Here is a 57,671-nt window from a genome sequence, read left to right as displayed (position 1 = left end):
GATTACATGGAACTGCATCTTTCGGATGCGTTTGAATATGCAAAGCAAACCCCAGTGGAAACGAATGTGGTATCTAATTCCAATGTGCAAAATACCCCTGGCTCTTTCAGCACCCGCCCCTGCTTAGAATGTACTGCGCGGATTTACAACATTAATTATGGACACAATCAGGAATTGATGGCGCGATGCCGGACTTTAGAGGAATATTCCATTCTGATCGGCAGAATTTCTTCGAATGTCAGAAACGGCATTCCATTAGAACAGGCAGCGGATACCGCTGTACAGGAATGTATCAGGGACGGTATTTTGCAGGATTTTCTTATCAAACACAGATCGGAGGTCGTTGGTATGTTATTGGAAGAATTCGATATGGATGAATATATTAAGATGGAACGCAGAGACAGTTATGAGGATGGACATGAGGATGGATTAGCCGAGGGCAAACGTCTTGAGCAGTTACACGTCGTCCACAACATGTTTCAAAAAAACATCCCTGCCGAAAAATGTGCCGATCTACTTAATCAAAACACTGATTTTGTCAATAAAGTATATTCTCTATGTCAGGCTCACCCAGACTGGTCAGATGAAGATATTTACAATGCATTAAAAGAAAAATAAAGCTTTATTAAAATTCCTGTAAGTATATCATTTTATCAATATCTCATACTTGCAGGGATCTTTTCTTTCTATTCTACTTGTGTATAATAATATCTTTATGTTCATCCACCGCAATTCGATTTTATTTCCATAGAATCATTTTCTGAATATCACTCTTTTTCATTCCGGCATTTCGCCAGCTATTTCAGAAAACTATTGTGAAAAACACTTAAATTTTTTATAATCAAAGGAGAAAACTACATGGGGAAAAACAAAAGAAAACGCAGTCACACAAATCGGAGGTCGTTGGTATGTTATTGGAAGAATTCGATATGGATGAATATATTAAGATGGAACGCAGGGACAGCTATGAAGATGGATTAGCGGAGGGGAACCGTCTTTATCAATTACATACCATTCACACCGTTCGCAACATGTTCCAAAAAAACATCCCTGCCGAAACCTGCGCCGACTTGCTTGACGAAGATATCGCTTTTATTAATAACGTATATTCTCTATGCCAGATGCACGCAGACTGGTCGGATAAAGATTTTTACAACGCGTTAAAAGAAAAATAAGTCCATTACATAAAAAACACCTGTAATTACATGCCCGGCAACATATAATTACAGGTATTTTATTACTGAAATATTTCTTTTTTACAGATCACATAGGAAATAACTGCCACGATCACTTCCGTCACCCAGAATGCATGCCAGACACCGGCAGCTCCAAATATTTTGCTTAAAATAAATGCCAGCGGCAGGATCACTATGATATACCTGAGCACTGAAATTACTAACGACTCTTTTCCTTTTCCAAGACCTTCTAATGCTCCTGACACAGTGACAGATACCGACGATGCAATAAATCCAATACTGATCAGACGCAGTGCCTCTTTTCCATACAGAATCGTCTCCGGATTACTCGTAAACAATCCTATGAGAGTCTGCGGAACTGCCAAACAAAGTATTGTCCCGATCACCATGACTCCGGCGATCAATATCAGTGCCGATCTGAAAATATCTTTCACACGTTTTTTCTCCCCTGCACCATAATTATACCCAACCAATGGGCGCATTCCCTGCACCACACCATTTCCTGTCAGATATAAAAATGTCTGCAGCTTAAAATAAGCCCCAAGAACAAGTACATAACTTGCAGAATAAACAGCAAGAATCGCATTTAATGCAGAAACCTGGATTGACGGAAGCGCAAGACTCAATGTTGCAGGCACACCGATTGAATACATTTTTCTGCTAAGTGCTGCATCCGGCGTCATATCTTTCAATCTTACTTTTACCGGAATTGGATTTAAAATGTAAAACATTAAATAACATACCAGAGATATGATCTGACCGATCCCAGTTGCAAGTGCTGCTCCACGGATTCCCATTTCAGGGAAAATTCCGATACCAAATATCATAAGCGGGTCTAAAATAATATTAGACACGCATCCAACCAGCATACAGAGCATAGATGTTTTCATTCGCCCCACCGACTGAAAAATCTTTTCAAAACAAAGACCCGCTGCATTCGGTACTGCAAAAATAAAAACAATCTTTGCGTACTCTGTTCCCATCTCTATGATAGATCTTTTATCTGTAAACATGGCAAGAAAAGGTGCTGTGATTGCAATGCAGACTACCGCCAGAACAAATCCATGGATCATATTAAAAAGTGTTCCCAATGACGCCGTTTTATCTGCGGTATTATGTTTTTCTGCTCCAAGAAAATATGCGATCGTCGCATTGATTCCGATTGCAAATCCAATGACAACCGCATTGACCAGATTCTGCAGGGGAAATACTAAAGAAAGCGCCGTCATTGCATCCTCGCTGATGCGGGCAACAAAATAGCTGTCAATGATGTTGTATAGAGCGTTAACTAACATTGAAAATGTCATCGGCAATGCCATAGAGATAACAAGCGGCATGACCGGTTTTTCTTTCATAAATTTCTGGTTCATTGTGTAATCCTTTCGTTACTGTTTACCCGAAAGCCTGGCACCTGCCATCAAACTTTGGGGTTTTTATTCCTGTGCGCAAAAAAATGCCACACAGCTATAACGCCTTATAGCTGTGTGGCGAAAAATAGAGTTCATCACTCAAGAAAAGTCCACTCCATAAAAATGGTTTTGGAACTGTATTATAACCAGTAAATTTTATTTCTGTCAAGTAAATCTTATTTTGCAATATCAATACGCACCAGTGCTTTGCGAAGTGCAAATTCCGCACGTTTGACATCGATTGCCTCTGTCCGGTGGGCAAGTCGTTCCTCAGCGCGCGCACGCGCAGCTTCGGCACGGTTCTTGTCGATCTCATTCGGCCACTCTGCAATCTCTGCGAGAAGTGTTACCTTATCCGGCAGGATTTCCGCAAAGCCGGAATGTACCGCTGCGATCACGTCATCTTCACCTGTTTTATGAATCTTTACAATACCAGGTGCTAACACAGTCGTGAGCGGAATGTGCTTTTTATATACACCGATCTCACCGGAGGCAGTGGTAAACTCGATCATATCGCCCTCACCCGTATAAAAAACACGATCCGGCGTAATGATCTCTACCTGAAAAATTCTGTTTTCGTCTGCCATATACTATCCCCTTAAATCTACTGCATCTTTGCACGGACATCATCGATCGTACCTGCATTTAAGAAATAACTCTCCGGTACATCATCATGTTTTCCTTCAAGAATCTCTTTAAATCCACGGATCGTCTCTGCGATCGGAACATATTTTCCATCCAGTCCGGTAAACTGTGTTGCAACGAAGAACGGCTGGGATAAGAATCTCTGTACCTTTCTTGCACGGCTTACGACCAGTTTATCATCCTCGGAAAGCTCGTCCATACCAAGGATTGCAATGATATCCTGTAATTCTTTGTATTTCTGTAAAATCTCCTGCACACCGCGGGCTACCTCAAAATGTTCCTGACCAACGATACGCGGGTCTAAGATACGGGAAGTAGAACCAAGCGGATCTACTGCCGGATAAATACCAAGCTCTGCAATAGAACGCTCAAGTACGGTTGTTGCATCCAGATGTGCAAATGTAGTTGCCGGAGCCGGGTCAGTTAAGTCATCGGCAGGCACATAAACTGCCTGAACGGAAGTGATAGAACCGTTCTTCGTAGATGTGATACGCTCCTGAAGAGCACCCATCTCTGTCTGTAATGTCGGCTGGTAACCTACAGCGGAAGGCATACGTCCTAACAGCGCGGATACCTCAGATCCTGCCTGTGTAAAACGGAAAATATTGTCAATGAAAAGCAATACATCCTTACCGCCTTTATCACGGAAGTACTCTGCCATCGTAAGACCTGTTAATGCAACACGCATACGTGCTCCCGGCGGCTCGTTCATCTGTCCGAACACCATGGTGGTCTTATCGATAACTCCTGATTCTTTCATTTCATAGTAAAGGTCATTTCCCTCACGGGTACGCTCACCAACGCCGGTAAATACGGAATATCCACCGTGCTCGGTTGCGATATTGTGGATCAGCTCCTGGATTAAAACGGTTTTACCTACACCGGCACCACCGAACAATCCGATCTTACCACCTTTCTGGTAAGGGCAGAGAAGATCTACGACCTTGATACCTGTCTCTAACATCTCCTGGGATGTTGCCTGTTCCTCAAATGCCGGAGCAGGTCTGTGGATCGGCCATTTTTCCACACCGGTCGGAGGATCGATCTCATCGATTGGATCTCCTAATACATTAAACATTCTGCCTAACGTATTCTCACCTACCGGCACGCTGATCGGTCCGCCGGCTGCAACTGCATCCATTCCACGGACTAATCCATCGGTCGATCCCATTGCGATACATCTGACTGTATCATCGCCCAGATGCTGGGAAACCTCAACGGTCAATTCTTTTCCCGACTGTTCACCTTTTAACGGGATACGGATCGCATCGTTGATCTCCGGCAGATTGCCCTCTGTGAATTTAATATCCAGAACGGCACCGATAATCTGGGTAATCTTACCGATATTATTTGCCATCGCTTCTTTCTCCTTGTAATCATATTTTTATGCAGATTCCTGCGAAATATTTTTCCACTGTATCTGCCTGAACACAGCCGGCAATATTTCCTGATATAAAAATCTGCTATCCAGAGATTGCCGACGCACCGGCAATGATCTCTGTTAATTCCTGTGTAATCGAGCCCTGACGTGCCCGGTTGTATTTGAGCGTCAGATCACTGATCATATCCTCTGCATTGCTCGTTGCAGAATCCATCGCCTGCATTCTCGCACCGTTTTCACTGGCAACTGCCTCCACAAGTGCCCCGTAAAACAGGCTTGTAACGTATTTTGGAATGATCATATCAAGTGCTTCTGTCTCATTCGGCTCATAATTCATCAGAACGTTTGCCTCTGCTGCTGCACCAAGTTCTTCTTCATCAAACTCGATCGGTAACAGCTTCATCAGCTTCGGTTCGTGTACGACTGTATTTTTAAAATGTGTATACACCAGATAAATCTCGCCGATCGTGCCATTGGTATAATCCTCAAGCACCTTCTTGCAGAGTTCTGCCGCATCATCATAGGATGGTGACTCGATGATATAAGAATCATCTTCCTTAATATGATAACCACGGCGTTCTAATACCTCGCGTCCCTTTCCACCGATGGCATAGATCTCTACATCATCTTTGGAAAAGTCACTTCCCGTAACCAGCTTGATCAGGTTGGAGTTGTATCCACCGGCAAGTCCACGGTTGGATGTGATCACAACGATCGCTTTCTTTGTGGAAGTACCTTTTTTCAGATATGGATGATCGATTCCGCCTGATCTTGCAAGCATGGAAGTAACGGTCTGGTACATATAGTTCGAATATGGATTCGTCTGTTCTGCCCTGCTTTTTGCTTTCTGCAGTTTTACGGTTGAAACAAGCTTCATGGCTTTTGTGATCTGCTGCGTACTCTGTATGCTGCTTTTTCTTCGTTTAATGTCCCTCATTGAGGCCATAACAACTTCCTCCTTTTTTTGGCGAAGTCCTGCTTGTTACGCTTATTTCAAGAAATCTGCCTTACATTCTTCAATCGCTTTGACGAGTTTTGCCTCTGTCTCATCACTGATGACTTTCTCTGTGCGGATTGCTTCCGGTACATCCGGATATTTGGTATCCACATACTCAAACAGTGCTTTTTCAAACGGTAAAACCTGTTCTACCGGAATATCCAGAAGGTATTTTCTGGTTGCAGCATAGATGATGATGACCTGTTTTTCAACCGGCATCGGCTGATACTGCGGCTGTTTTAACATCTCACGGATTCTGGCACCCTGTGCTAACTTCTCTGTCGTGTCGGCATCAAGTTCGGAACCGAACTGTGCAAATGCTGCAAGCTCTCTGTACTGTGCTAACTCAACACGGATCGGTGCTGCAATCTTCTTCATAGCCTTGATCTGTGCGGAACCACCTACACGGGATACGGAAAGACCAGCGTTGATCGCCGGACGGAAACCGGAGTTAAACATCTCTGTCTCAAGATAGATCTGACCATCGGTGATAGAGATAACGTTTGTCGGGATATATGCCGAAACGTCACCAGCCTGTGTCTCGATGATCGGCAGTGCAGTCAGGGAACCTCCGCCAAGTTTGTCGGAAAGTCTTGCCGCACGCTCTAAGAGTCTTGAGTGCAGGTAGAATACATCTCCCGGATAAGCCTCACGTCCTGGTGGACGTTTTAAGAGCAAGGAGAGTGTACGGTATGCGGCTGCGTGCTTACTTAAATCATCGTAAACAACGAGAACATCTTCTCCGTTCTCCATCCATTCCTCACCGATCGCACATCCTGCATACGGTGCAATATACTGTAATGGTGCAAGCTCACTTGCAGTGGAAGCAACCACTGTCGTGTAGGACATTGCCCCAAATTCTTCCAATGTTTTTACCAGAGCGGCAACTGTGGAAGCCTTCTGTCCGATGGCAACGTAAATACATTTTACGCCCTGTCCCTTCTGGTTGATGATCGTATCGATCGCAATCGCTGTCTTACCGGTCTGTCTGTCACCGATGATCAGCTCACGCTGTCCACGTCCGATCGGCACCATGGAATCGATTGCCTTGATACCGGTCTGTAACGGTGTATCTACGGATTTTCTGGAAATAACACCCGATGCGACACGCTCGATCTGACGATATTTGTTCGTCTCGATCGGTCCTTTGCCGTCGATCGGCTGTCCTAACGCATTGACAACTCGTCCTAACATGGCGTCACCGACCGGAACCTCTACTACTCGTCCGGTGGTCTTTACGGTATCACCCTCGTTGACATTGCGCTGCGCACCTAAAAGTACGGCACCGACATTGTCTTCCTCAAGGTTTAATACCATTCCATATACTTCTCCCGGAAATTCCAGAAGCTCGCCCTGCATTGCGTTGTCAAGACCGTGAATACGTGCGATACCATCTGCTACCTGAATAACGGTACCAACGTCAGCTACCTCTAACTGCGCTGCATACCTTTTGATCTGTTCTTTAATTACGGAACTTATTTCTTCTGGTCTTAAATTCATGAAGCGCATTCACCTGCTTTCAACTGTATTTTTGACAATTCGCGTGTCAGATCATTTAATTTGGTCCGGACACTGGAATCAACGACTCTGTCGCCGATGCGAATCACCATTCCGCCTATCAGTGCGGAATCCACTGCATAATGCATCTCAAATTTCACATACTTTGTAGTCTCTAACAATCTTTTCTCCACTGCTGCTTTCTGCGCTTCGGATAATTCCATTGCCGATGTCACATAAGCGGTTCCGATGTTCTTATACTCCTTGACACAGTCAATGAAATAATCCAGCACCGTATCCACTTTTGCGAAATGACCTTTTTCTACAATCAGGCGGAGCAGTCCAACAAACTCCGCGGAAATCTTTTCTGCAAATATGTCTTCTACGATTTTTACTTTTTCTTCTTTAACGATTTTTGGATGACTCATTAATTTGAAGAGCTCAGGATTCTCATTCAAAGCGGCTTTTACTGCCACTGCCTCATCCCGGAATTCATCCATCCTTCCGCTCTCTAGCGCAACTTCAAACAATGCATCACCGTATGTTTTTGATACTAGCTTTGCCATGTCGAATCACCCATTTCTTTCAATGTTTCTTCTACCAGCGTATCCTGCACGGTCGCATCGATATTTGCTGCAACAACTTTTGCCGCCATCATGGATGCAACTGTGACCATTTCCTGTTTTACTTCATCCATTGCACGCTTCTTAGAAAGCTCTGCTTCTTCGTTGGCTCTCTTTATGATGCGCGCCGCTTCTTCTTTTGCGTCACTCTCAATGCGGGCTGCATTTTTCTGCGCCGTCTTGCGGGCCTCGCTTAAGATCTGCTCTGCCTCTTTATCGACTTCTTTTAACTTCGCATCATATTCTGCTTTGAGTGCTGCTGCGTCCTGTTTGTCCGTTTCTGCAGTCTTAATATCGGCTGCGATACGGTTCTTTCTGTCATTCAGCAGCTTACGTGCCGGTTCAAACAGCATCTTGGACATGAATAAAAATAAGAAAAATACTGCTAACGCCATCAAAACCACATCATGCAGTAACTGAAAATCCAGTCCAAAAAGTCTTGTCATTTCCTCCAAGGTTCGGCCTCCTTTCCAATTTTTTTATTCCAAGAATGGAGCGCCATTCATTAGCCTAAAGGCTGTACGAACAGTAAGAGCATTGCGATCAAAAGTCCGTAAAGACCTGTTGTCTCTGCAACTGCCTGTCCTAAAAGCATGGTTGACATAATGTCTCCCTTTGCACCCGGATTACGTCCAACTGCTGCTGCACCATGTCCTGCTGCGATACCCTGTCCAATACCAGGTCCGATACCGGCAATAACTGCCAGACCTGCACCGATAGCTGAACATGCCATAATTAAATCGTGTCCTGTGATATTCATATTAATCCTCCTTGTTTTGCGAAGCAAAATCCGAACTCATTAGTGAGGAGAGGATTTTACTCCTAAATAAAATAAATTATTCTTGTTCGTAGTTCTGACCAATGTATGTCATTGTCAACATACAGAATACATACGTCTGAATTGCCCCTGAGAACAAGTCAAAGTATACATGGAGTGCTGCCGGCCAGATGATTGCTATTTTGCTCAGCAGTCCATAAACTAATGCCATCATAACGGTTCCTGACAATACGTTCGCGAAAAGACGAAGCGACAATGAAATCGGCACTGCGATCTCACTGATCACATTGATTGGAAACCAGATTGGCAGCCATGGTGGCAATGGGGAACACATATCTGTCCAGATCTGCTTGATCGGCAGATTCTTAAACTGCGTGATATGGATCAGGAAGAATGTAATAAGACCAAGTGCCAGTGTCGTACCATAGTCAGCCGTTGGTGGTCTTAATCCAAACAGACCTGATATATTACTCATCAGAATAAAAATAAAAATGGTACTGATATAATTGACAAACTTCGGTGCTGCCACCTTTCCCATGGTGCCGCTTACCATATTATCAAGCATCTCAACCATCAGCTCGATAACATTCTGAAATCCCTCCGGGATCTCCTTTGCATGTTTGATCGCACGGTTTCCTGCAATGGCAAGTGCCATCATAAGCAGCATAACGATCAATATGCAGACATGCGATGTTGTGATCCAGACTTTATGTCCGAATATCTCGTACTGAACGATACCATGTATCATAAAGTCGATATTTTCGGCTCCGGATGACATCAGAATTGCATGATTCACTCTCTCACCTCCCTCATATGAAATTGTTATCTTCACTGTCTGAAGATACATCACCTCTTCCTTGCAGTTTTTGTATTACTCTATGTGTAAAGGGCTGTAAGTACGCAGATACCTTAAGTCCCAATACCCCGATAAACGCAGTGATCAGATTTCCGAGATTCCATTCCATCATAATAAAGAAAACGATCACAACAACAGCATAGCGGAGCAGCGATTTTACAATGATCTTCTTCTTTGCATTGTCCTCTCCATACAACTCCACCGCATCTCTTAATACAGTTGCGATGTTGACTGCCATACCGCACGCTAAACCGATACCGATCAGAAGTCCCGTGGTGTACCTGGCTTTGTCGGTGACAAACCAAACACCTGCTAATTCCACGATCACTCCATACACAATAATTCCCAAAACAAGTCCCGGCAATGCATCATTGATTCTTCGTAACATTATTTCTGCCACCGTCCTGTCCGTAAATCTTTTTTGCCATTTTAAAAATATTGGTAAATCCGGCCAGAGCACCCATGATAAACAATGGGATCACGATCCAGAGCATATCATATTTTCTGCCGATCCATGTACCAAAGAGAGTGCACATCACGATCGGAACGATCATATTCAATCCAAACTGCAGGATCAGTGTCAGTGCCTGAAACACCTTTCTGTTTTTTTTCACTTGCATCGTTCCTCCATAAAGTACAATCTTTATTCATTATAACATTTTTCGCCATTTTGTCTATCAAATATCCGTCATTTTGTATAGATAATATTTCCTTTTTATTAAGAAATATTTCAAATTTGTCTATTATCTGCACTATATTATAAGTAACCCGATAAATGATGGTTTGTTGGGCTATGAGTTCCCCGGCTAAGGGTGGCGTCGCAGTTTTGTGAGTGGCAAATTGCATCAAGCCGGGACTGTTTTGTTTCAGTTGTCCGAAAATAAGAAACTCTAAGCATGCCTGATTCAGGTTGGGGTGGAGTGACGTGTGCGTCCTAAATGTGCCGTCCGGGCACATTAGGACTTGTGCTGCCGTCCATGGCAGCACAACACTATGTTACGAACAGGCATCCTAAGAGTTTCTAATTTTCTCCCAAAGTCACAAAACGAGTCCCGGCTTGATGCGATTCGCCAGCCGCAAAGTTGTGAACCACCCTTAGCTGGGGAACTCATTTTACAACCTTGGGGGTGCGTAAATTTTTAGTGTTTTGTGTCTGAATCTGATTAAAAAGATATTTCCAAATAACTATATTCAATGGTTTATTATTAGTTTGATAACGTTGGCAAAAACTTCAATGTATCCCACTATGCTCATGTTTATTGCCATACACATTTGAAAAAATATTTTGTGTTATTGGTCGGACAATTTACGAAACGATTCGTATAATATAATGTAACATATAAAAATTCTGGGAAGTCATCAGGCTGAATATTAGTGATACAGCACATTAGGATTTTAAGCATATTTCCATTCGTGCGAATATCGAAAATTCGCACCTACGCCCCCCATTTTGAGATGAACCGCCCACCCAAATGGTGTTCATAACCTGGAGGCTGGTATCTTACGCAAAGCCGGAGCTAATTTTGTGACTTTGGGAGAAAATTAGAAAATCTTGGTATGCCTGTCTACACATAGTGATGTTCTGCCACGGATGGCAGAACAAGGCAGCATCGAGTCATGGATGACTCGTTGTTGCCGGTCACGTCGCTCTGAGAAAACCTAAATCAGGCATACCTAGTCTTTTCTTATTTTCGTACAACGGAAGCAAAATTACTCCGGCTTTGCGCAAGATGCCACTCACAAACCTACGAAACACCATTTAGGTGGGCGACGCATGCCTCAACAAACCATCATTTATCGGGCTATGCATTTTATGATCTGAGCCATCGGAGGTCGTTGGAATGTTGTTAGAAGAATTTGATATGGATGAATATATTAAGATGGAACGCCGGGACAGCTATGAAGATGGATTATCTGAAAGCTTATCCCAAGGTCACATTAACGGCGAGTACTCACACCGTATACACACTGTCTATAACATGTTTCACAAAAACATTCCTGCAGAAACCTGTGCCAATTTACTCAACGAAGATATTTCCTTTGTTAATAAAATCTATCTCTTATGTCAGACGCACGCAGAATGGTCAGAAGATACTCTTAAAAAATCTTTAAACGAAAAATAATGCTGTTGAAAAAATAAGTCCCAAAAAAAGCATGCCGGAAAATCTATCCAAATAATATTTTCCAGCATGCTTTTCGCCATTGAAGTTACAATTATGGACAATGTAATAATTGCAGTTATACTCACAGTTCCAATTCAATCCTGCGATTCGTGTGTTCATAACGCTGCAGCACAACCCCCGCTGCTTTCAGCATCTTCTTTGATGCCACAACCGACGGTGTTGTCTCATATTTGTCGCTGTCATACACGATCCTGCGGATTCCTGACTGGATGATTGCTTTCGCACATTCATTGCATGGAAACAGTGTAACGTAGATCGTCGCGCCCTCTAAACTTCCGCCCCGGTAATTTAAAATTGCATTCAGCTCACTGTGTGTAGTGTAGAAATATTTATTCTCTAAAGGCTCGCCCTCTCGCTCCCACGGGAAATCATCATCCGAGCAGCCGGTCGGAAACCCATTATACCCCATTGAGAGTATCTTGTGATCTTCGCTGACAATGCAGGCTCCCACCTGTGTATTCGGATCTTTTGAACGCATTCCCGAAAGCAGTGCAACTCCCATAAAATATTCATCCCAGCTGATATAATCTTTCCTTTTGCCGCTCATGTTGATCTCCATTCTGCAGACGTTTTCCTGCATCAGAGAAACCGCAGATTAATTTGATTCTGCGATAAAACTGCTTTGTGACGTCTGCGGCACAAACAGCCATATAAAAATATGCTGTCAATTATTTTCATACTATTTGGTTCCAAAAATACGGTCTCCGGCATCTCCAAGTCCTGGAACAATATAACCATGCTCATTTAAATGGTCATCTAAAGCTCCAATGTATACATCTACATCCGGATGATCTTCCTGCATTTTCTTCACGCCTTCCGGTGCTGCGATAATACACATCAGGCGAATATTTTTAACACCTTTATCCTTTAGCATCTGGATTGCTGCCGATGATGAACCACCGGTTGCCAGCATCGGATCTACCACAAATACCTCTCTGTTTGCGCAGTCTGCCGGAAGTTTGCAGTAATATTCTACCGGCTCTAATGTTTCCGGATCACGGTAAAGTCCGATATGTCCTACTTTTGCTGCCGGGATCATTGCCAGCATACCGTCCACCATGCCAAGACCGGCACGTAAAATCGGTACAACAGCAAGCTTTTTGCCCTTTAACTCTTTCACAGTCGTTTTGCAGATCGGTGTATCGATCTCCACATCTGCAAGTTTCAAGTCTCTGGTTGCCTCATAGCACATCAGCATTGCAATCTCGCTGACTAAGGTACGGAAATCTTTTGATCCGGTTTCCTCTCTGCGGATGATACCGATTTTGTGCTGGATCAACGGATGATCCATTACTACGATTTTTCCCATTTTAATTTTCCTCGCTTCCTTCGTTACTTTCTTCATTTAAAAGAGTGACCAGCTTTTTGATGGTCTTTCTCATTGTTTCATAGCATAGCCCATATGCCTGCAGACTGCCGCCATACGGATCTAAAATCTCCAGTTCATCTCCGACAAGTTCCGTGAGAACATATACATTCTCCGGGTTGGCTCTCTCGTATTTTTCCAGAACCTTTTCTAACTGGGCGTGTTCCATAACAAGAACTAATGTGTCCTCTGTAAAATCTTCTTCCGTCAGCTGTGCCGACATATAGCCATCCAGATTGATCCCATTGCTGATCATGACTGCTTCCGCTTTCTGATTGAGCGGCTCCGGAAATAAAACGACCATTCCTCTCGCACCGATTTCAACCGGATGTTTTAATACATACTCCCCAAGTATGCCCGCTGCCATCGGAGCACGGCAAGTTCCATTCTCCGCGACAAACAGGATTCGATTATATTGTTTCATGCGTTATCCTTCCTTCTCCCATCAAACCTGAATCACCTGATGTCCTGCTGCTTTCATTAACCGGTTCATGATTGCCTGACCGATTCTCGGTGTTGAAAAACTTTCTGAATAAATCGCATCTACATTCCAATCATCAAATTCACGCAATATTTTATATAAATGTCTGGCAATGGCATCCTCATCGCTCCTCGCTCCGATCGTCACCACATAATCTGCCTGATACAAAGATTCTGTCTCATCCGTTGCAACAACACCGACCTTTAGTCCTGCTGCCTGTTTTTCCCTGACTAATGCATTGATCTTTGCAACAACAGCCTCCTGTTCTCCCTCAACCAGCACCAGATCTGCCTTTGGCGCATAGTGTTTATACTTCATTCCAGGCGCTTTCGGCTTCTTTGTGGAATCCGCAGCAATGATTCCCGGATCAATGCGCACTTCTTCCCCGAGTACTTCCTCTAACATCTCTTTTGTAATATAACCCGGGCGCAGAATCATAGGTATCTTTTCCGTCAGATCAATGATTGTAGACTCAATACCGATTCCAACCGGCCCCCCATCCAGTATCATCGGTATCTTACCATCAAGATCTAATGCCACATGTGCCGCTTCTGTCGGGCTCGGCTTTCCGGAAGTATTGGCACTCGGTGCCGCGATCATACAACCGCTCTCATCGATCAGTGCAAGCGCAACAGGATGATTTGGCATGCGGATTGCCACCGTATCCATTCCACCGGTGGTCTCATACGGAACCTTTTCATTCTTCCACACAATCATGGTAAGCGGTCCCGGCCAGAACACGTCTGCCAGTTTCTTTGCCTGCGGCGGAACCTCTTTTGCAATGGATAAAAGTTCTTCAAATCTGCATATATGAACAATCAACGGATTGTCCGAAGGACGTCCCTTTGCCGCATAGATCCGTTTTGACGCCTCCGGATCAAGTGCATTTGCGCCAAGTCCATAAACCGTTTCCGTCGGAAATGCTACCAGCCCGCCGGATCTTATGATCTCTGCCGCCTCCTGCATATCCTCCTTATTCGGATCGTCTGCGTCTATTTTTATTAATTTTGTCTGCATATATCACTACTTCTTTTCTAATATAATTCTTATTTTTATTTTTCCCAAACATTTGTATTATCGCACATTTTATCCAAATAGGCAACAGAGTGTGCATAATTCGCGGATTTGTACCTTGATTTTCCAGCAAAATTACCATAGAACCCGAACTGTAACTTGCTATGTTTCCGTAAATGTGGCATAATTATTACTGTTCATCTGCAAACAGTTATGTTTGGAAAGGGGGTTTTCATGAAAATTACAAAATCTGATTTTGGTACAACAAACGCAGGAGAAAATATTAATATATACCATCTTGAAAATGAGGCAGGTGCCTATGTAGAGGTTCTGAATTTCGGTTGCCGTCTTGTAAAGATCGTCGTTCCGGACCGTAACGGAAAACCAACAGATGTCTGCCTAGGTATGGACACAATGTCTGCCTATGAAAATGATGACGCAAGTCTTGGTGCCGTAGTCGGACGTGTTGCAAACCGCATCAAAGACGGTCATTTTACTTTAAATGGGAAAGAATACCAGCTTGCCGTAAACTGTGGAACCAATCATCTTCATGGAGGTCTGATTGGTTATGCCTCCAAACCATGGGATGCAAAAGTAAAGGATGACAAACTGATCCTGACTATGAATTCTGCCGACGGTGAGGAAGGTTATCCGGGCAATCTGACCCTGACAGTTACCTATGGCTGGTCTGAAGACAATGAACTTTCGATCGTATACGAAGCATCTGCTGATAAGGATACTTTGTTTAATGTCACAAACCACGGTTATTTCAATTTAAACGGTGAGGGAAGCGGTGATATCCTTTCTCACGAACTTTATATTGATGCAGATTCCATCACAGAGCTTGATGATTCACAGGCACCTACCGGAAAACTGATCCCGGTAGACAATACGCCATTTGATTTCAGAGTGATGCACACGATTGGGAAAGCCTATTACTCCGAATATGAACAGCTTCATAAGTTTGGCACTTACGATCATAACTTTGTGATCAACGGAACCGGTCTTCGTGAAGCAGCCGTATTACAGTCCAAAGACAGCGGCATCCGTATGACCTGTTTTACAGATCAGCCTGGCATGCAGCTTTATGTCGCTAATCAGCCGCTCAAGCAGCCTGGTAAAAATGGAAAAGTTTACGACAGCCGCACCAGCGTATGCTTAGAGACGCAGCATTTCCCAGATGCGATCAATCATGAGAATTTCCCGAGTATCGTACTTCATCCGGACGAGCCGTTCCATTCTAAGACACTGTATCATTTTTCTACGTTTTAGTGTGGCAGATCCGCAGAGTCCAATTATTTTGTGCTGATTTTTGTACATGGTTTTTTCGGGTTTTGACTTGTAATACCATCTTTTTTGTATTAGAATAATCTAAAGCTACTGAAGCGGTAGCGAGTCTATGATTTTATTTTTAAGGAGGGAATACAAATGGCATTCGTAATTTCTGATTCTTGCGTAAGCTGTGGTACATGCGAACCAGAGTGCCCAGTAGGAGCTATCTCTCAGGGAGACAGCCAGTTCGTAATCGACGCAGGCGCTTGTGTAAGCTGTGGTACATGTGCAGGGGTTTGCCCAACAGGAGCTATCAGCGAGGAATAATACTTAAAGAGTTTTTTGCGAGTAAAACTCTTGCGGCTTAGATGCGATGCATCCGGCCGCCAAAAAAGGAGCTGTGAATTTTCACAGCTCCTTTTTTGGCAGCGAATGCAGAATTTTCCTAAATAAGTCCGCTTAAATCAATTTCATAAATCATTTTTTCCGGTTCCCTTTCCTGTTGATAAAACAGGATCATATACCATGGTAAATACAGGATTTCCCCTTCTTCCACCACATTTGATTTTGAAAATACAATATTTTTTTCAAACTTCCATTGTTCTACTTTCATTGCATGATCCATTGCCAGATGCTTTTTGAAGTCATTTCCTGACTTGATCTCTACAAGTTCTGTGTGAAGTCCTTTTTGTAATACAAAATCTAATTCTCCAATTTTCTTAGAATCATAATAGTGAAGTTCAAAACCGTTCGATTTCAGGTTTTGCGCAAATGCATTTTCCAGAATACTTCCCATATTGACGTCAACATTCCCCATCAGAAGATCAAACTGGATATTTTCCATACAGGAAGCACAAAGCAGTCCAACATCATTCATATAAAGTTTGAACAGGTTTCGTTTTTCACTTAACTGCAGCGGTGCCTGTGGTTCTGTCACGTTATAACATGGCAATGCAACGCCCGCATCCGCTAACCAGTTAAAGCTGTCCTCATACCTGATATGCCTTGCGGAAGCATTAATACTGTTTAATTTAAATCTCCGGTTCTTCTCATTTAACTGCGCAGGAATGCTGTCAAATATTGCCTTGATCTTTATTTTTTCATTTTCCGTAGCATATTTTGCAATATCCAGGCGGTAAAGATCTAAAATACTTCTCTGATTCAGCACCACTTTTGCAATATCATGCGTATCAACATAAATCTGTACGGTTTCGGGCATTCCCCCAACTACAAGATAACTGTAAAAAAGTTTGCAAAGTGTCTCATGTACTGTCTCAGATACTTTTTCCTTTTTGTCATAACACGATTTCAAATACTGCAGTGTATGATTCTGTATGCCATTCGCCCACAAATATTCCTCAAAATCCAGCGGATACATTGGTAAAATCTGTTCAAAGCCAACCGGATAAGATGTGACATCCTTGTACCGCACACCAAGCAGCGAGCCAGATTCTATATAATCAAATCTTCCGTCCTCCAATATTAGGATTTCCAACTCTCTGCTCTTATATTAACATTTTTTCTTTGTTTTTCAATGTATATTGTAACATTTTTCAGTACATTTTTCTTTAATTTTTATATGATATCTGTAACATTTTTTAGTACATTTTTCTTTTATTTTCAGATAGTATCTGTAACATTTTCCAGAAAATGATCCACATCTTTGCTGCTGTCAAGAAAATCAAACGGTTACATAAACTATGCTGCACAAATTATATGATGCGCAAACGGTGCAAATCAGTTATAATAGTCATGAATAATAAAAATTTAAAAATGGAGTGTTATTGATTCGATGTGTCAATTAGACCCGGCAATAAAAAAAGATATTATAGCCTGCTGTAAAAAATATAATGCAAATAAAGTCATTCTATTTGGCTCCCGTGCCAGAGGAGATAACGGACCTTACAGTGATATCGACCTTGCAATTAAAGGAGCTGATAACTTTGACCGTTTATTTGCCGAATTAAAATACAATGAATTTACGCTGCTTGACATGGATATTATTGATCTGGACGGCAGGGTAAGTGAACCTTTGATGAAAGATATTTTAAATGACGGACATATTTTATATGAGAGGACAGGAAAATGAACCGAAAAATTGATTCTTATGGCTGCCCTTACGCGTGGATTGATCGAAGATGAAAATGCATGGCTTCGCATGTTACGGCTCCGGAATGACGAATCACATCATTATAATCAGGACTGTGCCATTGAACTGTGCCGCATGATTCCAGAGCTTCTTCCTTACTTCGATGATCTGAAAGAGAAAATAATTATTTTCGGATATGGCGAATGATAAAAAACGCTATTGCACCAGTTATCATACTATAATGCAATAGCGTTTTTTTATGCTTTTTCTTTTTTATTTCTGCCCCATCTTTTTTTGGGTTCTTTCTTTTTCAGATTCCCGCGGATCGCCGCATCCAGTTTCCGGAAACGTTCCTCATCCGCCTCGTCCTGTTCTCTCATAAGATAATTCATTTCCTTGATGACCTGTTCCCCCACATCTTCGCTGATGCAACGGCTCAATTCCTGATTATTTGCAGCAATCGCTGTTCCGACGATCTGCGTCATCAATTCTGTAAACTGTGCCATTTTATCGGTGTTATCAAGTACACTCTGATTCTCATGCTGCGCAGATACTGGCATATTTCTGCCTGAATCTGTGTATGGATTCAAATCTGCATGCTGATCCTGTTTTGCAGCATATCCATCCTGAATGCGCGTAACCTGACCAGACTGATGCTCCGCCTTGACAGCTTTTTCATCCTGCGTATATGCAACCTGGTGCAGATCCTGTTTTATTCCCGGATGTGCAGTGCCAACCTCTGCCTGCGCATCGGGGGACATATTATGTACGATCATACGGATCGCTTTCAACTGATATCCCTGTTCTTTTAATTCCTTGATCCTCTGGAACTCCTGAATGTTTTCCTTTGTGTAATACCGGTGCCCAAGTTCATTTCGCGGAACATTAAGCTCCAGTTCATCCTCCCAGTAACGTAATACATGTGACTCTACATTTACAATATTTGCAGCGTCGGAAATCATGTAACGTACCTTTTCCATTCCGGTTCCTCTCCTTCCTTTTATCTGCTAACCTATATTATAAGCATTCGAAAGGATGTCTACAACGAAAATCGCTCGTCTTATTCCGACAGGATGTGCGAAACATTTGCTGTTGGCAGTAAAAGGTGTGTCAAAATGTAGCGACTGGTAAATTGCACAAAGCGTAAAATTCTTTTGTGACTTTGGTAGAAAATTAGAAAAACTTAGTATGCCTGTTCTAAGCTCAGTGTTTTGCTGCCACGGATGGCAGCAAAAGTCTTAACGCGCCACGGATGGTGCGTTTAAGACGTACACGTCACTCTGTGAACACACCTCGCAGGCATACTTAGCTTTTCTTATTTTCGGACATTGGAACAAAACGGATATACGCCTTGTGCAATTTTCCACTCAAAAAATTTAGCTACACCTTTTACTGACAACCGCAAAATGCTCAGGTTAACCTGAGCATTTCATTATTTCTCCATATTGGCAAACTTCGTATACTGCGGCAGCCATACCAGATTGACGGTACCGATCGGACCGTTTCTCTGTTTGGCAATAATGATCTCTGAGATTCCTTTCATCTCAGAGTCATGGTTATAGTAATCGTCACGATAGATAAACATAACGACGTCGGCATCCTGCTCGATCGCACCGGACTCACGCAGGTCGGAAAGCATCGGACGGTGATCCGGACGCTGTTCTACGGCTCGTGATAGCTGGGACAATGCAATCACCGGCACAGAAAGCTCCCTTGCAAGTGCCTTTAAGGAACGGGAGATATCTGAGATCTCCTGCTGACGGGAATCAGATCCCCTGCCGGAACCGGACATCAACTGTAAATAGTCAATGATGATCAATTTTAAGTCGTGCTCTAATTTGTATTTCCGGCATTTGCTTCGCATTTCTGCAATGGAAATACCCGGCGTATCATCAATGATAAGCTCTGAGTTGCCAATTGTTCCGGCTCCCTCAATGAGCTTCTCCCAGTCAGAGTCTGAAAGATTACCAGTTCTGAGTGCCTGTGCATCTACCCTTGACTCCAACGAAAACAAACGGTTTACAAGCTGTTCCTTTGACATCTCAAGCGAGAAGATCGCCGTACACATATGTTCGTGAAACGCTACATACTGCGCAATGTTAAGAACAAACGCCGTTTTACCCATGGACGGACGCGCTGCGATCAGGATCAGATCGGACGGCTGTAAACCTGCGGTCCGGTAGTCAAGGTCAATAAAACCTGTCGGGATTCCCGTAACGGTGCCGGATGTTTTTGCTGCGTTCTCAATCTTTTCGAGTGCGTTCATAACAACCTGGCGGATCGGTACATAGTCCCCGCCACCACCGCGGGTGGAAAGCAGATCAAATACCTTTTTCTCGGTAATATCCATGACCGTCTCTACACTCTCTTTTCCCATGTAGCACTCATTTTCGATCTCTTCATTTAATTTGATGAGTTTACGCCGCATGGAGTTATCTTTTACGATCTGGGCATAATATTTTACATTTGCCGATGTTGGAACTGCATTTAAAAGATCCCTCACAAACTCTAAACTTGCAATCTCTGCCGGTACATCTTTTTCTTTTAATTTATTCTGCAAAGTGACCAGATCGACCGGAAGTCCTTTGCTGTATAATTCGACCATGGTATCAAACAGGATTCCATACTGTTTGTAATAAAAATCCTCACTGATGAGCATTTCCATTGCAGTGAGGATCGCATCTTTATCCATGATCATAGAGCCGATGACCGACTGTTCCGCCTCGCGGCTGTTCGGCATCGTGCGGTTGATCAGTGTTTCTTCCATTCCTATCCCTCTACTACATGTACATTAAATTTACCTACTACCTTCGGGTGAAGCTTGATTGCAACTTCTGTCACGCCAAAGGTACGGATCGGCTCCGGTAACTGCATTTTCTTTTTGTCAAGTTCCATGCCAAGCTGTGCTTTGGCTGCAACAGCGATCTCTTTGGTGGAAACGGAACCGAATGTACGTCCGCCTTCGCCTGCTTTCATTTTTACAGTAACTTTTTTATCTTTTAATTCCTCCGCAAGTGCCAGTGCAGCTTCATACTGCTCCTGTGCCACTTTGTCTGCGTGCTGGTTCTGCAGTTTTAAATCATTAAGGTTTTTTGGTGTTGCCTCCACACCTAACTTTTTCGGGAAAATCGCATTGCGTGCATAACCATCGCTTACATTTACGATCTCACCTTTTTTCCCTAATGCTTTTACATCTTCTAATAAGATAACTTTCATTTAAAACCCTTCTTTCTTGATTATTCTGATATATCGCCCTCTTTTAACATCTCATCGATCGTATCCTGAATGATATGTTTTGCCTGCTGCAGTGAGCAGTTGGTGAGCTGGGCTCCGGCAACGTTTAGGTGTCCGCCGCCTCCAAGGCGCTCCATGATAAGCTGTACATTGATCTCATCAATCGAACGGGAACTTACGTATATTTTTCCCTGATATTCTGTGAGCACAAAAGAAGCCTTGATTCCTACGATATTTAAAAGCTCATTTGCAGCCTGTGCACAGACGATTGTCGGGCTTTCCACCTGATCCGCCGGACAGATGGAAATCGCAAACGAACCACGATAAACCTCCGCATGGCGGACTGCCTCCGCCCGCGCCTTGTAAGCTGCCATATCGTTACGCAGCATCTTACGCACTCTCGTTACTTCCGCACCCGCACGTCTTAAATAAGCTGCCGCTTCAAAAGTACGTACACCTGTCTTTGTCATAAAGTTGTTGGTATCGATCAGGATACCGGCATAAATACAGTCTGCTTCACATGGGGCAAGACGGATATTTTCGGAAAAATACTGCAGTACCTCGGCGATCATCTCGCAGGCACTCGAAGCATACGGCTCCACATAGGAAAGTACCGGATTCTCGATCACCTCGTTCGTCTGTCTGTGATGGTCAAATACACAGACAGTCTGTGTGCGCTTTAACAGCTCCGGACATTCGGTGTAACTTGGACGGTTTACATCCACAACAACCACCAGTGTATTTTCATTGGTAAGCATAAGTGCTTCTTCATTTTTGATAAAAAGATCTGCCGGGTATCCTTTTTCCACGGTAAAACACTCTACCAGCGGCCGCAGGGATGATGTAATCTCGTTTAACACGATCTGTGCCTTCTTGCCAAGTACTTTTGCGGCACAGTAAATACCGATCGCTGCACCAAGGGAATCGACATCACTGATGCTGTGTCCCATAATGATCACATGCTCCCTGCTCTCGATGATCTCACGGAGTGCATGTGCTTTTACCCTTGCCTTGACCCTGGTGTTGCGCTCTACCTGCTGTGTTTTGCCACCATAATATGTGACTTCCTCGCCGTCACGCACAACGACCTGGTCACCGCCACGTCCTAATGCAAGATCAATGGACATACGGGCATACTCATAATTCTGTGTATAGCTGGCACCGTTGGCACCAATACCGATGCTTAGTGTCACAGCCATTTCATTACCGACTTTGACTGTCTTTACATCCTCGATCAGACTAAAACGGTCTTCGCGGAGTTTTGCAAGATACTGATACTTAAATACGACAAAATATTTATCTTTTTCAATTTTGCGGACTAATGCATCAAGCTCTGTAAAATATTTATTGACTTTCCGGTCGATCAGGGCAACGAGAAGAGATCTTTTGACATCTTCAATACTGTCAAGTGCCTCGTCATAGTTATCGATATATACAAGACCAGCAACCATTTTCTGTTCCTGGTTCTCTCTCATGTACTGATTCTTTTCTGTCTCATCAAAGAGATATACCGCCGTCAGATATTCGTTACTCTCATCAAGTGTAACAAGACTGTCCACGCTGTTTAACTCTTCAAAGTAGATTCTTTTTAAGGCAACACGAAAATCCTGTTCTTTCAGCGTGAGGTTTATGGATTTCTCTCCATCACTCTTCTGCAGAAGTTCCTTTGTCAGTGCCGGAAAAATCGTCGTGATCGATTTGTGATATTTTTTATCCTTACCGGTCAGTTCTGTAAACTGCTCATTGACCCATAATATCTTTGCATTATAATCGACGAGTGCATACGGTATTTCAAACTCATTTAAGAGCTGCTTTTGTACTGTTCCGTACTGCGTTGCGAAGTTGATCAGTTCATTAACCAACACCGGCTTATTCCTGACATACACGATCATGGAAACAACAAAATAGATTGCCGTAAATATCGAAAACATAATACCTGACAATATATCTTCCGTATAGATGACAACATTCATACATACCAGAAGAATCGTCATGAACATCGGCCAGTAGAGAGATTTACGAAGTCTCCCTCTGAGCTTTACTTTATTACTTTTCATAGTCTTCTCCTAAATAAAAAGAAACCTACGGCAGGAAATGTGCTCATCACTGCTTACTTTTCCATCCGTCTTGGAATAGTCTTTGCTAACAATTATAGCATTTTGCCCCCTTAAGATAAAGTACTTTTTAAAAAAGGAACCGACGCAGTCACCTCATCTGCCCGATTCCCTTTTCTTTCCATTTGCAGTCTGATCCTGCTGTATTCAGTTCTGGCTCTCCGTATCACGTGGTGCGATCGTCAGATAATTGTCAGTATCCATATCATTGATCAGATTATCCGATAAAATCCTGTCACCGGAAACTTTTGGTTCTTCCCGCACAAAACTTTCCTCGTCGAGCTGATACCCTGTTCCTTCCGTATAAACTGCACTGATAAATCCGGATTCCTGACCACCGCCATAGATTGGAAAAATAATCGTATGCCAGCCATTTTCCAGCTCATCACTGATCATTACCGGCGTATGGATCTGTAGAAATGTTCCAAGCACCTCAAACTGACCGTTTTCTTCCGGTCTTAAAACAAGTGCCGCATCCCCACGTGTATCTGATGTCGTATCACCGATCGTAACCGCAACGATCTCATCCGTTCCATCTTCATCAAGATCCGTATAATTATAGTAATACCGTGTCTCTTTGCACTCTTCCTCCGGGATCTGATAATATTCCTCTAAAAATGCTGCAAGCTCCGGATATTCCTCATCTTCAGAAAATTCTTCCAGCACATTATAATTCTGTTCATCCTGTTCTGCCGAGAAAAAATGTTCTTCTAACGTCTGTTCTGTCTGCTCCGTCTGATTATTTTCCTGTGCAGTTATATCTGCAGTATTTTTCTCTCCACAGCCCGCTGTGCCTGCTAACACTACCAGGAAAAATACCATTCCTAATGTCCGTTTCATGCTCCCTCCACCTGTCTGTACTGCTCACCGCTTCGGTTTACCATATATATTATATGATTCTGTGCATAATTCCAAGACATTCTTAGCAAGTTTAAGAAATACTTTCGAAATAGTTTTGAATCTCTTCTAGGGACGGCATCACGCGCAGTGCACCTTTTCTTGTTGTGATGATCGATGCCGCTGCGTTTGCAAATGTAAGCATATCTTTTAACTGTTGTTCAGTAAGTTCCATTAATCCATACTGTAATATGTAATGCAGGCAGCATGCACCGAAAGTGTCTCCTGCACCGGTTGTTTCGATCGTGTTTTTCTGTAAAAATGCAGGTACTTCCACAATCATATTTTTATAATAGGCTCTGCTTCCGTCCCGTCCCATAGATAACAGGATCAGCGGGATCTGATATGTCTGCTGCAGCATACGGATACCTTCCGTATAATCCTCTTTTCCGGAAAACCACTGGATCTCATTGTCTGATATTTTTAAAATATCACAAACGGACAGTCCATAAGCAGTCTGCTCTTTTGCTTCCTCCATGTCCTTCCAGAGCGGTTCCCTGATATTCGGATCAAAGGAAATGAGTGCACCATTTTCTTTTGCAACAGCAATCGCATGTTTTGTCGCACTTCTGACCGGCTCATTCGTCATGGACAATGTACCAAAATGAAAGATTTTTCCGGCTGCAATAATATCATCCCGGACTTCCTCTTCCCGAAGCATCATATCTGCGCCCGGATTCCGGTAAAAAGAAAAGTCTCTGTCACCGTCCGGTTTTGTCTCAACAAATGCAAGGGTGGTGCGTACATCTTCATCCGTCAGAAGTCCTTCCACATTAATCCCGGCTGATTCCACGGTGGAACGGAGCTGTCTGCCGAAGATGTCATTTCCGACTTTTCCTAAAAATGCAGTCTGATGCCCTAATCTGTTCAACATGGAAAGCACGTTGCAGGGTGCTCCGCCCGGATTTGCTTCGTAAACCGGGTTGCCCTGACCACTGGTGCCGTTTTCTGTAAAATCAATTAATAATTCGCCGAGGGCGACTACATCATATTGTTTATTCATTGTGTGCTCCTTTCTTCTGCGTATGCCGGGGATGAAGTTCTGGTGGAGGTTGTTGGGACGTTACTCAATTTTCCTGCATTTCTTTTATATACATCTGCCATGCACGGTACTCGTTGTCCATGCGTGGGATTGGCACGCCTGCATGTACAAGCTGTGCTCCTGTGAAGTAATCCGGTTCAACTGCGTTCGGTGTTTCATTGATGTGCTGTCCGTTTGTACCATCTGTCTTTGTTCCGACAACCTCAACCCGGTATTTTGTATCTTCTTTTAGTCCGCGCAGTTTTACATACTCTGTTGCCGGATTGCACTGGGTATCTAAGGTCACAACTGTGACCAGTGCTTCGCTTCCATCCGTTCTGCAGTATTCCCACGCTGCATATTCGCGTTTTTTCCAGACATCCGTCAGCCTGTAATATCTGCCCTGTCTTATCAGCATCTCAAAACGGTGATAATTTTCTATCTGTTTTCTTACCTGCTCTTTTTCTTCTTCCGTCAGCAGGTTTAAATCCAGCTCATAACCAAAACTGCCCGCCATGGCAACTGCTGCCCGTGCTGCAAGTTCTGTTGTTCTTCCGGTCTGATGGTTCGGCACTGCCGATACATGGGAACCGACCGTACAGGACGGATAGGCAAATGAGGTTCCATACTGTATTTTGATACGCTCGATCGCATCCGTATTGTCACTGCACCAGATCTGTGGCGTGTAATATAACATTCCTGCATCAAATCTTCCGCCGCCACCGCTGCAGCCCTCGATCAGAATGTTCGGATAACGTTTATGCAGGCGCTCTAAGAAATCATATACACCGAGTACATAGCGGTGTAAAATCGCTCCCTGATTCTGCTCTCCTGCCGTTTTTGACCAGATATCCGTCAGATGGCGGTTCATATCCATCTTGACATAATCCGCTTTTGTTTCATCGAGCACTTTCGCAATCTGTGCAAAAATGCCATCCACAACTTCTTTTCTGGAATAATCCAGTACTAACTGATAGCGTGCACGCACCGGCTTTCTTCCCGGAATCGTAAATGCCCAGTCCGGATGTTTACGGTAGAGGTCACTGTCCTCATTGATCATTTCCGGCTCGATCCAGATTCCAAATTTCATGCCAAGTGCCCGGATTTTTTCTGCCACTTTGGAAAGAGGCATACCAAGTTTTTTCTCATTGACCGTCCAGTCACCAAGTCCTGCCAGATCATCATCACGCTTCCCAAACCATCCATCATCAAGCACGAGCAGCTCCACTCCAAGCTCTGCCGCCTGTTTTGCGATCCCTATGATCTTTTCCCCGGTAAAATCGAAATAGGTTGCCTCCCAGTTATTGATAAGTACCGGCCTTTTCGTATCACGGTATGCACTGCGGCAGATATGGCTTCGGATCAGACGGTGCAGATTCCAGGAAAGCGCAGAAAAACCATCTGCAGAATAGCTTAACACTGCCTCCGGTGTATCAAATGTCTCTCCCGGCTCTAATCTCCAGGAAAACATTTCATCGGATAAGCCCATCACAAGCCTTGTCTGCTCATACTGGTCTTTTTCTGCCTCTGCTTTGAAATTGCCGCTGTATAAAAGCATACAGCCATAACATTCGCCGGCATCCTCCCCTGTCTGTTTTCCAGCCAGCATCACAAATGGATTCTGCTGGTGGCTCGAAGCGCCACGCCTGCTGCCAAATACCTGATTGCCATGCTCCACGGACGTGCGTTCAAAAATCCGCTCCATCCCGTGTCTGCCATGAAAATGAATGACATCAAATTCTCCATTCATAAAATCAAGCACAGCACTTGCAGATTTTTCAATATGGACGGTCTTATCGCCATGATTGGTAATCTGAACCGCCCTGGTAATAATATCAAGTTCTGCAAATACACCGTAAAGCAGTGTTACCTGCACGCCGCTTACGGCATCCTCTAAATATACCTTTAACGTTTCACTCTCTGTCCCGGTCTCATCATAAACTGCCGGAAGTCCCGGAATCTGGTATTTTCCTTTACATACCTCACAGGATACGAACCGCAGATCAGCACAATAGCTTCCATCTGCATTTTTCAGCACAAATGCCGGGCTGCGGAAATCCCCGGTTCCAAAACACGGATATTCCTGCGGCAGTGCATCCATGGAATATGTCTTATCGCACTCTGCCTCATACGGATTGCCGGAAAACCCCCTGTCATAATAGGTCAGAAGATACCGCATATCACCGTCTAACCGCGGTCCGTAATAAAGATGGAGCAGTTGTCCATAAGCGCCGACAGCCATCTGATACGTCGTATTTTTTGTGTGCAAAGTAATTGTATGCGGTGTGAGCAGTTTCTGCTCCTGATCTATGATGATCGCCATAATTTTCCCCTTTCCGAACAAAATATATCATTAAGAAGTGCCACTTTTTATAATTGGTAAAATTCAATGGTAAAACTTATTTCCGGTAAAACACCTTTGCCTCATATGGTCTTAAATGAATCCCATGCTCTGTTTTTACAACGTCCTTATAATTGCTGATTAAAACATCCTCTTCACCGGTAAAACCGTCCTCTAAGGCAAAGTCCATCTCCTGCTCCCTGAAGTTGCAGACTACAAACAGCTTTTCTTCTCCAAGTGTCCTGGTGTATGCAAACACATCCGGATGTTCGATCACCTTACTCTCGTATACACCATACACAATGATCTCCATCTGATGACGCAGTTCGATCAGCCTTTTGTAATAGGAAAATACTGATTCCGGATCATTGATCTGTGCTGCCGCATTGATCTTTTTATAATTCTCGTTGACCGAAATCCACGGTGTACCTGTCGTAAATCCTGCATTATCGCTGTCATCCCAATGCATTGGGAATCTCGCATTGTCACGACCGATAGCATTGACAAATTTTAACATCGTTTCTTCATCTAAAATACCGCCGCCGACAAAATTGCGGTATGCATTTTTAATCTCAATATCACGGAACTCTGAAAAATCTTTACATTTGCGGTTTGTCATACCGAGTTCCTCACCCTGATAAATATAAGGTGTTCCTTTCATAAAATGCAGGCAGGTTGCAAGCATTTTTGCGGAAATCTCGCGGTATTCTTCACTGTCATTTCCAAATCTTGAGACGGCTCTCGGCTGATCGTGGTTATCCCAGTAAAGGCTGTTCCATGCCACACCTTCAAGTCCATCTTCCCATTTTTCAAATACTTTCTTTAACTCAACAAGATCAAAGCTGCCATCACTCCATTTGCCATACTGTGTCTGTCCGAGGTTGACATGCTCAAATGTAAAAATCATATCCAGCTCGCCCTGATCTGCCCCGGCATAGCGTTTCGCATCCTCCACGCCTGCACCGGCACCCTCGCCGACCGTCATCCAGTCAAACTTGGAGATTACTTTTTCATTCATCTCTTTTAAATATTCATGCACGCGCGGTCCATTATTGACATACGGGGAAGAATCTCCAAACCTTTCATTGCCATGCACGATGCCGTCCGGAAAACGCTGATCTTTTGAAATCATCGTAATGACATCCATGCGGAATCCGTCGATACCGCGTTCGCCCCACCAGGTCATCATGTCAAAAACTTCCTGTCTGAGTTTCGAATTCTCCCAGTTAAGATCCGGCTGTTTTTTGGAAAACATATGAAGATAATACATATCCGTCGTCTGATCGTATTCCCATGCCGAACCGCCAAAACAGGAACCCCAGTTATTCGGCTCTTTTCCATCCTTTGCTTCACGCCAGATATAATAGTCACGGTACGGATTGTCTCTGCTTTTTCTGCTCTCCACAAACCACTGATGCTCATCGGAGCTGTGATTGACTACAAGATCCATGACGATCTTAATGCCAAGTTTATGCGCTTCTGCAAGCATCTCATCAAAATCTTCTAACGTACCAAATTCTGTCATGATATCCCTGTAATCACTGATATCATAGCCGTTGTCATCATTCGGGGACTGATAGACCGGTGATAACCAGATCACATCTATTCCTAATAATTTTAAATAAGACAGCCGGCTTTTGATGCCGCGAAGATCGCCGATACCATCACCATTGCTGTCCATAAAACTGCGCGGATAGATCTGGTAGACTACCGCTTCTTTCCACCATTTTTTTTGCTCCATAGGAATCCTCCATTCTTGCGCCGGATTTGCGCATACACTATTTACCTTCCTGCAATATATCTGGCTCATATACATATTGAATCAAGTCGTCTCCCTTACCACAAGTGATACCGGCAGAGTAGTACGGTTCGGCACAAGTTCCCCGTTACCGGAACGGACGAGCAGTTCTACCGCCATTTTTGCCATCTCTTTGATCGGCTGATGGATCGTCGTGATCGGCGGCGTTGTTAATGATGCAATATTGACATCATCGAAACCCACGATCTTCATCTGCGACGGCACATCAATGTTCAACTTATGACACACCTGAAGAAGCTGTGCTGCGATCAGATCACTGCTGGCAAAAATTCCGTCTGTATCCGGGTTTTCCTTTAGCAGTTTTTCAAGTATCTGATGATATTCCAGATGGTTATACTCAAAAGCTGTGGTATCTGCGATCTGATAAGAAACATTCTGTTTTTCACAGACTGCCCGGAAACCAACTGCACGCTCATCTGCCGGCATGGCTGTCTCGTGGACACCGCTGATATGGATCAGATGCTTACAGCCACAGTCAATCAGATGCTGCGCTGCAAGACGTCCGCCCTGCTCATTATCGCACTCTACCTCTGCCGTTCCATTTTCAAGATAACGTTCTATCGTGATCAATGGCACATTTAATCCGGTAAACTTTTCCACACCGACCGTTCCACTGCAAAGGATCACTCCCGCTACACGGTTGCTGGTGCACATCTCCATGTATTCCCATTCCTTTTCGTTTTTTTCCTGAGAATTAAATAGAAGAATTTTGTGCCCATAATGATAAGCCTGACTCTCTAAATTACTGATCAGTTCCGCAAAATACGGATGTCTGATATGTGGTACGATCACACCAATCGTATTCGTCGTCTGCTTTGAGAGCGAGCGGGCTACCTCGTTCGGACGGTAATTAAGTTTTTTCATTGCCTCATATACTTTTTTTCTTGTCTCTTCGCTGATATATCCGCGATTATTCAGCACACGGGAAACAGTGCTCACCGTAAGTCCCGTTTCCTTCGCCACATCCTTTAAGGTTGCCATACTACTCCTCTTTCTTGCGTGTAAAAATGTATTTTCACACGACTTCTCATTTCTTCGTCAAATCTATCTTTTTATTATGAAACAAATATCTGTATCTTCTCTGCACTGCCCTTTTTCATGCAAAATTCTTCCACAATCCGGGGCAGTTCAAATATACCTATCATTGTATCACAATCCGCAGTCACTTCAAAGATTACGTCATCAAAAAGCAGTGAAAAATCACGGATTCCGGCTTCTGTCTTAAATGTCTCATCACCGGCTTTTAATTCCCCGGTTCCGGCATTGTATACAAATTCAAAATCCCGGTTCACCTGCACATGCAATATATCTTCTGACTCTGCGCGCGTGATCTGAATCTCTGTTGCAGTATCCGGTGTAAACTCCCACTGAAACATATCTTCCTGCTGCATATTTTTATCTGCGCTGTCATACACCAGCTTTTTCCTGTCCTCATATTCCCTGACCGGCTGCTGTTTTAATACTTTTTCACCGTTTTTATAAGTAACCGAAAACTCTCTCGGCAACCCCATCGCCCCGGTATAATTTCTTCCATGATTTGGAAGTCTGAGCCACGGAACAGAGATCACTCTGTCTTTTGTATTGCTGTAAGTCTGCGCCGCGTAAGCCATCTTATTAATATAAGCCATATGGCGCACACCATCCGTCTGAAACTTGAAACCGTCGAACTCACCCCAGAAGTAAAAGCCGTCTGCGCTCCAGAACATCCAGCTTTCATCTTCGTTTTCATCCTTTAAGCACAGCAGATCCGGGCACTCCCAGGCATCTTTTAAAGTCAGCCTGTCTGTCTGCTCCCAGTTTAACAGATCCGTAGAACGGAAAATGCCAAAATCACTTTCCTCTAACCACAGCGTCATGATATAGGCACCGCTTTTTTCATGCCAGAACACCTTCGGATCACGGTTTTCCTTACATACCGCCTCAAGCACACCTTTGTCAATTTTATGGAGTGTCTCTCCTCCGTCGGTGCTATATGCAATGCGCTGGGTAAACTGTTTCCCTGCGCTCCATTTATTATTATTTCCGGCTGCCGTATAGAAAAATACCAGCGCATCTTCCGGCAGACCGAGCATCTTATGATCATTTATAATGCCGCTTCCGGAAAACATCGTTCCTGTCTCATCCGGAAAAAGCACCTCATCTTTCTGCTCCCAATGCAGCAGATCTTTGCTTACGGCATGTCCCCAGCTCATATTTTCCCACTGCACATCAAATGGGTTATGCTGGAAATATAAATGATAATTGCCATCTGCATATACAAGACCATTCGGATCGTTCATCCATCCGGTCTGCGGTGTAAAATGGATCGAAGGGCGGCGGGAAGCCTCACCCTGCGTATTGCAAAAAGATTGCTCCTCTGCTGCAGGTACATCCTCATTTCTGATTCCGTCAAAGAAAGCTTTCCCAAGATCCCCTCTTAGAATTAGTGTTTTATCGGTAAATTGCTTTACCGGAAAACGGGCGTAATAACTGACAGGGTATGTTTCATCCTCTGCCTCTCCCGCCGGGATCTGAAATTCAAACAGCTTTATTTCGCCATCCATCTCCTGACAGAATATTTCAAGCAAACGGTTGTTTTTTTTGCCGCCAAACGGCAGCTCGCCATACGTGGCACAGACCGGAATAAACAGCCACCCTTTTTTGATGTATATTTCCTTTTCCATGTCTTACAACCTCCTACTTATATTTTTCCTTTTTAACCAGCACTTGTAAGCACATAACATCTTTCACTGGTCAGCATGGGAAACTGTATACTTTTCCATCCACCTGTGTGGTCTGGTTTACACATTCTTTCACCCACTCCTCATCGGAAAGATCGACTGCATACTGGGAAGCAAGTGCAACAACATCTGTGGTGTCTAAGATCGCCATGGTCGGTGCTGTTCCTGAGTTATATGCGCTTGTCACTCTCGTATATGGAGATTCACCGGTTCCGCATGCCTGAACCTCAAGTTCGATTCCGGTCTCCTCTTTAAATGCCTCTGCCATATCTTCAAGTGCTGTCTGGATTTCACCTTTACTGTTTAACATCGTGATCTGTGTTCCTGCTAAATCTGCGGTGTCGATATTCCCTGTGCTCTCAGTTCCGGCTGCTGTACTCTCACTGGCATCGCTGCTGTCCGCTGCGTTGCTTCCTGCATTACTGCCTGTATTTGCGCTGCCGGAATTGCTGTTGCTGCCACAGCCTGCTAACATCCCCATTGTCATTGCTGTCCTTACTGTGCCCTTACTTTAACACTGCTTTCTCAGTATGTCAATCGGTTGACATACGATTTGTCAGTTATAATCAAATAATCACGTCTGTTTTTGTACATATTCACAACATATCTTTTGCATTTTAATCATTTATGGTCAGAAATGACTATTAAAGCCTTGTGTTTTATGTTAATCGGTTGACATTTTAAATTTTATCAATTCCGATTCCTGTTTATGGTACTGGAAAAACACACACCTATCATGCAAAGCAAAAAGAGGACTTCACAACTTAGTTGCAAAATCCTCTTTCCGGTGTGCCACACATTTTACTGTATGACGGGTATATTAAATTTATTTGGGAACTACTTACTGATCTTTACCTTCTTTGCACCGCTGAAACTTCCATAAACTTTTGCGCCTGTGGAATCTTTCTTATAAGCACGCACTTTGACATAATAAGTCTTGCCTTTTGCCAATTTTCCAAGTGTTTTTGATGTGCCTGATATTGTTACTTTCTTTACATTCTTTTTGAATTGCTTATCCGTAGAATAAACGATCTGATATCCGGCTGCACCTTCCACTTTCTGGACTGTAACTTTTGCTTTTCTTCCCAAAACAGCTTTCATTTTCTTAATTGCAGATTTCTTTACGGTCACTTTCTGCCATTTCGCATATAAAGTAAGATTCTTTTTGCTGCTCTTTGAGATTGTTTTAATTCTCTTTGTATACTTGCTGTCTGTATACCAGCCCTTAAAGACATATCCCTTTTTGGAAGCAGATTTTAAATTTACCTTTTCATTGTAATAATATTCCGGGTTTTTGCTGCTGTTTTTACCTTTTCCTAACTTATAGGTAATTTTATAACCTACTGTGATCTTACAGGACGCGCTTACTCTGCTTCCATCTTTTGCCGTTGCCGTGATCGTGGTCACACCATTTTTCAATGCTTTTACTTTTCCATGCTTATCAACAGTCGCAGCTTTTTTGTTGGAAGATGTCCACTTAACGTCTTTAATATCTGCATCAGATGGTGAAACAACAGCCTTTAATGTAAGCGTTGCACCTTTTTTCATTCCGGCTTTTGTTTTATTTAACGTGATTTTTTTAACTTTTACTTCTTTCTTCTCTGTTTCCGGTTTCTTTTCTGTATCTTTATCCGGAGCATTTTTAATTTCTCCGAGTTTTACAGTACCAAATACTTCCGGTTTAGACCATCCCATTCCTGTTTCATCGTTCCAGCTTAATGTACCAATTCTTTTGCCACTTGCATCAGCATCATTGATCTGAAATTCAAGTCCGATCTCATCTCCGGCTTTTGGTGTGATATCCGTCCATTTAAATGACGCTTCAACAACATATCCGTCAGAAGTTATTTTTGCCACAGACTTCATATTCTCTTCAAGGCACTTTTTGCCATTAAATGAGTGATCATTTACATAACTGATCCTGTACTGCTTGTCATCGTCTTCATAAGAATTGGATTTTCCATTATTTTCGTCGATAAATACTTCTAAGGAATCCTGCTCCCATGCATCACCGTTGGTATTATTAAGGACAGGATCTTTGATCTCGGCATATACATAAAGATTGTCTTTATCCCAGAGTAACTTCGCATTTGCAGAAACATTGGAGCCGAGATTGATCGTAATCGGAATGGTTCCGGCATTATCCCATGCCGCATCTTTATCCCCGTCTACGGTAACTGTACCATAGGCAGCTTCCTCTACCCCCGGTTTCATTGTTACTTTCGCATAATATTTACTGCTTGTGTCCTGTTTTCCTGTCAAATCATTAAATGCGGCTGTTTTATCCCCATTTGTGACCACAACATCCATTCCGATCACTTTTGCAACGGAAAGTCCTGCTAACGGTACCTTTACGGTTGCCTGATAACCATTTTCTACTTCTGCTGCCTCGCTTCTTTTTACTGTTACGGTCACTGGTGTGATGTCATCTTTTCCGGAATTTGCAGTATCCACATAAACAGTAACTGCATCATTATCATCTTTTACGGCATCCTCTACCGTAACCTGCACGGTAAGACCATCTTTATCCCACATCGGAATAAATGAAGCTGTGATATCATTCTGCATGATACTGTATGTCTTTCCTGTCACTGCATCACCTTTTTTCTCTGCAGCAACTACATCCTGAATTGACGGCTGGAGTCTGGATGCATCTACATACGCCCAGTACGCAGGTTTTGCTTTATAATTTCCATCAAAAAGCAATGGGCATTGCGCAGAGCCGTCTGCACCACCACCAACACCGGACTGTTCATGTAACCATGAATTTGGCTCGATGACACCCCATACGGTCAATCCGGAAACGTTCGAACCATCTGCTTTTAAGCCTTTGATCGCATCGAATAACTGTTTATGGCAATATGCAATTTTGGTATATTCGCTCTCTTTTGTTGCCATACCTGATGTATAAGATGCACTTGATTTAAAATCAAGCTCTGTAAGCTGTACTTTTCCTGCAGCCTTTGCATATTTTTCAGCCACTGTTTTAAACTGCGTGGCAGAAAAACTATCCACACTGTAATGTGCCTGCATGCCAAATGCATCCAGTCTGGTTCCATCGGCAGCCTTTACATCATTGATGAGTTTTACGATACCCTCACATTTTGTATTATCCGTCTCACCAAAATCGTTGTAATAAAGCTCTACATTTTTCGGTGCATACTGGTTTGCATATCTGAATGCATTGATGATAAATTCGTTGCTCTTATATACATGCCACCAGCTTGAATTATTTCCATGACGGATCTCATCGAGACTTTCTGCTGCACTCACGGTATCTGTACGGTAAGAGTTTCCAATGACAGCCTCATTTACAACATCCCAGCCATAAAATAATCCGTCATATTTTCCATTCGCAGCTTCCCCGAAGTAATGTTCAAAAACGCTTGAAATAAACCACTCAAGACGGCGGTTCATGGTCTCTTTGTCCACATAAGGTTTGGTTTTATCATAATTTTCATGGAAAAACCATTCCTGTGTCTGGGAATGCCATACAAGGACATGACCACGGATACGGATTTTGTTATCCGGATTTTCATTATTCCACTCACAGATTTTATTTATTAATTTATCTGCACGTGAAAAGTCCAAGCTGTCACCGGCTTCATTTACGACCGGGACTTCAAGATCCTGTCCTTTAAATTGGATTGTCTTTGTATTGACTTTATCCTCTAACTGATAGTTGAACAATGCATCCGGTTTTAATTCGTTTCCAGGTGTAACCGCATTAAAGTGTTTTTCCACCAGTTCCATCAGCGTATCATCATTGATCTCATCACCGGTCACTGCTGTGCCGGCAACTACATCATTGCCTAAAGCAGCTTTCACACTTTCCTTCCAGTCCGGGATGTCCTTCTCAATAGATGGCTTTTCTCTTTCAATCTTATTCATGGACACACCGGTCACATAGTAAGTCCCTTTTACGCAATCGCCCTGTCCATAGTTGGTTCCCTGTTCTATAATACGGATGACCACCTGATCTGCAGCTTTCGGTATTTTGAAAGTTCCCTCATATTTTGTCCATTCTCCAGCTTTTAATGTCTTTGTACAGTCTCCTGACAAAATACCTGCTGAATAACTTCCAAGATATGTTGCCTCACCACCGGAAACATAGAATGGTGCAAACTCCACATTTCTCTGCTCTTCCGGAGCATCTTTGTAATCATCGGACAATTTTGCCCAGAATGAGAATTTGTATGTTTCCCCTTTTTCAACCGCATCTGTGATATCCTGCGAAAAACAATCCCCAGGGGTGGCAGTTTCCTGATTACGTGTAAGTACACCGTATGTTTTAAGACCGGAATCTGCGATCTCTTCTTCCTCTGCTGCAACTGAAACAACCGATTCTCCGGCTGCACTGTTCCATGACTCCACCGCATCAGACGTTGCAAAATCACCGTTTTTTATAATATTATTCCCCAGTTTTGCATCGCCTGCTCCTGCTTTCAGTTCAAATGTCACACTGACAAGACTTACCGTTGCATTTTCCGGTTTATCTTCCGTTATCATGATTCCGACTGCATCAATAGCGCCATCCCCCGATGGATTTATCGTATATTCCGTCTGTCCGCTTAATCCGTACTGTGTATTAGCTGCTGTTGCATCATCTCCACCGTTGTATACTTTCAAACTGATCGGTACTTTCTGATCCGCCACCTGAAATGTAACAGCATTCACCTGTGACATTTCGATACTCTCCGGCAACGTCCATTTCACCTGATTATACTGTTTTGCAAAAGACAATTTCCACTGTCCATCTGCGAGTTCATAATCCGCGTCTCCCCATGCCACTTTCAGCTGATCTGCAGTAAAAACTTTTTTTACCCCTGAATTTTCGTTTTCATCTGCATAGACAACTGCATTTTCAAGATATGGTGTCAGCACCGGTCCTATCCCGGTAAAAACCATAGCACTGCATAAAGCTACGCATACCCCTGCTTTCCAATTTCGTTTCAAACCCCGTTCTCCTCCTTTTATATATTTTTGACAGTTACAAATTTATGTTAGCATGAGCAAATATTAAAAATAGGGGATTTTTTATAGAAAAAAACCGGACAAATAATAGAATACACTCTCTGCAGACATCCATTATCATGAGTTAAAAAAGTGGAGAATCCTGTAAAAAACAAAATTCTCCACTTTCTATCATGTTTTTACCACATGACATATATTATAAATTTACTTTTTGGGCTACTTACTGATCTTTATCTTCTTTGCACTGCTGAAACTTCCATAAATTTTTGCTCCTGTGGAATCTTTCTTATAAGCACGCACTTTGACATAATATGTCTTGCCTTTTGAAAGTTTGCTTACCATTGTCACCGATATTGTTGATCGCTGAAATAACACTTCTTACTTCATTTGCCTGTCCCTGTATGGAAAATGTATAATCCATACCATCTACTTTTGTATCATTATTACCTTTACGAACAGTATTTTCATGTCCATCGCCATCCTCTAAACTTGTTGCCCAGGATGTCTCTGCTACCATTACTTTTTTGTCATAAGTATCAGCAATATTCTTTAAAGTACTGGTAAGATTGTCAAGTGTTCCATGCCAGTATGGATAATAAGAAGATGCAAATACATCATAGCTTACATCATATGTATTCAGATTTTTTGCATAAGTTGCATAGTTTGCGCTTTTTTCCGGATTTGCAAAATGAACAGCAACTAAGATATTCTTCCCTTTTGCCTCTCCTGCTGCATGAACCGCATCTGCACCGGCATCAAAGATCCTGCACATGTTTTCCCATGTACTCTCACCACAGACACCGTTGTTTGTCTCATTTCCAACCTGAACCATTCCAACATCAACACCTGCATCTAACAGTTCTGTAATGCTCGCTGTTGTATAATCAGATACAGCTGTCACTTTCTGATCGATCGTATAATCTGCCCAGGCTTTCGGTGCCTTCTGTTTTCCCGGATCTGCCCAGAAATCAGAATAATGGAAATCAATTAACACCTTCATGCCTGCGTCGGTTGCCCATTTTCCGATTTTCTTTGCTTTTGCAAGATCGTTATTTCCACCACCGTATCCTTTTCCATTGCTGTCATATGGATCATTCCACACACGGATACGCACATAGTTGACACCTGCTTCTTTTAACTGGCTGAAGAACTCCTGATCACCTATCACGTTACCGTTCCAGTCTTTGAATGTCACTCCGCTGTCTATTAAGCTGACATAAGATGACACATCCACACCTTTGATAAAATCATCGCTCAGTCCATCTACTTTCTGTACAAAAATACCATCAGCTCCGGTATCAACGATGCCTGCATCAACCAGTGCATCTTTTGCAGCCTGCAGGACTGTTTTAGCTTCTGTTAATTCCTCTACGGTTTTGTTGTCTTTATCCCCATAAACTGCTTTTGCTGATGTAAGCGCTGTCTGTAATGCACTCCAGGTATCTGAAGTGTAATCTGACTCTGTCAGGGCTTCACAGGCTGTGATAAGGGTATTTAAAGCCTCTGCTGCTTCGGTTTTTTCCTCTCCATCAGACAGATTTTTTGTTAATGTAATGTCATCTACATCGAACCAGTATCCGGCACCTAATGTACCTGCAATTTTAATAATAATACTTCCGCTTTCATCTACTACTATATTTTCAACCTTAAACGTCGACCAGTTATTCCAGCCATTTTCCGTACTTAATACTGTACTCTCGTCTCCCGCATAAAACTTTAAATCTGCAGTTTTATCATTTGCTCCATCTATACTTAACATAGCGGTATAATTTCCTGCTGAAAGTCCCGTAATCTCCTGAGACATAACAAACTCGGCTTCGTTTTCCGACCAAATGTTGATATAACCCGTCGTATTATTTGTCATACCTGTGTCTGTACCTTTTTTTAAGTTTGGCGAATAATCGCCACCACCCAACAAAAATGTCCATCCAGATGCATCTGTCTCAAAATCTCCATTTGTTATCAGATTACTGCTGCTTGCAGTTTTTACATTCTCCGTACTTTCCTCTGTCTCTTCCACACTCACAGAAACTGTCTCTTCGCTTCCTGCTGCCCAGACATCCGTTGTCCCGGCACTTGTCACAATCAATGTCGCTGCCAGTGCCGCTGCCAGCATGCGCTTTACCATCCCACTTTTCATTATTTTTCCTCCCTCAACATCTTGCTTGCGCAACGCTGTTGTTCCTATGCTCTGAAAGAAATTTCATTTTCCCAGTTTTAACAACATTTCTCGTTTTTTTCTCTGCGCAACCGTTTGTTCATATTGCTATTATATATGCCACATATAACTTGCACAATAGACACAAATCATAGAATTTGCATGCACTTTTTGTGCACTTTGTCTTTATATTGCATTTTATTCATATTATTTTTGTGCTTTTATAAAATATTTTTCTATAAATCCACGCACAATTTTTGCGCAACAGCGTTCGGCTTTTTACTATACTTTTCCATTTTATCAGCAGGATTTTCTGTTTATTTACTTTATTCATAATTATTTTCAATAAATTCGTTGTTTTTCGTTTGCATAGGTATATAATGGAAGAAAAACGCAAAGGAGCATACGGTTATGAAAAACAAAAGAAAACAGATTTCCAATGAAATCTCAATCCGCATTCTGTCGGTCGTTATCACAATATTCGTCATTTTCTCTATTGTAGTTGCGATCATGATCGGGAACATCAGCTTGTCCTCACAAAAAGACGAACTGGAACTACAGTCAAAAGCTGCCTCATATCAGCTTGAAACCTTTTTTAAAAAGTACACAACTACCGCGGAACAGATGGCTCTCAATCCCGATATACGGGAAATCCTGACTGAAACTAAATCCGGCGATTCCATTAAAGAAGCCACCCTTTATCAGGATGTATTTAAAGAGCTGCAGAGTCATCAGGCAACAGACAGTGAAAACATTCTTGCTGCCTGGATCGGTGATATTGATGCTAATGTTCTGACCCAGTCAGACGGCTATACCAGTGACAGTTCTTTTGATATCACGCAAAGAGACTGGTATCAGGTAACACAAACCGGTAAAAGTATGCTCACCAACGCTTACACAGATGTCAGCACAGGCAAATTAATTTTAAGCGCCGCCGCACCCGTATACGATCCTTCCGGAAAAAATGTTGTCGGTGTTGCCGGATTGGATATTGCCTTAGACCATATCAACGAATTATTTTTCTCCTACACAGTAGGTGATAATGGTTTTGTAATTCTTTTAACATCTGACGGAACCATCATTTACCATCCAAATACAGATTATCAGTTAAAAACTCTTACTGAGATTGGTGTAAGTGATAATGTAGTCAATGCTCTTGGAGGTGGAAATACCGCAGTAAAATATACCATTGGAAATAAATCAAGATATGGATATATTGTAGACATTACAGATACCGATTATTTTGTTTTAAGCTGTCTGCCATCCAGTGAATATTTTTCCAGCCTCACCATATGCATGGTTATTATGCTTGTACTGATTGTCATCGGTATTGCAGCCACTGTCATTGCCATCCGCAAAGTCGCTTCTGCTATTACAAAACCGATCAGTACATTAAATGATGTTGCACAGGAACTTGCCAAAGGAAACCTTGATGTATCCCTTAAGATTCACTCTGACAATGAAATCGGCGAACTGTCTGACTCCATCCAGTTAACGGTAGACCGCCTGAAGGAATACATTAATTACATTAATGAGATTACCTATGCCTTAAACCGTTTAGCAGATGGAAAGTTAAAATTTACACTGAAATATGATTATGCCGGAGATTTTTCAAAAGTAAAAGAAGGTCTTATCAATATTTCTGAATCCATGCAAAACATCATGACTGATATTATCAACACTTCCAGTCAGGTGTCTGCCGGTTCTGAGGATCTTGCCAAAGCAGCACAAAGTATTGCGGAAGGCGCCACCACACAATCGGCTTCCGTAGAAGAACTTGTTGCCACCACAACTGCTGTTACCGATCAGGTAAAAGAAAATACTGCTGCTGCACAGGTTGCGGCTGATGAAACATTAAAAGTAACTGATATGATGCGAAACAGCAAAGATCAGATGTCACTAATGACAGAAGCAATGAATAAGATCACACAGACCTCCAATGAGGTTGTCGGCATCATTAAGACAATTGAAGATATCGCAGACCAGACAAATCTGTTAGCATTAAATGCTTCCATTGAAGCTGCACGGGCAGGTGAAGCCGGAAAAGGATTTGCTGTTGTTGCCTCCGAGATAGGTTCTTTAGCCGAGGAAAGCTCCAAAGCAGCCAATACGACCAAAGATCTCATCGGTATTTCCATTAACGAAATTGAACATGGAAACCAGATTGTAAATGACGTCGTCACTTCCATTCAGGAAGTCATGGAGGCTGTTCAGAAAGTAAATGAAATGATTTCAAAGAGTTCCGAAACTTATGTCCAGCAGGAGCAGAGCATGGAACAGCTTGAGATTGGTATTGAAGAAATTTCTAAAGGAGTGGAAGACAACTCTGCCGCTGCCGAAGAAACTTCTGCCACATCGGAAGAGCTTGCCGCTCAGGCTACTACGCTAGAGCAGCTTGTACAGAGATTTGACCTGACCAACGAGGAATAACACGCTGATCTAACGCCGGAACAGTTAAAAAATCCCCTGTAACCAGCAATACAAATATAGCAGGTTGCAGGGGATTTCTTCTATTCAATGTAAATTCTATTCACTGTGAATTTTATTCGTTGCGAATTTATTCGTTGCGAATTTATTCGTTGCGAATTTATTCGCATACGTATGGCATTAATGCAACGTGACGGGCTCTCTTAATAGCTACTGTAAGAGCTCTCTGGTGTTTTGCACAGTTGCCAGTGATACGACGAGGAAGAATTTTTCCTCTCTCAGAGATGTATCTCTTTAATTTGTTTGTATCTTTGTAATCGATTACGTTATCTTTTCCACAGAAAACGCAAACTTTTTTTCTTCTATGCATCGGGCGTCTCTTCATTGGTGCGCCATCTTTGTCTGCTGCTTTATTGAAAGCCATGATAATTACCTCCTGTTGTTATGATCTCCATTAGTTAAATGGTAACTCTTCATCAATTCCATCCGGAATATTCATGAAGCCATCACCTGCTGCACTGCTCGGTGACGGTCTGTCGGAAGGGTTAAAACCGGAGTTATCTCCGCCGCCGCTGGCATTTTTGCTCTCTGCAAATTCTACATTTTCAGCAACAACGTCCGTCGTGTAAACACGCTGTCCGTCTTTGTTGGTGTAGCTGCCAGTCTGAATACGACCTTCCAGAACGAATTTTGTTCCCTTACGTCCGAATCTCTCCAAAAACTCTGCTGTTCTGCCAAATGCAACACAGTTGATAAAATCTGTATTCTGATCATCTCCGTCACGACGGAAACGGCGATCTACTGCAAGTGAAAATCTTGCGATCGCAGTAGCACTCTCGCCCTGAGAATAACGGATCTCTGCGTCTCTGGTTAATCTTCCCATAAGAATAACTTTGTTCATATACGATTCCTCTCTTCTATCAAACAAACCGTTGTCAGTTCAAAGAATCTTATTTCTCGTCTTTTCTTACTACTAAGAAACGAAGAACATTGTCCATGATGCGGACATCGCGCTCAACTTCTGCCGGAACAGTAGATGCAGCGTCGAACTGGATGAAATAATAGAAAGCTTCTGACATCTTCTGGATCTCATATGCTAATTTCTTCTTACCAGCCTCTTCTACTTCTGTTACGTTACCACCGGCACGAGTGATGTACTCTTTTGCCTTCTCTACGGTAGCTGTTCTCGCATCGTCTTCGATCTTTGCACTAACAACAAGCGCTAATTCATACTTATTCATGCGAATTTTCCTCCTTTTGGTCTCTGGCCCGCTCTTATATGAGTGAGCAAGGAATTTAATAATATATCACGAAGATATATTTTATCATAAAAATCAATAGTTTGCAAGAACTTTTTACTCAGCTTCCTTGCTTAGCTTCCTTTTTGCGGATTTCTCTGGTATTTTTCTCCACAAGTTTTCTTGCGATCATGATCTGGTGCCCGCAGCCTAAGCATTTCAACCTGAAATCTGCACCCACGCGCAGGATCTCCCATTCACTGCTGCCGCACGGATGCTGCTTTTTCAACCGCACCACATCACCAACTTCATATTTATCCATAAATCCTCTCTATTCTCCTATACTATTTATTCTGCGAGCAATTTGCTGCATCAATTGCGATCACAAGCATCATTCCAAGCAGTTCATCGCCCGGATTGGTAAAATCGATCACATACGTATCACCCCAGTGGAGTAATTGTTTTGAAATATGAATAATGGAACTGCAGCCGGAATATACATCATAATCCCAGCCAAGGAAATCTCCCTCCACACGCCATCCATTAAAATCAATATCATATTTCGGCTGGAACAGGGTAAACTGTTTTTCGATCTGTCCTCTTTTGATCCCACCTGTTTCAATTTCAAAGACCGGAAGAAGATTAAACAGCTTCTGACGGATCATTCCAACCTCAACATGTGCCGCATCATAGACATGGATCTGATGTCCAAGTGCAAACACCTCTGCCCTGACAAAATACCGTACATTGCCCTCCTCATCATAGACATCATAAGTATCTGACCATGAAAACACTCTCTGTTTTATCAGTAAACGCATACCTTCTCCTTTTTAGATGTTTAAAATAGTACTTACTCTGTTTACCGGATCTGTGAAAACACCTCACCAAGCCCTGCCTGGATTAAAAGATCTGCTCTGCCATCCATCGGTGTTGTAGATTTATTGATAAGCACCAGCTTGTTTCCCCGGTAATAGTCGATCAATCCTGCAGCCGGATATACTGCCAGCGAAGTTCCACCAATGATAAGCACATCTGCATGGCTGATATAAAATACAGCATCCTCTAAGGTCTGCTGGTTCAAGCCCTCTTCATAAAGCACCACATCCGGTTTGATCTTACCTCCACACGCATCACACAGCGGAATCTCTGTACCGGATTTTAAAATATATTCCGCATCAAATCCTTTTCCACACTTCTGACAGTAATTGCGATGCACGCTGCCATGCAGCTCTAAAACACGCCTGCTTCCTGCCATCTGATGCAGTCCGTCAATGTTCTGTGTGATGACGGCTTTTACCTTGCCCGCAGCCTCTAACTCTGCAAGTTTCTGGTGTGTCACATTTGGTTTTGCATCAAGACATAGCATCTTATCACGGTAAAAACGGTAAAATTCTTCTGTATGTCTCATATAAAAGGTATGACTTAATATCGTCTCCGGTGGATAATCATATTTCTGATTATAGAGTCCATCCACACTCCTGAAGTCAGGGATGCCACTTTCGGTAGAAACGCCTGCTCCCCCGAAAAATACAATATTATCTGACTCCTGTACCATTTCTAAGAACTTTTCTATATTTGACATGATCAATCCTTTCTCAGGACAAACTGTCCCACCAGTTCATTTAAAGACACTGCTTGTGCAGACAGCTCCTCACTGGTTGCAGATGATTCCTGTGCTGCTGCAGAATTTGACTGAACCACCTCTGAGATCTGGTTTACCCCTGATTCTGCCTGTTCCATCGCTCTTGCCTGCTCTGCCGACTGTTCGCTTAACATCTTTGATTCCTCAGCGATCTCTTTGATTCCTTCAACTACTTCCTCTAATGCCGCAGAAGCGCTTTCTGCCGCCTTATTCCCCTCTGCGATCTCCTGCAGGGAACCTTCGATCAGCTGGCGGGTATCAACTGCTGACTGCGCACTCTGCTCTGCCAGTTTCCTGATCTGGTCCGCAACAACCGCAAATCCTTTTCCCGCTTCCCCTGCACGGGCAGCTTCGATCGCTGCATTTAAGGATAACAGATTCGTCTGGCTTGCAATATCTTCGATATCAGAAATAATATTTTCGATTTTGGTTGATGTCTCATTGATCCGTCCCATAGCATCCGTCAAAGCCGTCATCTGTTCGCGGCTGTTATCTGCCTGCTTTGCATACTGGCTTGCTTTCTGGTGTGATGCCTCAAGCTTTTCTGCCGTGGCATTGACATTGTCCGTAATGTTCGTGATCGTTGCCGTCAGTTCTTCCACGGAACCTGCCTGGTCTGTTGCCCCTTCTGCCAGTGCCTGTGCAGATTCTGCCAGATTTTCAGAACCAGCAGAAACCTGTTTTGAAGCATCTTCAACCTGCTGTAACGTACTGTTCATCTGACGGTTCATCTTTCTTATGGCATCTTTTAAGGCTGCAAATTTTCCGACATATTTATTTTCGATCCTGGTTCCGACAGCATAATTACCAGCCGCCATTTCTCCTAACAGCTCCCCTGCATCCGTAATAATCAGGTTCAGATTATGCGCCATCTGTTCTGCTTCTAAGATCATCTCTTTGATCTCGTCATCTGCCTCACTCTCCGGGAACGGACTGTCAAGATCACCTTCTGCAAATGATTTCAGACGTTCTGCCAAAGCTGTCAGAGGCTTTTCTATATCTACAGCTATCGTGTTTCCGATACGGATGGAAATCACAATACAGACCACGATCACCGCTATGATCACGATCATAAATATGAGCTCCATATTATGTAATGATGCCTTTGATGCATCACCCTTTTGTACATTCAGATCCATCAGTGTTGCCAGATCCTGATAAATTTTGTCATACTGTGGTGAGAGTTCACCGGTGTCGATTTCCTGTGCTTTTAAATAACCATCATCCGAAGATGATGTTGCAAGCTCTAAAACTTCTGCATCAATATCCCAATAGCCGTCCAGATCCGTAACTAACGTATTATATGCCTCTTTTGCCTGTGGGAAAACCATGGTACTTTCTATGTCTTTCAGATATGTTTCAAAGGCTTCCTTTTTCTGATCATGCAGCGATACCTGTGCCTCGATCATGTCCTCCTCATCATATCCAACAACAGCACGCAGGGCGCTTCTCGTCTCTGAAAATGTAACCATTGCCTTACCGATATCTCCCTGCGAAAATCCATAATTAGTCATCGCATATTCATATCGGCCAGACGCGACCAGCATTGCAATAATTCCAAGCACTGTTGCGATCGTCGCAATGCCTGTTACCATTTTAAATCCGGTATTTAACCGCTTTTTTATCTTCATGTCTTTCAGCTTTTGCATAACCGTTCACCTTCCCTTTTGTAATATACCTTTAACATGTATAATTTTAGTATATTTTCGATACATTTTCAAGGTTTGCCACCCACGATACTGCTAAATTTTATCATCAAAAAACAGTAGTCTAGCAATCTGCTTTCTGCAGCTCTAAACTACTGTTTTTTAGTTGCGGGAACAGGATTTGAACCTGTGACCTTCGGGTTATGAGCCCGACGAGCTTCCAGACTGCTCCATCCCGCGATATTTCAACAGAACAAATGCCCTGTTCGTTTACATAACATTATTATAGACCTTTTTTTCTTTTTGTCAAATCATTCCTGCCAGCACTACGCTCGCAGCCATTCCGGCTGCCGTAGCAGCCAGCGCTCCTGCAAGCGTATAGCGGCTCTTTTTGATTTTTACACTCATAAAGTAAACAGACATGGTATAAAAAATTGTCTCCGTGCTTCCGAGCATGATCGACGCCATCCGCCCCAGCAGCGAATCCGTCCCATACTCCTTATAAATATCTAAAAGCAGACCTGTTGCCGCCGAAGATGAAAACATTTTCACAACAGCAAGCGGAAGCAGTTCGGACGGGAATCCGATCTTTTCTGTGAAAATAGCACATACATTTGAAAAACATTCCAGAAATCCGGACGCACGCAGGATTCCAACAGCAACCATCAGTCCGATCAGTGTTGGCATGATCCCTATGACTGTTTCAAATCCGTCTTTCGCTCCCTCGATAAACTCTTCGTAGATATTGTGCCTGCACAACAGCCCATATCCGATAATCAAAAAAATCAGAAGTGGTATCATGATATCGGATAAAAACATCATTATCTGCATAGGACACTTCCCGAAGCTGCTGTTAGTTTATTATATGTATCAGCGATTCACATTATTCATGCGATTTTCGCGCCAGACGTTCATAATCCTCCTGTGGCATTGGTTTTGCGAAATAATATCCCTGAATATAATTACAGCCAAGTCTCTTTAGCATCTGTACCTGTTTCTTTTCTTCAACGCCTTCTGCAATGACCGGCATATCCAGCGCTTTTGCCATCTGGATAACTGCCGCTAAGATCTTTTCTCCGCGCCCATCATCTTTGCCTTTGGAAAGAAACTTCATATCAATTTTCAGTACATCCAGATCAATGTCCTTTAACACGTTCAAAGATGAATATCCGCTTCCAAAATCATCCATCAGAATTGTAAATCCTGCCTTGTGCAGATAATTCACCGCATTTAAGATGACATTTTCCGTATCGGAAAAAACACTCTCCGTCAGTTCTAAGTGCAGGTACTCCGGTGGTATCCGGTATTTTTCCACAAGATTGACCAGTGACTCTAAAAAATTGGGGTCATAAAGGTTGACACGGGAAACATTCACAGAGATCGGATCCGGCTTACGTCCTGCTCTTAACGCCGTTGCAATAAGCTGGCAGACCTGATCCCACACATAATAATCAAGTTTTATAATAAAACCGTTCTTCTCGAAAACAGGTATAAACTCTCCCGGTGAAACCATCGTCCCATCCGTTTTTTTCCAGCGTACAAGTGCTTCCGCGCCACGCGGCGTATAACCATCTAACTCATACTTCGGCTGAAAATAAACGACAAACTGTTTTTCCTCAAGTGCCGTATCCATTTCGTTTATGATCTGCTGCTCCCGCTGCATCTCTTTTCCCATCTGTTCCGTGTAGAGTGCCTCATGATGCATATACTGCCCCTTGCATTCCTGTGCTGCAATTACAGCATGCTCATAGATTGCCGATACCTCCATCTCCTTGTCCCGGATAATATAACATCCCGCCGACGTCTCAAGATAACAGCGCAGCTCCCCGTTTTTCTTCACCTGTTCCCGGATCTTCTGGGCGATCAGCAGTGCATCCTGTTCTTTTTCTACCGCAACACAGATTCCAAAAACATCGGAATTTAATCTGCCATAAGTATACGTCTTATATGCACTGAGTACACCGCAGATATTGTGCGCCATACATCTTAACAGACGGTCTCCTTCTGCCGCACCATAGAAAGAATTGATCATTTTAAACCGGTCAATATCCAGCCGGATAAATGCAAATGTCTCATCCTTACTGTCATCCAGCATCTCCCTCGTCTTCTGGTAAAACATCTGACGGTTATAAATTCCTGTCAGGGAATCATACTCTAAAAAGTGCTGTTTGCTCCTTTTGATAGCGTTCATGACACGAAACCAGATGATCTCCCGGTGGAATGACTTCGGTATAAAATCCCATACCCCATACTCCAGACAGCGTTTTTCATTTTCCACATTGTCTTCCGTTGTCGCAATGACGATCGGAATATACTTATATTCGCTGTGTTTTTTGAATTCCTCCAGGAAAGCAAATCCATCCATTACAGGCATAATAAGATCCAGTATAATTGCCGCTACCGAAAGTCCTTTATCCTTTTTCAGATACTCCAGTGCCTTTTTCCCGTCTTCTGACTCTACGATCTGATAAGCTTTACGGAAAATATCAGCCAGGGACTGCCTGTTGAGCTTATTATCATCTACAATCAAGATCTTATTTTTTTTCATTGGTATCCCTCACTTTCTCTGAGGATTTGTCTTACACATAAATCTATTCTCATTATAATGTCTTTTATCAAATAGTACAACGAATTATTTGTCAGATTTTGTAAATATTTTGTCTGATTTTACAAAAAATAATCGCAGTCAGTGTACTGCATGTTGTCGCGATCAGTGCCGGGCCGACGATCTGCGCCGGATTCACACTTCCATACTGACTGCGGTAGGCAATAATGTTTACCGGTATGATCTGAAGGGATGAAATATTGATGATCAAAAAATCACACATCTCGCTGCTGGCGGTCCGCTCTCCTTTTTTTGTTTTTTCATCTGAAAATGCTTTATTTCCACGCTCTTTTTCTAATTCTGCCAGCGCCTCCATCGCTTTTAATCCGGCTGGTGTTGCCGCCCATCCCAGTCCGAATATATTTGCAATCATATTGGTAGCAATATATTTATTTGCCGGATGATCTTTTGGAATATCCGGGAACAGAAAATACAGCACCGGCGCAAGACGCCTTGACAATCCTGCAATGATACCTGTTTTTTCAGCGATTTTCATCAGTCCAACCCAGAAAGACATCACTCCCATCATGGTAATACAGAGTGTTACCGCCTCTTTTGCCGAGTCAAGCGCTGCCTGCGTAACCGCCGGAAGTGTGCCGTGAAATGCGGCAAATACAACGCCTGTCAAGATCATAAATGCCCAGAGATAATTCATATGTACCTCTCCGGTTTTTCTTTTATTTTATGGTCAGAATGCATCATATATGTATTGCAAAATTGCAATGCAATTCTGCAACGCAATTCTGCAACGCAATTTTGCAATGCAATTTTGTCATGTCATCTTTCCATGCACTTCTTCATCCAACAATTTTTCGGTTATTTTTTCTTTAGATCAACATATATATCACTAACACTCTGGATCTTAAACTGAGGTATTTTATCTTGACATGTTTTTCTGATATTTTTCACCGGTTTCCGCGCTTATACCGGATAGCCACACTTTTTCTCGTTCTGCTCATATTTATCCCCACCGTGTTATCCGGTGGCTGCGCAGTCCCAAAATATAACTCGGCTCCGGACTCCTCCATTTCTTCTGGGCATATGCCAGATTCAGACTCCTTCAATTCTTCTGAATACAAATCCGATCCGGCAGACAATGCATCTTCTGGATCTTCCCTTAATTCTGCACAAAATGCTGCATTTGACGAATTTTTACTGCAGCTTTTCCGTTCAGAGATCACCCAGAATACCATAAATCTGCATTTTTCGCTTTCCTCTCCGGCGTCTTACGGCATCACAGACATTCCAATCTCACTTGGCGGTATATCCGGTCAGGCGGCAGAGCAAAACCGCGCCGCCTTAGAAAACACGGTTGCCGCCCTAAAGCACTTTGACACGGAAAAACTTTCCAAAACACAGAAGCTGACCTATGATATTTTGTCAGATTACCTTTCAATGGAACAAAAAGGAACAGATTTTTCACTGTATAATGAATACCTAAACCCATCTTCCGGTATCCAGGCGCAGCTTCCGGTGCTCTATGAAGAATATCGTTTTTACAACGAGGATGATATCAAAACCTATCTGAAACTGCTGCCCCTGACCGGTTCTTATTTTGAACAGATCATTGATTTTGAAAAAGAGAAATCCTCTGCCGGACTTTTTATGTCCGATGCAGTCTGTAAAGAAGTGATCGAACAGTGTTCCCGTTTTGCAGACGATGGAGACGATCATTATCTGATCTTAACTTTTAATAAAAAGGTGGATGACTTCAAAGATCTGTCAGATGAACAAAAAACTGCCTACAAAAAGCAAAATGAAAAGATCGTAAAAGAAATGATTTTTCCTGCTTACACCTCACTGGCATCTTCCCTGAGCAGCCTGCTTGGCAACGGAAAAAATGAAAAAGGACTCTGCTATCTGAAAAGAGGCAGGGATTATTATAAATATCTTGTCTATGAAAATACAGGCTGTGCAGATTCCATTGCAGATATTGAGACTATGATCGGACAAAAAAGATTATCCGATCTAAGCGAAGCCGCCGCCCTGACCGCATCAAATCCGGATCTCTGGACGGACGCGCAAAAGCTTTCGCTTTCCAGTGCAGATCCCACATCCGTTTTGGAGCTGCTGAAAGAACGAATGCAGTCCGATTTTCCAAAAGCCCCGGATGTCTCTTACTCTGTGAGTTATATTGAAGAATGTATGGAAGACTATCTCGCGCCGGCTTACTATATCACTGCACCAATCGATGACTATAATGCAAACTCTATCTATATCAACGCAAAAACAGATGCCACGACCATGCGCTATTTTACCACACTCGCCCATGAAGGCTTCCCCGGTCACCTGTATCAGACGATCATGTCATACCAGTCCGGTCTGCCGGCGATCCGCAGCATTTTAAACTATCCCGGATACGTGGAAGGCTGGGCAACCTATGTGGAAATGATGTCTTATCATTATGCCGGTCTGCCGGATGATGCTGCCACGCTTCTCGCTTTAAATCAGTCTGCACTTTTAAGCCTTTATGCCTCAACTGATATCGGTATCCATCATGATGGCTGGTCGCTTTCCGATACAATAAAATTCTGGAATGACTACGGTATCAATGATCCGGATACTATTGCAGAAATTTACCGCTATATCATATCAGAACCGGCAAATTATCTCCGGTATTACGTCGGTTATCTGCAGTTTCTGGAATTAAAAGAATATGCAAAAGAAACTCTCGGCAATGATTACAATGAAGCCGCATTTCATCAGACGCTTCTCTCTATCGGTCCGGCACCGTTTGAAATCATAAAAAAATATCTGAAAGAATTTTACCAGAAATAACGGATTTATTCGCTATTCTTCTTTCAGGAGTGCCTGATATACATCGCGTTTGCTCATGCCACGGTCTTTTGCCACCAGCTTCATAGCTTCTTTTCGAGGAGTTCCTTTACTTTCGTATACCTGCATATGTTCCTCTAACGACATATCCTCCCAGGATTTTCTTGCCTCTTCGGCAAGTTCCTCGAAAGTTTTTCCGTGGAGCACGAGTACATACTCCCCGCGGGGTTCGTTCTCCTCATAGTAGGCAAGACTGTCTGACAGAGTCGTGCGCATTTTTTCTTCGTAGCGCTTCGTGAGTTCCCGGCAGATGGATATCTGCCGGTCTCCGAGCGTATCATACAGTTCTTCTAATGTTTTTACAAGATGATGCGGCGCCTCATAAATAATGATCGTGCGTGTTTCATCCTTTAACTCCTGCAGAATAGCAACCCGCTCTTTTTTCTCCCGCGGCAGAAATGCCTCGAACGCAAAACGCCTTGTCGGAAGCCCGGACATCGTAAGTGCCGTAATACACGCCGCTGCCCCCGGCAGGGATGTCACTTCAATTCCTTCCTCATAACAGATGCGCACTAAATCTTCGCCCGGATCGGAAATACCCGGTGTCCCTGCATCCGTGATCAGTGCAATGTCTTTACCTTCCCGTAGTTTATCCACAAGCTGATATGCTTTTTCTATTTTATTGTATTCATGATAACTTGTCATCGGCGTCTTGATCTCAAAATGATTCAACAGCTTGATTGAATTTCTGGTATCTTCCGCTGCGATCAGATCCACTTCCTTTAATGTACGAAGCACCCGGTACGTGATATCTTCGAGATTGCCGATCGGCGTTGCACATAAATATAATTTTCCTGCCATCATTCTCTCCATTTTCGGAATATTATGCTGATTCTTATTAGCACATTATAAAACCACTCCGTAAAATTGACAAGAAAATCCTGCGTTATACTAAGATAAGCTTTCATGTTCAATTAGCTGATTCACCTTCTTACGGAGTTTGATGAACTCATCAGTATCTTTCAATGACAGGTCACGATCATATGGCAGCAATACCGGAACCTCTGCCTTTACTGTTCCGGGTCTTTGCGTCAGCACATAAATCTTGCTGGATAAAAAAACTGCCTCCTCGATATCGTGCGTGACAAAAATGACCGTTGGCTTTTCTTCCTGCCAGATTTGGCGCATCAGAAGCTGCATATCCGCTTTTGTCTGAGGATCTAAAGCAGAAAACGGCTCATCCATCTCCTTTGCGTTTGCCAGCCCGTATTCCTCACACAGAAATCCTTTTACAATCCTGCCATCTGACAATTCCATATCCCCGATACAGAGTGGCTTTTTTACCTGCTGTAAAAATGCTCCGATGCTCACAACCGGCAGTTCATAAATCTCTACCGCTATCGCAGCGCCCTTTTTATCGTCATATACCATGCCCGGTTTCTCCGGTACGGTATCCAGACGATACAGTCTGTAATGCGGTGCAGTATTTATGCTCTCTTTGTAGGATGCTTTAAGCTCTGTGAGCTGGCTCTCCAATGGAAATCCTTTTTTATGCAGTCCGCATACCGCAAACGGAATGCTCTGTGTCTGTAAAAACCGTTCCGCTGTACCAAGGATCTCGCCCTCCTGATCGGATAATGAGAAAATAGTGATTCCAAATGGAAGCTCTGTATCCGCTGTATTTTCCGGTACTGCTATGGCACACATATCAAGTAGGTTGTTGTCATGAATTATAACGGCAGGTATATATTTTCACAATCAGCAGAATGATTGATTTGCATACTACTTTCGATGTACCAATACTTCTTTTCCTCTACTCTAAAATAACTGCGTCCGCCTGCTGATTCCCAGTTTTTCAAAAATATTACTCAGATGTTTTTTTACTGTTGCCTCACTGATCAGAAGCTGTCTGGCGATTTCCTGATTGGAATATCCTTTTCTTACAAGCTGCACGATTTCCTGTTCCCTCCCCGAAAGAAGATCTGCCTCCCTGTTTTTTATGGTATTTTCCGCACCCGAAACATAATGGTTTGCATAGGCAAAAACATTTTTTTCAAAATGAGGCAGAAATGTCTGCAAAATTTCCATCTCATGCCCTGTAACGTCCGGTTCTCCACACTTCCGCAGCAGATTCAAAAATACCCGTGTCTTTCCCTCTTTCATAATGATAAGCCCGCATCCCATATCTAATTTCTGGGGTTTAAAATACTCACGGTAAATCACCGATGCTCTTCGTTTCTCATCCGTTAAAAGATCGGTATCGCGGTATGCCATTGATTTTGTAAAATTGCACATCTGCATCAGATAGTCTTTTGCAAAATAAGTATCTAAGTATTTCCGTTTCATGACAGGATCCACATTTTCAAATACCGAATGCGCCACGTCTAACCTGCCGTCTTCATCTATCACTAAAAAATAACCCTGCGTATATGGAATCAATATACGGATCAGTTTTAAACATCTTTCTCCAAACGTCTCCAGGCTTCCGGCATAATAGATTTCCAGAAGAATGTCATTGAACATGCGCCATTCTTTTTCTGTCATAACGTAATATCCTCCACGGACACTCCAAGAGATGCCAGCTTTGCAATCGTCACTTTGATCTGATACTCCAGCTCCTGATTTTCCACCCCATTGTTTGCACGTTTGATGCGCTGTAAATCTGTATATTTATCAATTAAAACCGTGATCAGTTCTTTTTCTGTCATATCCTCCATCCTCACTACCGCCTTTCTCCGATATAAAAAATAATAGCCTGCGCTTTGCGAACATTCTATTGTTGTGAATTGTATCTGCATTCTGTAATTTTCTATATTTTAGCGGATTTTATTTTTGGTGTAAACATGCAACTTCCATTTATCTTTTGTACTTCCCGCCATCTGTTTCCTGCTGTTGTCCACACCTATTGTGTGAACAGCAGCAATTTTCTTTCACAATCTGATGCCATGCCTGACTTTGTGCTTTTGTTCCTATTCCAGTTTTTGTCTATACAACAATCCCTGCACCTTTTATTCCTTCTCTTTCACATACACCGTCATGCGTTCCTTTGTTCCATCCTCACTGGCGTAGACATAAGACCTGCCAGCTGCTTTTGCAGTGATAACCCCGTTTGCATCTACCGACACCACATTGGAGTTAGAGCAGGAATACGCCGGCTGATTGCCGGAAGATACCGTCGCATTTACTCTTGCACGTTCCCCCGGATGAAGTGTAATCGTCGTCTGCTCAAATGTAATCTTTGGAGATCTGACCGTCACTTCACAATTTTTGCTGACTCCATCTACGGTTACAGTAATGACTGCCGTTCCATGTTTGACCGCGGTTACTTTTCCTGTTTCATCCACAGTCGCCACACTTTTTTTGTTGGTTTTCCACACTGGTGTTGTTTTTGATGTGGAAGATACCTTAAGTTTATACTTTTCCCGTCTGTATAACGAGATTTTAGACGGCATCAGGCGGACTGTCGGACTTTTTACTGTCACTTTACAATTCACAGATGTACCGTCAACCTTTGCAGTAACCGTAGTTGTTCCCGGCTTCTTTGCTGTTACTTTTCCATTTTCACTTACCGATGCAATGCTTGTCTTTGCCGACTTCCACGTCACCTTATGCCCGGTGGATGAGGCTGCCGTAAGCACTGCACTTTCCCCATTTTCCAAGGTCAGACTGGTCTGATTCAACGTGACTTTCGTCTTTGTCACCGTGATCTTGCAGCTTGCCTCCGCATTTTTGCTTTTTGCAGTGATCGTCGCACTTCCCGCCTTTTTGGCAGTAATTTTTCCATAGGTGTTCACTGATACAACCTTTGAATCACTGGATGTAAATGTCGGCTTTTTACTGCCGGATGCAACCACGGACAAACAATAGGTGTCCCCGATTTTCATTGTTTTTTCATATGCACTTAAGAAAATAAAACCATATCCTGAAGCCGCATACACTTCTACTTTCTGATACTCTGAAATAAAAAGCATGGAAACCATGCAGAGGATGGCTAATGCCATCCGGATGACTTTTTTCCCTGATTTCATAGATGTTTCCCCCAATCCTTCTCTGAATGACAGATGGCGGAAATGTACAAAAGAAAAGGTCATCCGGCACATTTTCCACACCGGATGACCTTATTATTAAATTATCATAGCTGATTACGGATGTAAACCGAACAAATCATAAAGTTTTTATAATTTACGCTTCCTGTTTTCTCTTCCCCATCACCAGATAGAACACAACTCCCGCTGCCACAACCCCGATGGAAATGATCTGTGACGTGGAAAGTACGCCGATGCTTCCCCGGTAATCGTTCCGGAAAAACTCAATGATAAATCTTCCGATTCCGTAAAGCACCATATATCCTGCTGCCACCTGTCCTTCTTTCGGCTTTCTTCCTGCGTAAAGAAGCAAAAGACCACAGATCAGAAAGTCCCCTGCAGATGACATCAGCTGTGTCGGCAGAAGTTTCACCCCGTTTGGTGCAAAATCGGAATGGGTAAATGTAATGCTAAACCACGAATCTGTCTCCCTGCCGTAACAGCAGCCTGCAAAAAAGCAGCCGAGGCGCCCGAATCCCTGCGCAAATGATACCGAAGGCATTACAAGATCAAAATACGGCAGAAAACGTTCTTTCTTGACGTAGCAATAAATGAAACTCGTCAGTGCTCCTCCTATGATTCCACCATAAACGACATATCCGTTTTTAAAATTCCAGAGTATGGATGGATCCTTTAAAATCTCCGGGATCTCCACAATATAGTAAAGCAGCCGGCAGCCGATCATTCCACCGAAGATTGCGCAGAAGAAGATTCCATAGATAATATCCTCGTTCAAGCCACGTTTTTTTCCACGCTTTAAACACATCATAAGTGCCGCTGCAAAACCGATCGCAATCATAAGACCATACATATGAAATGTAACCGGTCCTATCTTTATATCATTAAACATATATTTTAATTTATCCTTTCTGAATCACTCAAATACATACTGATTATGTTTCATACCTGTCATTTTCCACACAAAATAATTTTTCTGCTGCTTTATACACAATATGGTTTTAAATAATCCACTTAATACCCATAAATATCATAAATCTCATCTGTATACACGCCCTGCTCTTTATAAACGATCAGCGGCTTTTCTACGGTAAGCCTTGATTTTCCACCGCGCAGCCCCTCGATCAGCACCATATTCGGTTCTTTATCCACGAACGGATAGACAAGCTGCATGCGCTTCGGCTCGATCTTATACTCGACCATTTTACTCATGATCTCTGCGAGCCGGAACGGCCGGTGTACCATATAAAATCTGCCTCCCGGCACAAGCATTTTCGCGGTTTCCCGCAAAATATCATCCAGTGTACAGAGTACTTCATGCCTTGCGATCGCTTTTGCCTCAGACGGTGAATTTTGTCCATGTGTTCCGATCATATACGGCGGATTTGTGGTTATCACATCAAATGATGATCCTCCAAATATGGCAGATGCCTCCTTAATATCGCCGGTCACGATCTCAATCTTATCTTCAAGATGGTTATAGCGCACGCTGCGGCGTGCCATATCTGCACTTTCTTCCTGAATCTCAAGTGCCTTAAAATCCTCAGCTTCCGTCTTTGCCTCCATCAGTATCGGGATGATTCCCGTTCCCGTACCAAGGTCTAATACACGCTCCCCTTTTTTTGCCTTTGCAAACCCGGAAAGTAAAACCGCATCCATTCCAAAACAAAAACGTTTTGGATCCTGAATGATAAAGTAGCCGTTGCGATGCAGTTCATCAAGTCTCTCATGCTCATAAACCAGATTATTTGGCATCGTCAATTTTGGATTTTCCTCCCTTGTCCTCTAATGCGGAAAGCTCTTTTAATTCCTGTGCAGTCAGTTTGACATGATCTTTTCTGCGTTTCGGCTTAAATTTCAACTGATCAACAGAATAATCTCGGATTTCCTTTTCGTCATCCACTTCTACGAGTACTTTTACCATCTGGCGCAATACACTGACAGAAGATACCTCACCTTTTAATCCATCATCCGTTGTCACATAATCTCCAACGTTTGGCAGGCGGCTGTTCAGATATTCGTAAGTTTCCTCTTCATTTTTCAGACAGCACATCAGTCGTCCGCATACACCGGAAATTTTGGTCGGATTTAAGGACAGATTCTGCTCTTTTGCCATTTTGATGGATACCGGTGCAAATTCGGAAAGATAGGAATGACAGCAAAGCTCTCTTCCGCAGATTCCGATACCGCCCATGATCTTTGTCTCATCGCGGACACCGATCTGGCGAAG

56 protein-coding genes and 1 tRNA gene (2 of these 57 cut by a window edge) are annotated in these 57,671 nt (G+C 43.0%); 9 read left to right on the top strand and 48 right to left on the bottom strand.

Translation table 11 applies throughout. The features are described from left to right. Both DW650_RS09830 and DW650_RS09825 read left to right on the top strand, forming a co-directional pair. On the top strand, positions 1-618 hold the 3' portion of the coding sequence (locus tag DW650_RS09830; protein WP_118209792.1) for a hypothetical protein. The gene continues 423 nt to the left of window position 1, outside the view; 618 of the gene's 1,041 nt are visible here — the last part of the coding sequence; the start codon falls outside the window, past its left edge; it ends in the stop codon at positions 616-618. Positions 619-908: 290 nt separating this feature from the next. Then, a complete protein-coding gene (locus DW650_RS09825) occupies positions 909-1,175 on the top strand; it encodes a hypothetical protein (protein ID WP_243102920.1) in 267 nt (88 codons plus the stop codon). Between the two features lie 62 nt (positions 1,176-1,237). Here the strand turns inward: DW650_RS09825 and DW650_RS09820 are convergent, their stop codons facing one another. The 11 genes from DW650_RS09820 to DW650_RS09770 form a co-directional block, all read right to left on the bottom strand. Further along, the gene (locus tag DW650_RS09820) at positions 1,238-2,566 is read right to left on the bottom strand and encodes an MATE family efflux transporter (protein WP_118209791.1); all 1,329 of its coding nucleotides are present in this window, start codon (positions 2,564-2,566) and stop codon (positions 1,238-1,240) included. Between the two features lie 215 nt (positions 2,567-2,781). Continuing rightward, positions 2,782-3,192: an ATP synthase F1 subunit epsilon gene (atpC, locus tag DW650_RS09815; protein WP_118209790.1), complete on the bottom strand. Its 411-nt coding sequence runs from the start codon at positions 3,190-3,192 to the stop codon at positions 2,782-2,784. Positions 3,193-3,209: 17 nt separating this feature from the next. Further along, positions 3,210-4,607, bottom strand: a complete 1,398-nt coding sequence (gene atpD / locus DW650_RS09810) for a F0F1 ATP synthase subunit beta (RefSeq protein WP_117922432.1) — start codon at positions 4,605-4,607, stop codon at positions 3,210-3,212. A 106-nt stretch (positions 4,608-4,713) separates the two neighbouring features. Further along, positions 4,714-5,577, bottom strand: a complete 864-nt coding sequence (gene atpG, locus DW650_RS09805; RefSeq protein ID WP_118209789.1) for an ATP synthase F1 subunit gamma — start codon at positions 5,575-5,577, stop codon at positions 4,714-4,716. Between the two features lie 42 nt (positions 5,578-5,619). Continuing rightward, positions 5,620-7,128 carry a F0F1 ATP synthase subunit alpha gene (gene atpA / locus DW650_RS09800; protein WP_006855266.1) on the bottom strand — a complete coding sequence of 503 codons (1,509 nt, stop codon included), beginning with the start codon at positions 7,126-7,128 and terminating at the stop codon, positions 5,620-5,622. Then, positions 7,125-7,691 (bottom strand): ATP synthase F1 subunit delta, encoded by a 567-nt coding sequence (gene atpH, locus DW650_RS09795; protein WP_015561154.1) that lies wholly within the window; start codon positions 7,689-7,691, stop codon positions 7,125-7,127. Before atpH ends, atpA begins: the two co-directional genes overlap by 4 nt. Next, positions 7,679-8,194: a F0F1 ATP synthase subunit B gene (atpF, locus tag DW650_RS09790; protein WP_015521806.1), complete on the bottom strand. Its 516-nt coding sequence runs from the start codon at positions 8,192-8,194 to the stop codon at positions 7,679-7,681. The genes atpH and atpF overlap by 13 nt, the downstream gene beginning before the upstream one ends. A gap of 59 nt (positions 8,195-8,253) precedes the next feature. Then, on the bottom strand, positions 8,254-8,508 hold the full coding sequence (gene atpE, locus DW650_RS09785) for an ATP synthase F0 subunit C (RefSeq protein WP_006855263.1): 255 nt from the start codon (positions 8,506-8,508) through the stop codon (positions 8,254-8,256). Positions 8,509-8,584: 76 nt separating this feature from the next. Beyond that, positions 8,585-9,373, bottom strand: a complete 789-nt coding sequence (gene atpB / locus DW650_RS09780) for a F0F1 ATP synthase subunit A (RefSeq protein WP_117922428.1) — start codon at positions 9,371-9,373, stop codon at positions 8,585-8,587. Then, a complete protein-coding gene (locus DW650_RS09775) occupies positions 9,336-9,770 on the bottom strand; it encodes an ATP synthase subunit I (protein WP_117922427.1) in 435 nt (144 codons plus the stop codon). The genes atpB and DW650_RS09775 overlap by 38 nt, the downstream gene beginning before the upstream one ends. After that, on the bottom strand, positions 9,751-10,002 hold the full coding sequence (locus tag DW650_RS09770; RefSeq protein WP_243102919.1) for an AtpZ/AtpI family protein: 252 nt from the start codon (positions 10,000-10,002) through the stop codon (positions 9,751-9,753). The genes DW650_RS09775 and DW650_RS09770 overlap by 20 nt, the downstream gene beginning before the upstream one ends. A gap of 1,221 nt (positions 10,003-11,223) precedes the next feature. Here DW650_RS09770 and DW650_RS09765 point away from each other — a divergent pair. Beyond that, entirely contained in the window at positions 11,224-11,505 is a 282-nt protein-coding gene (locus DW650_RS09765) for a hypothetical protein (RefSeq protein ID WP_118209788.1), read from the top strand. A gap of 121 nt (positions 11,506-11,626) precedes the next feature. On the opposite strand, the gene DW650_RS09760 is transcribed toward DW650_RS09765, so the two are convergent. From DW650_RS09760 to DW650_RS09745, 4 genes are all read right to left on the bottom strand, one after another. Next, a complete protein-coding gene (locus DW650_RS09760; protein WP_117920610.1) occupies positions 11,627-12,112 on the bottom strand; it encodes a deoxycytidylate deaminase in 486 nt (161 codons plus the stop codon). Positions 12,113-12,244: 132 nt separating this feature from the next. Beyond that, positions 12,245-12,874 (bottom strand): uracil phosphoribosyltransferase, encoded by a 630-nt coding sequence (gene upp / locus DW650_RS09755; RefSeq protein ID WP_015561153.1) that lies wholly within the window; start codon positions 12,872-12,874, stop codon positions 12,245-12,247. A gap of 1 nt (position 12,875) precedes the next feature. Then, positions 12,876-13,355, bottom strand: a complete 480-nt coding sequence (locus DW650_RS09750) for an arsenate reductase/protein-tyrosine-phosphatase family protein (protein WP_118209787.1) — start codon at positions 13,353-13,355, stop codon at positions 12,876-12,878. A gap of 21 nt (positions 13,356-13,376) precedes the next feature. Further along, positions 13,377-14,429, bottom strand: coding sequence for an L-threonylcarbamoyladenylate synthase (locus tag DW650_RS09745; RefSeq protein WP_118209786.1), 1,053 nt, complete (start codon positions 14,427-14,429; stop codon positions 13,377-13,379). A gap of 231 nt (positions 14,430-14,660) precedes the next feature. Between DW650_RS09745 and DW650_RS09740 the strand changes: the two genes are divergently transcribed. Further along, positions 14,661-15,698: an aldose epimerase family protein gene (locus DW650_RS09740; protein ID WP_117920514.1), complete on the top strand. Its 1,038-nt coding sequence runs from the start codon at positions 14,661-14,663 to the stop codon at positions 15,696-15,698. Positions 15,699-15,854: 156 nt separating this feature from the next. Continuing rightward, on the top strand, positions 15,855-16,025 hold the full coding sequence (locus DW650_RS09735) for a DUF362 domain-containing protein (RefSeq protein ID WP_022112022.1): 171 nt from the start codon (positions 15,855-15,857) through the stop codon (positions 16,023-16,025). 118 nt (positions 16,026-16,143) lie between these two features. Here DW650_RS09735 and DW650_RS09730 read toward each other — a convergent pair whose 3' ends face one another. After that, complete coding sequence (locus DW650_RS09730) at positions 16,144-17,178, bottom strand: ATP-binding protein (RefSeq protein WP_243102918.1); 1,035 nt, start codon at positions 17,176-17,178, stop codon at positions 16,144-16,146. A 312-nt stretch (positions 17,179-17,490) separates the two neighbouring features. On the opposite strand from DW650_RS09730, the gene DW650_RS09725 reads away from it, so the two are divergent. Both DW650_RS09725 and DW650_RS09720 read left to right on the top strand, forming a co-directional pair. Further along, positions 17,491-17,787, top strand: a complete 297-nt coding sequence (locus tag DW650_RS09725; RefSeq protein ID WP_006855252.1) for a nucleotidyltransferase family protein — start codon at positions 17,491-17,493, stop codon at positions 17,785-17,787. A gap of 18 nt (positions 17,788-17,805) precedes the next feature. Beyond that, positions 17,806-17,994 carry a nucleotidyltransferase substrate binding protein gene (locus DW650_RS09720; RefSeq protein ID WP_117920516.1) on the top strand — a complete coding sequence of 63 codons (189 nt, stop codon included), beginning with the start codon at positions 17,806-17,808 and terminating at the stop codon, positions 17,992-17,994. Positions 17,995-18,044: 50 nt separating this feature from the next. Here the strand turns inward: DW650_RS09720 and DW650_RS09715 are convergent, their stop codons facing one another. From DW650_RS09715 to DW650_RS09655, 13 genes are all read right to left on the bottom strand, one after another. Beyond that, positions 18,045-18,767, bottom strand: a complete 723-nt coding sequence (locus DW650_RS09715) for a MerR family transcriptional regulator (protein ID WP_117920518.1) — start codon at positions 18,765-18,767, stop codon at positions 18,045-18,047. 452 nt (positions 18,768-19,219) lie between these two features. After that, entirely contained in the window at positions 19,220-20,554 is a 1,335-nt protein-coding gene (gene dnaB / locus DW650_RS09710) for a replicative DNA helicase (protein WP_117920520.1), read from the bottom strand. 2 nt (positions 20,555-20,556) lie between these two features. Next, positions 20,557-21,003 carry a 50S ribosomal protein L9 gene (rplI, locus tag DW650_RS09705; RefSeq protein ID WP_118209785.1) on the bottom strand — a complete coding sequence of 149 codons (447 nt, stop codon included), beginning with the start codon at positions 21,001-21,003 and terminating at the stop codon, positions 20,557-20,559. 20 nt (positions 21,004-21,023) lie between these two features. After that, positions 21,024-23,078 (bottom strand): DHH family phosphoesterase, encoded by a 2,055-nt coding sequence (locus tag DW650_RS09700; protein WP_117920524.1) that lies wholly within the window; start codon positions 23,076-23,078, stop codon positions 21,024-21,026. A gap of 204 nt (positions 23,079-23,282) precedes the next feature. Beyond that, entirely contained in the window at positions 23,283-23,975 is a 693-nt protein-coding gene (locus DW650_RS09695) for a hypothetical protein (protein WP_118209784.1), read from the bottom strand. A 91-nt stretch (positions 23,976-24,066) separates the two neighbouring features. Then, entirely contained in the window at positions 24,067-25,035 is a 969-nt protein-coding gene (locus DW650_RS09690; protein ID WP_118209783.1) for a carbohydrate kinase family protein, read from the bottom strand. A 64-nt stretch (positions 25,036-25,099) separates the two neighbouring features. Beyond that, complete coding sequence (locus tag DW650_RS09685) at positions 25,100-27,376, bottom strand: alpha-galactosidase (RefSeq protein ID WP_118209782.1); 2,277 nt, start codon at positions 27,374-27,376, stop codon at positions 25,100-25,102. A gap of 76 nt (positions 27,377-27,452) precedes the next feature. Continuing rightward, entirely contained in the window at positions 27,453-29,135 is a 1,683-nt protein-coding gene (locus tag DW650_RS09680) for a glycoside hydrolase family 13 protein (RefSeq protein WP_199654242.1), read from the bottom strand. A gap of 81 nt (positions 29,136-29,216) precedes the next feature. Continuing rightward, positions 29,217-30,194: a LacI family DNA-binding transcriptional regulator gene (locus DW650_RS09675; protein ID WP_118209780.1), complete on the bottom strand. Its 978-nt coding sequence runs from the start codon at positions 30,192-30,194 to the stop codon at positions 29,217-29,219. A 74-nt stretch (positions 30,195-30,268) separates the two neighbouring features. Continuing rightward, positions 30,269-31,876, bottom strand: a complete 1,608-nt coding sequence (locus tag DW650_RS09670) for a glycoside hydrolase family 32 protein (protein ID WP_118209779.1) — start codon at positions 31,874-31,876, stop codon at positions 30,269-30,271. A 70-nt stretch (positions 31,877-31,946) separates the two neighbouring features. Beyond that, positions 31,947-32,414, bottom strand: a complete 468-nt coding sequence (locus DW650_RS09665; RefSeq protein WP_015561142.1) for an extracellular solute-binding protein — start codon at positions 32,412-32,414, stop codon at positions 31,947-31,949. 356 nt (positions 32,415-32,770) lie between these two features. After that, positions 32,771-36,889 (bottom strand): endo-1,4-beta-xylanase, encoded by a 4,119-nt coding sequence (locus DW650_RS09660; RefSeq protein WP_243102917.1) that lies wholly within the window; start codon positions 36,887-36,889, stop codon positions 32,771-32,773. A gap of 304 nt (positions 36,890-37,193) precedes the next feature. Continuing rightward, positions 37,194-39,047 carry a glycosyl hydrolase 53 family protein gene (locus DW650_RS09655; protein ID WP_118209777.1) on the bottom strand — a complete coding sequence of 618 codons (1,854 nt, stop codon included), beginning with the start codon at positions 39,045-39,047 and terminating at the stop codon, positions 37,194-37,196. Between the two features lie 429 nt (positions 39,048-39,476). Here DW650_RS09655 and DW650_RS09650 point away from each other — a divergent pair, with 429 nt between their 5' ends. Continuing rightward, entirely contained in the window at positions 39,477-41,495 is a 2,019-nt protein-coding gene (locus DW650_RS09650; RefSeq protein WP_118209776.1) for a methyl-accepting chemotaxis protein, read from the top strand. 157 nt (positions 41,496-41,652) lie between these two features. Here the strand turns inward: DW650_RS09650 and rpsR are convergent, their stop codons facing one another. The 11 genes from rpsR to DW650_RS09595 form a co-directional block, all read right to left on the bottom strand. Continuing rightward, on the bottom strand, positions 41,653-41,916 hold the full coding sequence (gene rpsR / locus DW650_RS09645) for a 30S ribosomal protein S18 (RefSeq protein WP_006856617.1): 264 nt from the start codon (positions 41,914-41,916) through the stop codon (positions 41,653-41,655). A 30-nt stretch (positions 41,917-41,946) separates the two neighbouring features. After that, positions 41,947-42,393, bottom strand: coding sequence for a single-stranded DNA-binding protein (locus DW650_RS09640; RefSeq protein ID WP_006856616.1), 447 nt, complete (start codon positions 42,391-42,393; stop codon positions 41,947-41,949). Positions 42,394-42,442: 49 nt separating this feature from the next. After that, positions 42,443-42,733 carry a 30S ribosomal protein S6 gene (rpsF, locus tag DW650_RS09635; RefSeq protein WP_006856615.1) on the bottom strand — a complete coding sequence of 97 codons (291 nt, stop codon included), beginning with the start codon at positions 42,731-42,733 and terminating at the stop codon, positions 42,443-42,445. Positions 42,734-42,851: 118 nt separating this feature from the next. Beyond that, entirely contained in the window at positions 42,852-43,052 is a 201-nt protein-coding gene (locus tag DW650_RS09630) for a DUF951 domain-containing protein (RefSeq protein WP_117920538.1), read from the bottom strand. A 22-nt stretch (positions 43,053-43,074) separates the two neighbouring features. Further along, on the bottom strand, positions 43,075-43,548 hold the full coding sequence (locus DW650_RS09625) for an LURP-one-related/scramblase family protein (protein WP_118209775.1): 474 nt from the start codon (positions 43,546-43,548) through the stop codon (positions 43,075-43,077). A gap of 41 nt (positions 43,549-43,589) precedes the next feature. Beyond that, positions 43,590-44,312, bottom strand: coding sequence for an NAD-dependent protein deacylase (locus DW650_RS09620; RefSeq protein WP_015521784.1), 723 nt, complete (start codon positions 44,310-44,312; stop codon positions 43,590-43,592). Positions 44,313-44,314: 2 nt separating this feature from the next. After that, positions 44,315-46,021, bottom strand: a complete 1,707-nt coding sequence (locus tag DW650_RS09615) for a methyl-accepting chemotaxis protein (protein ID WP_118209774.1) — start codon at positions 46,019-46,021, stop codon at positions 44,315-44,317. 163 nt (positions 46,022-46,184) lie between these two features. Beyond that, a tRNA-Met gene (locus tag DW650_RS09610) sits at positions 46,185-46,258 on the bottom strand. Between the two features lie 66 nt (positions 46,259-46,324). Next, positions 46,325-46,849, bottom strand: coding sequence for a spore maturation protein (locus DW650_RS09605; protein WP_006856611.1), 525 nt, complete (start codon positions 46,847-46,849; stop codon positions 46,325-46,327). 52 nt (positions 46,850-46,901) lie between these two features. Then, positions 46,902-48,566, bottom strand: coding sequence for a two-component system response regulator (locus DW650_RS09600; RefSeq protein WP_118209773.1), 1,665 nt, complete (start codon positions 48,564-48,566; stop codon positions 46,902-46,904). Positions 48,567-48,657: 91 nt separating this feature from the next. Continuing rightward, positions 48,658-49,278 carry a nucleoside recognition protein gene (locus DW650_RS09595; RefSeq protein WP_118209772.1) on the bottom strand — a complete coding sequence of 207 codons (621 nt, stop codon included), beginning with the start codon at positions 49,276-49,278 and terminating at the stop codon, positions 48,658-48,660. A 386-nt stretch (positions 49,279-49,664) separates the two neighbouring features. Between DW650_RS09595 and DW650_RS09590 the strand changes: the two genes are divergently transcribed. Then, a complete protein-coding gene (locus DW650_RS09590; RefSeq protein ID WP_243102916.1) occupies positions 49,665-51,401 on the top strand; it encodes a DUF885 domain-containing protein in 1,737 nt (578 codons plus the stop codon). 12 nt (positions 51,402-51,413) lie between these two features. Here the strand turns inward: DW650_RS09590 and rsmI are convergent, their stop codons facing one another. The 8 genes from rsmI to DW650_RS09555 form a co-directional block, all read right to left on the bottom strand. Beyond that, positions 51,414-52,259 carry a 16S rRNA (cytidine(1402)-2'-O)-methyltransferase gene (gene rsmI / locus DW650_RS09585; RefSeq protein WP_118209771.1) on the bottom strand — a complete coding sequence of 282 codons (846 nt, stop codon included), beginning with the start codon at positions 52,257-52,259 and terminating at the stop codon, positions 51,414-51,416. A 90-nt stretch (positions 52,260-52,349) separates the two neighbouring features. Continuing rightward, positions 52,350-53,105 (bottom strand): allophanate hydrolase-related protein, encoded by a 756-nt coding sequence (locus tag DW650_RS20050; protein ID WP_243102915.1) that lies wholly within the window; start codon positions 53,103-53,105, stop codon positions 52,350-52,352. Between the two features lie 111 nt (positions 53,106-53,216). Next, positions 53,217-53,942: a helix-turn-helix transcriptional regulator gene (locus DW650_RS09575; RefSeq protein ID WP_117920545.1), complete on the bottom strand. Its 726-nt coding sequence runs from the start codon at positions 53,940-53,942 to the stop codon at positions 53,217-53,219. Beyond that, positions 53,939-54,106: a hypothetical protein gene (locus DW650_RS19745; RefSeq protein ID WP_022111878.1), complete on the bottom strand. Its 168-nt coding sequence runs from the start codon at positions 54,104-54,106 to the stop codon at positions 53,939-53,941. The genes DW650_RS09575 and DW650_RS19745 overlap by 4 nt, the downstream gene beginning before the upstream one ends. A 300-nt stretch (positions 54,107-54,406) precedes the next feature. Next, positions 54,407-55,426 carry an Ig-like domain-containing protein gene (locus DW650_RS09570; RefSeq protein ID WP_118209770.1) on the bottom strand — a complete coding sequence of 340 codons (1,020 nt, stop codon included), beginning with the start codon at positions 55,424-55,426 and terminating at the stop codon, positions 54,407-54,409. A 154-nt stretch (positions 55,427-55,580) separates the two neighbouring features. Further along, the gene (gene lgt / locus DW650_RS09565) at positions 55,581-56,333 is read right to left on the bottom strand and encodes a prolipoprotein diacylglyceryl transferase (protein ID WP_118209769.1); all 753 of its coding nucleotides are present in this window, start codon (positions 56,331-56,333) and stop codon (positions 55,581-55,583) included. 122 nt (positions 56,334-56,455) lie between these two features. Then, the gene (locus DW650_RS09560) at positions 56,456-57,196 is read right to left on the bottom strand and encodes a tRNA1(Val) (adenine(37)-N6)-methyltransferase (protein WP_118209768.1); all 741 of its coding nucleotides are present in this window, start codon (positions 57,194-57,196) and stop codon (positions 56,456-56,458) included. After that, on the bottom strand, positions 57,186-57,671 hold the 3' portion of the coding sequence (locus DW650_RS09555) for a PSP1 domain-containing protein (protein ID WP_117920553.1). 426 nt of this gene lie beyond the right edge of the window; the window shows 486 of its 912 coding nt (coding positions 427-912); the start codon falls outside the window, past its right edge; its stop codon occupies positions 57,186-57,188. The genes DW650_RS09560 and DW650_RS09555 overlap by 11 nt, the downstream gene beginning before the upstream one ends.

The organism is Roseburia sp. AM23-20 (assembly GCF_003470905.1).
GTDB lineage: Bacteria > Bacillota > Clostridia > Lachnospirales > Lachnospiraceae > Roseburia > Roseburia rectibacter.
The sequence above is the reverse complement of the archived record's forward strand: the minus strand, read 5'-3'. Positions and strand labels throughout refer to the sequence as shown.

What these genes read in the sequence shown, in the direction of transcription:
- DW650_RS09825 (WP_243102920.1), top strand. Translation starts at nt 909, where the DNA reads ATGTTATTGGAAGAATTCGATATGGATGAATATATTAAGATGGAACGC.
- DW650_RS09820 (WP_118209791.1), bottom strand. Translation starts at nt 2,566, where the DNA reads ATGAACCAGAAATTTATGAAAGAAAAACCGGTCATGCCGCTTGTTATC.
- atpC (WP_118209790.1), bottom strand. Translation starts at nt 3,192, where the DNA reads ATGGCAGACGAAAACAGAATTTTTCAGGTAGAGATCATTACGCCGGAT.
- atpD (WP_117922432.1), bottom strand. Translation starts at nt 4,607, where the DNA reads ATGGCAAATAATATCGGTAAGATTACCCAGATTATCGGTGCCGTTCTG.
- atpG (WP_118209789.1), bottom strand. Translation starts at nt 5,577, where the DNA reads ATGGCCTCAATGAGGGACATTAAACGAAGAAAAAGCAGCATACAGAGT.
- atpA (WP_006855266.1), bottom strand. Translation starts at nt 7,128, where the DNA reads ATGAATTTAAGACCAGAAGAAATAAGTTCCGTAATTAAAGAACAGATC.
- atpH (WP_015561154.1), bottom strand. Translation starts at nt 7,691, where the DNA reads ATGGCAAAGCTAGTATCAAAAACATACGGTGATGCATTGTTTGAAGTT.
- atpF (WP_015521806.1), bottom strand. Translation starts at nt 8,194, where the DNA reads ATGACAAGACTTTTTGGACTGGATTTTCAGTTACTGCATGATGTGGTT.
- atpE (WP_006855263.1), bottom strand. Translation starts at nt 8,508, where the DNA reads ATGAATATCACAGGACACGATTTAATTATGGCATGTTCAGCTATCGGT.
- atpB (WP_117922428.1), bottom strand. Translation starts at nt 9,373, where the DNA reads ATGTATCTTCAGACAGTGAAGATAACAATTTCATATGAGGGAGGTGAG.
- DW650_RS09775 (WP_117922427.1), bottom strand. Translation starts at nt 9,770, where the DNA reads ATGTTACGAAGAATCAATGATGCATTGCCGGGACTTGTTTTGGGAATT.
- DW650_RS09770 (WP_243102919.1), bottom strand. Translation starts at nt 10,002, where the DNA reads ATGCAAGTGAAAAAAAACAGAAAGGTGTTTCAGGCACTGACACTGATC.
- DW650_RS09765 (WP_118209788.1), top strand. Translation starts at nt 11,224, where the DNA reads ATGTTGTTAGAAGAATTTGATATGGATGAATATATTAAGATGGAACGC.
- DW650_RS09760 (WP_117920610.1), bottom strand. Translation starts at nt 12,112, where the DNA reads ATGAGCGGCAAAAGGAAAGATTATATCAGCTGGGATGAATATTTTATG.
- upp (WP_015561153.1), bottom strand. Translation starts at nt 12,874, where the DNA reads ATGGGAAAAATCGTAGTAATGGATCATCCGTTGATCCAGCACAAAATC.
- DW650_RS09750 (WP_118209787.1), bottom strand. Translation starts at nt 13,355, where the DNA reads ATGAAACAATATAATCGAATCCTGTTTGTCGCGGAGAATGGAACTTGC.
- DW650_RS09745 (WP_118209786.1), bottom strand. Translation starts at nt 14,429, where the DNA reads ATGCAGACAAAATTAATAAAAATAGACGCAGACGATCCGAATAAGGAG.
- DW650_RS09740 (WP_117920514.1), top strand. Translation starts at nt 14,661, where the DNA reads ATGAAAATTACAAAATCTGATTTTGGTACAACAAACGCAGGAGAAAAT.
- DW650_RS09735 (WP_022112022.1), top strand. Translation starts at nt 15,855, where the DNA reads ATGGCATTCGTAATTTCTGATTCTTGCGTAAGCTGTGGTACATGCGAA.
- DW650_RS09725 (WP_006855252.1), top strand. Translation starts at nt 17,491, where the DNA reads ATGTGTCAATTAGACCCGGCAATAAAAAAAGATATTATAGCCTGCTGT.
- DW650_RS09720 (WP_117920516.1), top strand. Translation starts at nt 17,806, where the DNA reads ATGGCTGCCCTTACGCGTGGATTGATCGAAGATGAAAATGCATGGCTT.
- DW650_RS09715 (WP_117920518.1), bottom strand. Translation starts at nt 18,767, where the DNA reads ATGGAAAAGGTACGTTACATGATTTCCGACGCTGCAAATATTGTAAAT.
- dnaB (WP_117920520.1), bottom strand. Translation starts at nt 20,554, where the DNA reads ATGGAAGAAACACTGATCAACCGCACGATGCCGAACAGCCGCGAGGCG.
- rplI (WP_118209785.1), bottom strand. Translation starts at nt 21,003, where the DNA reads ATGAAAGTTATCTTATTAGAAGATGTAAAAGCATTAGGGAAAAAAGGT.
- DW650_RS09700 (WP_117920524.1), bottom strand. Translation starts at nt 23,078, where the DNA reads ATGAAAAGTAATAAAGTAAAGCTCAGAGGGAGACTTCGTAAATCTCTC.
- DW650_RS09695 (WP_118209784.1), bottom strand. Translation starts at nt 23,975, where the DNA reads ATGAAACGGACATTAGGAATGGTATTTTTCCTGGTAGTGTTAGCAGGC.
- DW650_RS09690 (WP_118209783.1), bottom strand. Translation starts at nt 25,035, where the DNA reads ATGAATAAACAATATGATGTAGTCGCCCTCGGCGAATTATTAATTGAT.
- DW650_RS09685 (WP_118209782.1), bottom strand. Translation starts at nt 27,376, where the DNA reads ATGGCGATCATCATAGATCAGGAGCAGAAACTGCTCACACCGCATACA.
- DW650_RS09680 (WP_199654242.1), bottom strand. Translation starts at nt 29,135, where the DNA reads ATGGAGCAAAAAAAATGGTGGAAAGAAGCGGTAGTCTACCAGATCTAT.
- DW650_RS09675 (WP_118209780.1), bottom strand. Translation starts at nt 30,194, where the DNA reads ATGGCAACCTTAAAGGATGTGGCGAAGGAAACGGGACTTACGGTGAGC.
- DW650_RS09670 (WP_118209779.1), bottom strand. Translation starts at nt 31,876, where the DNA reads ATGGAAAAGGAAATATACATCAAAAAAGGGTGGCTGTTTATTCCGGTC.
- DW650_RS09665 (WP_015561142.1), bottom strand. Translation starts at nt 32,414, where the DNA reads ATGGGGATGTTAGCAGGCTGTGGCAGCAACAGCAATTCCGGCAGCGCA.
- DW650_RS09655 (WP_118209777.1), bottom strand. Translation starts at nt 39,047, where the DNA reads ATGAAAAGTGGGATGGTAAAGCGCATGCTGGCAGCGGCACTGGCAGCG.
- DW650_RS09650 (WP_118209776.1), top strand. Translation starts at nt 39,477, where the DNA reads ATGAAAAACAAAAGAAAACAGATTTCCAATGAAATCTCAATCCGCATT.
- rpsR (WP_006856617.1), bottom strand. Translation starts at nt 41,916, where the DNA reads ATGGCTTTCAATAAAGCAGCAGACAAAGATGGCGCACCAATGAAGAGA.
- DW650_RS09640 (WP_006856616.1), bottom strand. Translation starts at nt 42,393, where the DNA reads ATGAACAAAGTTATTCTTATGGGAAGATTAACCAGAGACGCAGAGATC.
- rpsF (WP_006856615.1), bottom strand. Translation starts at nt 42,733, where the DNA reads ATGAATAAGTATGAATTAGCGCTTGTTGTTAGTGCAAAGATCGAAGAC.
- DW650_RS09630 (WP_117920538.1), bottom strand. Translation starts at nt 43,052, where the DNA reads ATGGATAAATATGAAGTTGGTGATGTGGTGCGGTTGAAAAAGCAGCAT.
- DW650_RS09625 (WP_118209775.1), bottom strand. Translation starts at nt 43,548, where the DNA reads ATGCGTTTACTGATAAAACAGAGAGTGTTTTCATGGTCAGATACTTAT.
- DW650_RS09620 (WP_015521784.1), bottom strand. Translation starts at nt 44,312, where the DNA reads ATGTCAAATATAGAAAAGTTCTTAGAAATGGTACAGGAGTCAGATAAT.
- DW650_RS09615 (WP_118209774.1), bottom strand. Translation starts at nt 46,021, where the DNA reads ATGCAAAAGCTGAAAGACATGAAGATAAAAAAGCGGTTAAATACCGGA.
- DW650_RS09605 (WP_006856611.1), bottom strand. Translation starts at nt 46,849, where the DNA reads ATGCAGATAATGATGTTTTTATCCGATATCATGATACCACTTCTGATT.
- DW650_RS09600 (WP_118209773.1), bottom strand. Translation starts at nt 48,566, where the DNA reads ATGAAAAAAAATAAGATCTTGATTGTAGATGATAATAAGCTCAACAGG.
- DW650_RS09595 (WP_118209772.1), bottom strand. Translation starts at nt 49,278, where the DNA reads ATGAATTATCTCTGGGCATTTATGATCTTGACAGGCGTTGTATTTGCC.
- DW650_RS09590 (WP_243102916.1), top strand. Translation starts at nt 49,665, where the DNA reads ATGCCAGATTCAGACTCCTTCAATTCTTCTGAATACAAATCCGATCCG.
- rsmI (WP_118209771.1), bottom strand. Translation starts at nt 52,259, where the DNA reads ATGGCAGGAAAATTATATTTATGTGCAACGCCGATCGGCAATCTCGAA.
- DW650_RS20050 (WP_243102915.1), bottom strand. Translation starts at nt 53,105, where the DNA reads ATGTGTGCCATAGCAGTACCGGAAAATACAGCGGATACAGAGCTTCCA.
- DW650_RS09575 (WP_117920545.1), bottom strand. Translation starts at nt 53,942, where the DNA reads ATGACAGAAAAAGAATGGCGCATGTTCAATGACATTCTTCTGGAAATC.
- DW650_RS19745 (WP_022111878.1), bottom strand. Translation starts at nt 54,106, where the DNA reads ATGACAGAAAAAGAACTGATCACGGTTTTAATTGATAAATATACAGAT.
- DW650_RS09570 (WP_118209770.1), bottom strand. Translation starts at nt 55,426, where the DNA reads ATGAAATCAGGGAAAAAAGTCATCCGGATGGCATTAGCCATCCTCTGC.
- lgt (WP_118209769.1), bottom strand. Translation starts at nt 56,333, where the DNA reads ATGTTTAATGATATAAAGATAGGACCGGTTACATTTCATATGTATGGT.
- DW650_RS09560 (WP_118209768.1), bottom strand. Translation starts at nt 57,196, where the DNA reads ATGCCAAATAATCTGGTTTATGAGCATGAGAGACTTGATGAACTGCAT.